Source organism: Cobetia sp. LC6 (assembly GCF_030264805.1).
Taxonomy (GTDB): domain Bacteria; phylum Pseudomonadota; class Gammaproteobacteria; order Pseudomonadales; family Halomonadaceae; genus Cobetia.
Map to the genome: position 1 here is coordinate 57,672 of NZ_JASSPL010000012.1, position 57,671 is coordinate 115,342.

At 64.6% G+C, this 57,671-nt stretch carries 40 protein-coding genes (2 of these 40 cut by a window edge); 20 read left to right on the forward strand and 20 right to left on the reverse strand.

Features of this window, described 5'->3' with window-relative positions; translation table 11 throughout:
• Positions 1-1,325: the 5' portion of a metallophosphoesterase family protein gene (locus QQF40_RS13655; protein ID WP_285461654.1), read on the reverse strand. Its footprint begins 859 nt before the window's first position; only the first 1,325 of its 2,184 coding nucleotides appear in the window; the start codon lies at positions 1,323-1,325; the stop codon falls past the left edge of the window.
• 302 nt (positions 1,326-1,627) lie between these two features.
• On the opposite strand from QQF40_RS13655, the gene QQF40_RS13660 reads away from it, so the two are divergent.
• Together QQF40_RS13660 and QQF40_RS13665 are read left to right on the forward strand one after the other, a co-directional pair.
• Positions 1,628-2,284 carry a putative pterin-binding protein gene (locus QQF40_RS13660; protein WP_285461655.1) on the forward strand — a complete coding sequence of 219 codons (657 nt, stop codon included), beginning with the start codon at positions 1,628-1,630 and terminating at the stop codon, positions 2,282-2,284.
• Positions 2,285-2,470: 186 nt separating this feature from the next.
• Positions 2,471-5,086 (forward strand): sensor histidine kinase, encoded by a 2,616-nt coding sequence (locus QQF40_RS13665; protein ID WP_285461656.1) that lies wholly within the window; start codon positions 2,471-2,473, stop codon positions 5,084-5,086.
• 101 nt (positions 5,087-5,187) lie between these two features.
• On the opposite strand, the gene cra is transcribed toward QQF40_RS13665, so the two are convergent.
• Positions 5,188-6,195, reverse strand: coding sequence for a catabolite repressor/activator (gene cra, locus QQF40_RS13670; protein WP_285461657.1), 1,008 nt, complete (start codon positions 6,193-6,195; stop codon positions 5,188-5,190).
• Between the two features lie 386 nt (positions 6,196-6,581).
• On the opposite strand from cra, the gene ptsP reads away from it, so the two are divergent.
• The 3 genes from ptsP to QQF40_RS13685 are packed head-to-tail and all read left to right on the forward strand — an operon-like array spanning position 6,582 to position 12,501.
• Positions 6,582-9,674 (forward strand): phosphoenolpyruvate--protein phosphotransferase, encoded by a 3,093-nt coding sequence (gene ptsP, locus QQF40_RS13675; RefSeq protein WP_285461658.1) that lies wholly within the window; start codon positions 6,582-6,584, stop codon positions 9,672-9,674.
• Positions 9,674-10,717 (forward strand): 1-phosphofructokinase family hexose kinase, encoded by a 1,044-nt coding sequence (locus tag QQF40_RS13680; RefSeq protein ID WP_285461659.1) that lies wholly within the window; start codon positions 9,674-9,676, stop codon positions 10,715-10,717. The genes ptsP and QQF40_RS13680 overlap by 1 nt, the downstream gene beginning before the upstream one ends.
• Positions 10,714-12,501: a PTS fructose-like transporter subunit IIB gene (locus QQF40_RS13685; RefSeq protein WP_285461660.1), complete on the forward strand. Its 1,788-nt coding sequence runs from the start codon at positions 10,714-10,716 to the stop codon at positions 12,499-12,501. Before QQF40_RS13680 ends, QQF40_RS13685 begins: the two co-directional genes overlap by 4 nt.
• A gap of 166 nt (positions 12,502-12,667) precedes the next feature.
• Here QQF40_RS13685 and betT read toward each other — a convergent pair whose 3' ends face one another.
• From betT to QQF40_RS13725, 8 genes are all read right to left on the reverse strand, one after another.
• A complete protein-coding gene (betT, locus tag QQF40_RS13690) occupies positions 12,668-14,707 on the reverse strand; it encodes a choline BCCT transporter BetT (RefSeq protein WP_285461661.1) in 2,040 nt (679 codons plus the stop codon).
• A 975-nt stretch (positions 14,708-15,682) separates the two neighbouring features.
• Positions 15,683-16,867 carry a hypothetical protein gene (locus tag QQF40_RS13695; RefSeq protein ID WP_285461662.1) on the reverse strand — a complete coding sequence of 395 codons (1,185 nt, stop codon included), beginning with the start codon at positions 16,865-16,867 and terminating at the stop codon, positions 15,683-15,685.
• Positions 16,868-17,154: 287 nt separating this feature from the next.
• On the reverse strand, positions 17,155-17,550 hold the full coding sequence (locus QQF40_RS13700; RefSeq protein WP_285461663.1) for a hypothetical protein: 396 nt from the start codon (positions 17,548-17,550) through the stop codon (positions 17,155-17,157).
• A 199-nt stretch (positions 17,551-17,749) separates the two neighbouring features.
• Positions 17,750-18,493 carry a response regulator gene (locus tag QQF40_RS13705; RefSeq protein ID WP_285461664.1) on the reverse strand — a complete coding sequence of 248 codons (744 nt, stop codon included), beginning with the start codon at positions 18,491-18,493 and terminating at the stop codon, positions 17,750-17,752.
• Positions 18,494-18,526: 33 nt separating this feature from the next.
• A complete protein-coding gene (locus QQF40_RS13710; RefSeq protein WP_175089248.1) occupies positions 18,527-19,945 on the reverse strand; it encodes an ATP-binding protein in 1,419 nt (472 codons plus the stop codon).
• Positions 19,942-23,067 (reverse strand): efflux RND transporter permease subunit, encoded by a 3,126-nt coding sequence (locus tag QQF40_RS13715; protein ID WP_285461665.1) that lies wholly within the window; start codon positions 23,065-23,067, stop codon positions 19,942-19,944. The genes QQF40_RS13710 and QQF40_RS13715 overlap by 4 nt, the downstream gene beginning before the upstream one ends.
• Positions 23,064-24,446: an efflux RND transporter periplasmic adaptor subunit gene (locus QQF40_RS13720; RefSeq protein ID WP_285461666.1), complete on the reverse strand. Its 1,383-nt coding sequence runs from the start codon at positions 24,444-24,446 to the stop codon at positions 23,064-23,066. Before QQF40_RS13720 ends, QQF40_RS13715 begins: the two co-directional genes overlap by 4 nt.
• A 358-nt stretch (positions 24,447-24,804) precedes the next feature.
• On the reverse strand, positions 24,805-26,163 hold the full coding sequence (locus QQF40_RS13725) for a GntT/GntP/DsdX family permease (protein WP_043334321.1): 1,359 nt from the start codon (positions 26,161-26,163) through the stop codon (positions 24,805-24,807).
• A gap of 293 nt (positions 26,164-26,456) precedes the next feature.
• Between QQF40_RS13725 and QQF40_RS13730 the strand changes: the two genes are divergently transcribed.
• Positions 26,457-27,047, forward strand: a complete 591-nt coding sequence (locus tag QQF40_RS13730; protein ID WP_352230739.1) for a gluconokinase — start codon at positions 26,457-26,459, stop codon at positions 27,045-27,047.
• Between the two features lie 16 nt (positions 27,048-27,063).
• Here the strand turns inward: QQF40_RS13730 and QQF40_RS13735 are convergent, their stop codons facing one another.
• The 3 genes from QQF40_RS13735 to QQF40_RS13745 all read right to left on the reverse strand — a co-directional run bounded on the left by QQF40_RS13735 (position 27,064) and on the right by QQF40_RS13745 (position 30,162).
• Positions 27,064-28,101 carry a LacI family DNA-binding transcriptional regulator gene (locus tag QQF40_RS13735; RefSeq protein ID WP_285461667.1) on the reverse strand — a complete coding sequence of 346 codons (1,038 nt, stop codon included), beginning with the start codon at positions 28,099-28,101 and terminating at the stop codon, positions 27,064-27,066.
• A gap of 76 nt (positions 28,102-28,177) precedes the next feature.
• Positions 28,178-29,104: a LysO family transporter gene (locus tag QQF40_RS13740; RefSeq protein ID WP_054555660.1), complete on the reverse strand. Its 927-nt coding sequence runs from the start codon at positions 29,102-29,104 to the stop codon at positions 28,178-28,180.
• Positions 29,105-29,298: 194 nt separating this feature from the next.
• On the reverse strand, positions 29,299-30,162 hold the full coding sequence (locus QQF40_RS13745; protein ID WP_285461668.1) for a hypothetical protein: 864 nt from the start codon (positions 30,160-30,162) through the stop codon (positions 29,299-29,301).
• Between the two features lie 257 nt (positions 30,163-30,419).
• Here QQF40_RS13745 and QQF40_RS13750 point away from each other — a divergent pair, with 257 nt between their 5' ends.
• Positions 30,420-30,980 carry a DJ-1/PfpI family protein gene (locus QQF40_RS13750; RefSeq protein WP_285461670.1) on the forward strand — a complete coding sequence of 187 codons (561 nt, stop codon included), beginning with the start codon at positions 30,420-30,422 and terminating at the stop codon, positions 30,978-30,980.
• A 106-nt stretch (positions 30,981-31,086) separates the two neighbouring features.
• Here the strand turns inward: QQF40_RS13750 and QQF40_RS13755 are convergent, their stop codons facing one another.
• Positions 31,087-32,148 (reverse strand): PLP-dependent cysteine synthase family protein, encoded by a 1,062-nt coding sequence (locus QQF40_RS13755; protein ID WP_285461671.1) that lies wholly within the window; start codon positions 32,146-32,148, stop codon positions 31,087-31,089.
• A 195-nt stretch (positions 32,149-32,343) separates the two neighbouring features.
• On the opposite strand from QQF40_RS13755, the gene QQF40_RS13760 reads away from it, so the two are divergent.
• Positions 32,344-32,841 carry an Lrp/AsnC family transcriptional regulator gene (locus tag QQF40_RS13760; RefSeq protein WP_285461672.1) on the forward strand — a complete coding sequence of 166 codons (498 nt, stop codon included), beginning with the start codon at positions 32,344-32,346 and terminating at the stop codon, positions 32,839-32,841.
• Between the two features lie 54 nt (positions 32,842-32,895).
• Here the strand turns inward: QQF40_RS13760 and QQF40_RS13765 are convergent, their stop codons facing one another.
• Positions 32,896-33,912 carry an NAD(P)-dependent oxidoreductase gene (locus tag QQF40_RS13765; protein WP_285461673.1) on the reverse strand — a complete coding sequence of 339 codons (1,017 nt, stop codon included), beginning with the start codon at positions 33,910-33,912 and terminating at the stop codon, positions 32,896-32,898.
• A gap of 444 nt (positions 33,913-34,356) precedes the next feature.
• Between QQF40_RS13765 and doeA the strand changes: the two genes are divergently transcribed.
• From doeA to QQF40_RS13805, 8 genes are all read left to right on the forward strand, one after another.
• The gene (gene doeA / locus QQF40_RS13770; protein WP_175089256.1) at positions 34,357-35,667 is read left to right on the forward strand and encodes an ectoine hydrolase DoeA; all 1,311 of its coding nucleotides are present in this window, start codon (positions 34,357-34,359) and stop codon (positions 35,665-35,667) included.
• Between the two features lie 45 nt (positions 35,668-35,712).
• Positions 35,713-36,798 (forward strand): N(2)-acetyl-L-2,4-diaminobutanoate deacetylase DoeB, encoded by a 1,086-nt coding sequence (doeB, locus tag QQF40_RS13775; protein ID WP_285461674.1) that lies wholly within the window; start codon positions 35,713-35,715, stop codon positions 36,796-36,798.
• Positions 36,795-37,298, forward strand: coding sequence for an Lrp/AsnC family transcriptional regulator (locus QQF40_RS13780; protein WP_175089258.1), 504 nt, complete (start codon positions 36,795-36,797; stop codon positions 37,296-37,298). Before doeB ends, QQF40_RS13780 begins: the two co-directional genes overlap by 4 nt.
• Positions 37,299-37,347: 49 nt before the next feature.
• Positions 37,348-38,292 carry a glutamate racemase gene (murI, locus tag QQF40_RS13785; RefSeq protein ID WP_285461675.1) on the forward strand — a complete coding sequence of 315 codons (945 nt, stop codon included), beginning with the start codon at positions 37,348-37,350 and terminating at the stop codon, positions 38,290-38,292.
• A gap of 207 nt (positions 38,293-38,499) precedes the next feature.
• Positions 38,500-39,630, forward strand: coding sequence for a tRNA (uridine(54)-C5)-methyltransferase TrmA (trmA, locus tag QQF40_RS13790; protein WP_175089260.1), 1,131 nt, complete (start codon positions 38,500-38,502; stop codon positions 39,628-39,630).
• Between the two features lie 357 nt (positions 39,631-39,987).
• Positions 39,988-44,826, forward strand: a complete 4,839-nt coding sequence (locus tag QQF40_RS13795; protein WP_285461676.1) for an NAD-glutamate dehydrogenase — start codon at positions 39,988-39,990, stop codon at positions 44,824-44,826.
• Between the two features lie 335 nt (positions 44,827-45,161).
• Complete coding sequence (locus tag QQF40_RS13800) at positions 45,162-46,286, forward strand: hypothetical protein (RefSeq protein ID WP_285461677.1); 1,125 nt, start codon at positions 45,162-45,164, stop codon at positions 46,284-46,286.
• Positions 46,287-46,517: 231 nt separating this feature from the next.
• Entirely contained in the window at positions 46,518-47,561 is a 1,044-nt protein-coding gene (locus QQF40_RS13805) for a quinone-dependent dihydroorotate dehydrogenase (protein WP_175089263.1), read from the forward strand.
• Positions 47,562-48,394: 833 nt separating this feature from the next.
• Here the strand turns inward: QQF40_RS13805 and rmf are convergent.
• Positions 48,395-48,604, reverse strand: a complete 210-nt coding sequence (rmf, locus tag QQF40_RS13810; protein WP_043334308.1) for a ribosome modulation factor — start codon at positions 48,602-48,604, stop codon at positions 48,395-48,397.
• A gap of 487 nt (positions 48,605-49,091) precedes the next feature.
• On the opposite strand from rmf, the gene rlmKL reads away from it, so the two are divergent.
• Together rlmKL and QQF40_RS13820 are read left to right on the forward strand one after the other, a co-directional pair.
• Positions 49,092-51,308 (forward strand): bifunctional 23S rRNA (guanine(2069)-N(7))-methyltransferase RlmK/23S rRNA (guanine(2445)-N(2))-methyltransferase RlmL, encoded by a 2,217-nt coding sequence (gene rlmKL, locus QQF40_RS13815; protein ID WP_285461678.1) that lies wholly within the window; start codon positions 49,092-49,094, stop codon positions 51,306-51,308.
• A 3-nt stretch (positions 51,309-51,311) separates the two neighbouring features.
• Positions 51,312-51,662, forward strand: coding sequence for a glutaredoxin family protein (locus tag QQF40_RS13820; protein WP_175089266.1), 351 nt, complete (start codon positions 51,312-51,314; stop codon positions 51,660-51,662).
• Positions 51,663-51,755: 93 nt separating this feature from the next.
• Here the strand turns inward: QQF40_RS13820 and QQF40_RS13825 are convergent, their stop codons facing one another.
• Positions 51,756-52,034 (reverse strand): WGR domain-containing protein, encoded by a 279-nt coding sequence (locus QQF40_RS13825; protein WP_043334304.1) that lies wholly within the window; start codon positions 52,032-52,034, stop codon positions 51,756-51,758.
• 211 nt (positions 52,035-52,245) lie between these two features.
• Here QQF40_RS13825 and pdxB point away from each other — a divergent pair, with 211 nt between their 5' ends.
• Positions 52,246-53,424 (forward strand): 4-phosphoerythronate dehydrogenase PdxB, encoded by a 1,179-nt coding sequence (gene pdxB, locus QQF40_RS13830; protein ID WP_285461679.1) that lies wholly within the window; start codon positions 52,246-52,248, stop codon positions 53,422-53,424.
• Positions 53,425-53,727: 303 nt separating this feature from the next.
• Positions 53,728-55,284 (forward strand): Na+/H+ antiporter NhaC, encoded by a 1,557-nt coding sequence (gene nhaC, locus QQF40_RS13835; protein ID WP_175089269.1) that lies wholly within the window; start codon positions 53,728-53,730, stop codon positions 55,282-55,284.
• A 97-nt stretch (positions 55,285-55,381) separates the two neighbouring features.
• On the opposite strand, the gene argE is transcribed toward nhaC, so the two are convergent.
• The 3 genes in view from argE to QQF40_RS13850 are tightly spaced (at most 8 nt apart) and all read right to left on the reverse strand, a layout consistent with a single transcriptional unit that may run on beyond the window.
• On the reverse strand, positions 55,382-56,536 hold the full coding sequence (gene argE / locus QQF40_RS13840; RefSeq protein WP_285461680.1) for an acetylornithine deacetylase: 1,155 nt from the start codon (positions 56,534-56,536) through the stop codon (positions 55,382-55,384).
• Positions 56,537-56,544: 8 nt separating this feature from the next.
• The gene (locus QQF40_RS13845; protein WP_285461681.1) at positions 56,545-57,309 is read right to left on the reverse strand and encodes an ABC transporter permease; all 765 of its coding nucleotides are present in this window, start codon (positions 57,307-57,309) and stop codon (positions 56,545-56,547) included.
• Positions 57,302-57,671, reverse strand: the 3' portion of a protein-coding gene (locus QQF40_RS13850) for an ABC transporter permease (RefSeq protein ID WP_285461682.1). The gene runs 356 nt beyond the window's last position; only the last 370 of its 726 coding nucleotides appear in the window; the start codon falls outside the window, past its right edge; its stop codon occupies positions 57,302-57,304. The genes QQF40_RS13845 and QQF40_RS13850 overlap by 8 nt, the downstream gene beginning before the upstream one ends.

The window sequence follows — 57,671 nt, forward strand, 5'->3', positions numbered from 1 at the left end:
GCCTCCTCCAGCAGCTCCGCCAGTGGCTCCGGCCCGTTGCCGGCGGCCTGACACAGCAGATAGCCAGTCAGCGCATTGCCGATGATGCGGCGCGAGAAGGGGTGGCCATAGGCGGCTTCCTCCCAGGCAGCGCTGAGGTTCCAGTCATCGGTGACATCGTGGTCATCGAAGATCATCAGGCTGGGGACATTGGCCAGCAGGCGACGTACCTGACCGAGTCCGCCACAGAAGCGCCGCAGATGGCGGGCCTCGGTGGCATGGCGCTCGCGGGTGGCGTCGTCATGGCCCTCGAGCGACAAGGGATCTTCCAGCGTGATGCCCAGCGCCTCCCACGGCACGTCAGACCACACCAGCAGGTACATGGCGATGACTTCCGACAGGCCGATCAGATGGTTGTCGGCACCGGTGGAGGTGAAGATGGGCTTGCGCTTGGCACCGAAGAAGCTGGCGGCCACGCCTTCGTTGGCCGCCATGTCCGGTAGCAGCTGCGGGCGATGGTAGAGGTGCGAGGGGTGCTGGCGCAGCTCGCGAGTGTCGGAGACCTCGGCCTCCATCAATGTCTCCTCCGGTAGCCCCAGCCCCGCGATCAGCTGATCGATCGCGCCCAGCATCGGCCCCGCGACATCGTCAGCGTAGATCTGATCGCCGGTGAACAGCATCACCTCCGGCCACTCGGTGACGCTCTGGCGACGCTCGCTCAACCAGCGATCCAGCGCCACCAGTCCATCGCCACCCGGGCCCTTGGGCGGTGGCGTCTCAAGGCGGTCTGTCGTCGCAGCGTCTTCCGCACTCTGCTGCGCCTGTTGCTCGTCGTCACTCAATCCGTGATGCGGCTTGCGGCAGCTGCCATGTGCGACACGCGTCAGGCGTGACGGCAGACGAAAACGCGGCAGGCTTTCTCCGGGATAGCGGATCTGTGGCGCCCAGTCGGCGATGCCCTGCCATTCGGGCGTGTCTGTCGATGACGCTGACGGCTCCGCCAGGCCCAGCTCGTAGGCGATGGCGCAGTCGGCAGGCAAGGGCGTGTCGGGGTGCGCTTCGATCAACAGCAGCCAGGCGTGCTCCCCCAGTGGCATCGCCAGATGCTCCGTCAGCCGACAGCCAGGTGTCCTCGGCAGGCCATCCTCACCTCGGGTGAGAGGCGTCGCGTCCTGTTCCGGCAGCAGCCACACCCGCGCCTGCTGTGGGCGAGAGGTCACCAGCCACAGCATCACGCCCTCGGCGGTGACACGACGCAATATCGGGCCTGCCAGCACGCGGGGCAGGGCAGCAGTCGGTGTGGGAGAGCCGTTGGCAGGCAGCGAGGCGGACGAAGTGGCAGACATGAAGCAGGCTCGATGGCAGGTGGAGAGGGATGGCGGTCAGCTGACTCTGGCCAGCTGGCTCTTATCAGCTGGCTCTTATCAGCTGGCGCTTATCAGCTGGCGCTTATCAAGCGATAGCGTAACAGGCGACGAACGCCAGCCATGGGTGCAGGCGTGGGCTTGCGCTCGTGAGTGGCTCCGTGCGTTGAGTGTGACATCTCGTCGTGGGGCGAGGTTCGCAGGCTCGCAAAGCATGCGCGAGCTAGCGTAAAGTTGGGCCCTTGAATGCACATGGCGTTCGCACAATAGCATGGGAAACCGGCATGAATGATCCATCGGCGATGCGCCTAGTGAGTCCGTTGTCCAGACCCGTCAACCGCGGGCCCGGCTCGCGCAGCTCTGTCTGGCGCAAGGTCGCTCTGGCCGCAAGTCTGACAGCAGGTCTGGCCGCGAGCCTCTCAAGCCCTGCGGCCCTGGCCGCCGAGGCGCCGCTGGCGACAGGCGAGCGCCACGTGCTGGCGGCCAATGACTGCCTGCCCGCGCCCAGCGGGCCGGTGGTATTGACAGTCGAGGGCGCCGTCAGCTGTGGCAATGCCGGTTCCCGGCAGGCACCGCTGGCGCGTTTCGATCTGGCGATGCTCGAAGCCATGCCGTCGCGCGTGGTGGCCACCCATACTCCCTGGACCCAGGGGCGTGTCAGTTTCTCTGGCCCGCTGCTGCGCGAGCTGGTGGCGCGGGTGTCTGAAGATGCCAGCGGACTCAAGGTGCGGGCACTGAATGACTTCGTGGCCGAGATCCCCCTCAGCGACATCGAGGACTTCGATGTCCTGCTGGCCACGCGACGCGATGGCGAGCGTATGCCGGTGCGTGATCTCGGGCCCTTGTTCGTGCTGTATCCCTTCGATGCTCATCCGGAATTGCTCAATGAGCAGGTACGCTTTCGCAGTGTCTGGCAAGTCACCGGGCTGACGCTGGAGTGAGCGAGGGCTGGCGCCCGGCCCCTCAGTCGCAAGATGACATGGAGTCATGCAGTGAATCAGTCGCCGGGTGAAAGATCCCCGCTTTCAGGCACCGCTGCTGATCAGTCCTTTGCTGATCAGGGCATTGTCGCGTCGGACGTGGCCGCAAGCGGCAACCCCCCTGTCCGCTGGCCGCTGTGGCTGGGCATGGCGATCAGCATCCTGTGTCTGCTGGCCTCCATCGGCATCGGCGGCACCATCCTGCACAACCAGGTCAGCCTGGAAGACCGCACCCGCGACGACGCCGTCTGGTCGATCTACAAGCTGGATCGCGAGGCGGTCAGTCTCTCCTCCTCGATGGCGCGCTATCGCGTCGCTGAGCCAGCTGACCGCGCCAGTATCTGGAATGAGGTGCTGCAGAATTACGAACTGCTCTACAGCCGTACCTATATCTTCCGGCGAGGGGATTTCCAGCGCCATCTGATGACCCTGCCGGCTGTGCCGCTGCTGGCCGATGAGTTGATGAGCCAGATCGAGTATCTCGATCTGCGGCTGGAAAAGTGGCGACATGGCCCGGTGTTCGAGGGCACGGGCCCGGTGCAGGCGGCCCAGGCCGACGACGCTTCAGCAGGCAGTGACGCTTCAGCAGACAATGACGCTGCACAGCGCTCCCAGGTGCTGGGGCCCGAGGGTCGCGAGGCTGCGGAGTTCCAGCAGTTGAGCGATGCGCTGGGCGATACCACCCAGACGCTGTTGTTGCGGGTACGTGCACGTCTGGCCGAGGAGCTGGCCCACGAGCGTCAGAGCCGCGACAGCCTGGTGCAGTTGATGTTGCTGCTGCTGGCGCTGATGCTGCTGGCCACCTTGATGGTCTGCCGTCAGGTCTGGCTGCAGGCCCGCGGGCGTGAACAGGCCCGCCAGCAGATGTTGGCGATGTCGTCGGCCCTCAAGCACGAGGCGGCGCGGGCCGAACAGGCCAGTCGCGCCAAGTCCGAGTTTCTGGCCACCATGAGCCACGAGATTCGCACCCCGCTCAATGGCGTGATCGGCATGAGCGAACTGCTGCTGGCCGAACCGCTGCAGAGCAGTGCGCACCGCTATGCCAGCAGCCTGCGCGACAGTGGCGAAGTGCTGATGGGGCTGGTGGATGATGTTCTCGACTTTTCCAAGATCGAGGCCGGCAAGCTCAGCGTCGAGCGACGACCCTTCGAATTGCACACGGCCATCGATGGCGTGATCGACCTGCTGCTGCCGCAGATGGACAGCACGCGCATCGTCTTCGATGACCGCCGTTCCGCCCAGCTGCCCGAGCAGGTCATGGGCGATTCGGTGCGTCTGCGTCAGGTGCTGCTCAATCTGCTCTCCAATGCCTTCAAGTTCACCGAGCAGGGACGTGTCTGTCTGCTGGTCGAGGCATTGCCGGCGGGGCGCGTGCGCTTCGAGGTCGATGACACCGGCATCGGGGTCAGTGAAGAGCAGGCCGCCCAGCTGTTCGAGCCCTTTACCCAGGGCGATGCCTCCACCGCGCGCCGCTTCGGCGGTACCGGGCTCGGGCTTTCGATCTCGCGACGGCTGGTCGAGCTGATGGGGGGACGACTGGGCATCAAGCAACGCCCGGGCAAGGGCGCCTGTTTCTGGTTCGAGCTGCCGCTGCCACGCGCCGCGGCGCTCAAGCGACCGGCCTTTTCCTCCACCCCCCTGCCGACCAGCCGTGGCGAGCATGTCCTGGTGGTCGACGACAATCACATCAATCGCGAAGTGGCCCACTCCATGCTCAGTGGCCTAGGCTATACGGTGACGACGGTCGACAGTGGCGAGGCGGCGCTGGCGTGGTATGCACGCCAGCGCGATACGGTACTGGTGCTGCTCGACCTGCGCATGCCGGGACTGGATGGATTTGCGGTGGCGCGTCGTTGGCGCGCCATGGAGCACAGTGACAGGCGTGCGCCGAGTCTTATCGTCGCGATGACGGCCAACGTGGCGGCGGGGGAGCGTGCGCGTTGCCTCTCGGCGGGCATGAACGACTTCCTGTCCAAGCCGATCCGGCGTCAGCAGCTCGCCAGCATGCTGGCGCGCTGGCAGTCGGGCAGCCAGGACCTCGGCGAATGGCGCGTCAATGCCCTCGCCAGCACCCAGCCTTTCGACCCGATCAGCTATTCCCCTACCACTGAGCGACCGCCCCACTTCGAGGCGCCGCCGGAAACCGGTGAGGCTCTCGCGCGTGCGGCGTCACTGGTGGCATCACTCGATTCCCCCGCTGCGCGGCGTCGCATGATCCAGGAGGCTCAGGCGCGTGCCACTGAGGCCGTGGCTGAAGCCGAAGCAGGCAAGGTCAGTGAGTCGTCGGCGGCTGGCCCCATCGAGCGGCGTGAGCCTGAGGGCGAAAGCGAAAGCAAGAGCGAGGGCGAACGGGAAGGGATAGATGGGGGAGACACGAGCATGAACACAGGGGAGTCGTGGATGTCTGGCGGGTCAGCGGCGGAGCTTGCACAGTCCGTGACACCTGCGCTGCGGGATGAGCTGGATGCCGACAGCATCGCGGCCCTCGAGACGGCCTTCGAGGAGCAGCTCGAGCAGCAGTCCCAGCGCCTGTCGCGGGCGGTGGATCATATGGATCTGAAGCAGCTGCAGCACGAGGCCCATCTGCTCAAGGGCAGCGCCGCCACTCTGGATCACGACCTGCTACGCGACGCCGCTCTGCAGCTGGAGCTGCTGCTGGCATCCGACACGCCGCGCACCCGTATCGAGGCCGCGGTGGCGGCGCTGCTGGCCGAGATTCGTGATCACCGCCTCGCCCACGATGCCGGCCAAGCCTGGCGCTAGCACAGCCTGGCGCCAGCAATGTATGGCGCCAGCACGGTTTGGCGCCAGCAAGGCCGCCCTCGGCCAGACACACCACCTCAGACATCACTTCAGACATCACCTCAGTGCTGGCGGCGGCGCAGTTCGCGTTCCACCAGCGTCACGCCGGGCGTAGTCTTGCCCTGAATGCCCTGCAGCGCCAGCGTCAGCGTCGCATCGGCGATCTGCTGGTGACGCTGGGGCAGCGAATGGATCGGCAGGGGCAGAAAGTCGAGCAGGCGGTCATCGCCGAAGCTGGCCATCGCCTTGGGCGGATTGGCCGGCGGCCCCTCGGCGAACAGCACATCGAGCACGCCATCCATCAGGGTGTAGGAGGCGGTGACGATGGCATCCGGCAGCGGTGAATGGCGGAGATGCTCGCTCAGCGCCGCCGCGCCGGCCTCGCGCTCGTAACGCTCTGCATGCAGGGCGGTGGCCTCAAGCTCGCTGCTGCCGGTGCGCTGCTGATAGTGCGTCAGCGCCGCCTGCATGCCGCTGGCGCGCGCCCGCGTGATATCGATCTCCGGCAAGGCATCCAGCCACAGCAGTCGCTGCGGCGCGTGTTCCAGCACGGCTTCGGTCAGCTGACGGGCGGCATCTTCATTGTTGCTGACCACGCTGGCGAAGTGGCGCGTATCCAGTGCGCGATCGACACCGATGACCGGGAAGCCATCCAGCGCCAGTTCACGGTAGAAGGGGTCATCGGGGGACAGGCAGCTGGCGGTGATCAGCGCGTCGACCCGCCGCGCCTTGAGCATGCGTGCAAGTTCACGCTCGGTTTCCGGCTCATCGTCAGAGCAGACGATGAACAACTGATAGTCGCGTTCACGCGCCCCGCGCTCCAGCAACTTGGCCAGGCGGGCATAACTGGCGTTCTCCAGGTCCGGCAGCATGAAGCCCAGCGTGCGACTTTCGCCACGCCGCAGCGCGGCTGCCTGGGCATCGATCCGATAATGATGACGTTGTACCACCGCCATGACGCGCTCGACCGTCTGGGGGCTGATACGTCGTGCCTGTGCCTGCCCATTGACCACATAACTGGCGGTGGTGCGTGAAACGCCTGCAAGACGCGCGATTTCTGCCAGGGTCATGCCACTGTCCTTGCTGGAAAGGGGAACGGGATCTGCGTGCTCCATGTGCGAGGAATGATGCGCACTTGTGGGCTCGGGTGCAAATCCTCTCTACGCCGGGCACGTCTCGCTCGACGCCTCTCGAGCCCGCGTCACAGGCGGCTCTACGCCCAATGTCTAGTCACCAGAAGCATGTTTTCGGTAGGTGTTCGCTTGATCGGGCGCAAGAAAGCGGCCAGCATGGACCCTATTGAGGTGACACGATTCAGCATATTCGTCATCACGTCATGACGCCGCTACCCTGTCGGAACTCGCCAAGTGACGTGTCGCGGCAGCTGAAAGACGCGTTTGCCGCGCACCGCCAACATCCAGGCTCCTCACCCCAAGGGAGCCTCAAGGAGCCAGCCATGCTCAGTCTTGATCGCGAGGACATCCTTCTCGCCGCCCATGCCAGCGATTGGCGCGATGCCTTGCAACAGGCCGCCGATGCCCTGGTCGCCGGTGGGCGCGCCACGCCCGACTACCGTGAGGGTCTGCTGGCGCGTGAGGCCCAGTCTTCCACCTACCTGGGGCAGGGGATCGCGATCCCCCACGGCACGCCGGACAGCCGCGAGGCCGTGCTGGCCACCGGAGTGCGTGTCCTGCAGTTCCCGCAGGGCGTGGAGTGGCACGACGGCAATCGCGTCTTCCTGCTGGTGACCATCGCGGCACAGTCCGATGAGCACCTCGACATCCTGCGCGCGCTGACGCGTGTGCTCGATCGCGACGGCGTCAGCGAGCGGCTGGCCTCGGCGACGACCGCCGAGGAAGTGCTGAGCGAGCTGGGTCGCGAGGTGGTACCGCCGCGGCTGGATGCCGAGACGCTGCTGTGCGGTTTCCCCGCGCGTGATCGTGACGAGCTGGTACTGGCGGGGGCCGCGCGCCTGCGCCAGGCCGGCTGTGTCAGCGATGGTTTCATCTCGGCCATGCTCGCTGCCGAACCGGTGGCGTTGGGGCAGGGCGTGTGGCTGGCGCAATCGCAGCAGGATGTCTCCCGCTCGGCGCTGGCCATCGTCACGCCGGAGAAGGCACTGGAGACTCGCCACGGGCGTATCACTGCGCTGGCCTGTCTGGCAGTCGATGCCCGGCAGGGCCAGCATCAGCCGTTGCTGGAGCGCCTGCTGACGCTGTTGGAGGAGGGTGCGGGCGAAAGCCTGCCGGGCCTGTCGGTCAGCGCCTTGCTGGCGCGGCTGTCGGGGGAGTCCGCCACGGCGCAGCTGGCTCAGGTCGTGTTGCTCAACGCCCACGGCCTGCATGCGCGTCCGGCCAAGCAGCTGGTGCAGGCGGCGCGCGAGGCGGGAGAGCAGCATGGCGTCATTCCGGCGTTGCGACTGGAAGGCGATGACAGTGGTGTGGTCAGTGCCGCCAGTCTGACCAAGGTGCTGGGGCTGGGGGCACGCCGCGGCCAGACGCTGATCTTCAGCGCCTACGGCGATGACTCGGCGGCCAATCAGGCGGCGCTGAGCATGATGGTGAGCGCGGTGCAGGCCGGTCTCGGCGAGGCGGTGGAGCCGCTGGCCGATTGGCGCGCCGATGCCGCCACGCCGCTGGAGGCCAGCGAGCAGCAAGCTACCCGCGACCCTCAGCAGGCCGCTCCTGCCGCCGACAGCGTGGTACCCGCGGTGGCCGCCTCGCCGGGCATGGCCATCGCGCCGTGCTGGGTGATGCGCCTGCCGCGTTTCGTCTACGAGACGCGCAGCGATGCCGGCGCCGATCGTGAGGCCGAGCGTCTGGTGGCCAGCATCCAGACCGCTCGCGAGCAGTTGCTGGCACTGGTCAATCGCGCCGAAGGCGCCGAGATGGCCGAGATTCTCTCGATGCACGAGGAGATGCTCGGTGATCCGGAGCTGTTTGCCGCGGCGCGTGAGAGCCTTGATGAAGGTCACAGCGCCGAAGCGGCCTGGTGGGCGGCCATCGACAGCGCCGCCAGCGCTCAGGAGAACCTCGCCGATCGCCTGCTGGCCGAACGCGCCGCTGACCTGCGCGATGTCAGCCGGCGTGTGCTCGGCGTGCTGACTGATACGCCGCTGCCCAGCGCCCCCGAGACACCGCATGTGCTGGTGACCGAGGACATCGGCCCGTCGGATGTGGCGCGCCTGGATACCACTCGCGTGCGTGGTCTGGTCACGGCGCTGGGCGGGGCGACCTCGCACAGCGCGATTCTGGCGCGTTCGCTGGGCATTCCGGCGGTGGTCGGGGCTGGCCCGAGCGTGCTGGCGATCGCCGATGGTAGCGAGCTGATCGTCGATGGTGAACGAGGTCGCGTCAGCGTGATGCCCTCGGCCAGTCGCCGTGCGCGTGCCGAAGAGGCGATCGCCGGGCATGAACAGCGCCAGGCCGCTGCCTGGGAGTCGCGCATGGCACCCGCCACGACCCTGGATGGCCATCATGTCGAGGTAGTCGCCAATCTGGGCAACACCGCCCACGCCGGTGACGCCGTCGAGCGTGGTGCCGAGGGTGTCGGCCTGCTGCGCACCGAATTCGTGTTCATGGCGCACCCGCAGGCGCCGGACCTCGCCACCCAGACCGCCCAGTACGGCGAGGCGCTGGATGCGCTCGAGGGTCGGCCGCTGGTGGCACGCACGCTGGATGTCGGCGGCGACAAGCCGCTGCCGTACTGGCCGCTGCCGCGTGAGGACAACCCCTTCCTCGGCCTGCGCGGCATTCGTCTCGCCCTGACGCGCCCGGAAGTGCTCGAGACCCAGGTGCGGGCGCTGCTGACGGCTGCCGGTGCACGGCCGATTCGCCTGATGTTCCCGATGGTCAAGGACCTGGCCGAACTGCGTGGCGCGCGTGCCATCGTCGATCGCGTGCGTGCCGAGCTGGACGCCGCCTACACGGCCGAACATGGCCAGCCGCCGGTGCGCGACGTGCAGGTCGGCGTGATGATCGAGATCCCCTCGGCGGCATTGACGGCGGCCAGCATCGCGCCGGAAGTCGACTTCTTCTCGGTGGGCACCAATGACCTGACCCAGTACACCCTGGCGATCGACCGTGGCCATGCGACGCTCTCGGCGCAGGCCGATGGCCTGCATCCGGCGGTGTTGCGCCTGATCGAGATGACCGTCAGTGCCGCCCACGGCCACGGCGCTTGGGTCGGCGTCTGCGGTGAACTGGCCAGTGATGACCAGGCCGTCGGTGTACTGGTCGGGCTGGGTGTGGATGAGCTGTCGGTGTCCAGTCGCCAGATTCCGCTGGTCAAGGCGCGGGTGCGTGAACTGGACCTGGCCACGGCGCGTGAGCAGGCACGGGTCGCGTTGGCCCAGCCGACCTCGGAAGACGTGCGCAGTGCTCTGGAAGCGCTGCTCGAGCAGGGCGAGCCTTCCGTTGCCGAGGTCACCTCAGGCGCTGCAGCCAGTGATGCGGCCAGTAATGCGGACAGTAGTGCGGGCAGTAGTGCGGGCAGTAGTGCGGGCAGTAGTGCGGCCAGTAATGGACACAGCCCGCGGGAGTCAGTGTGATGAGTGACAACACAACGCGTCAGGCCGCCGGCTGCCCGGTATTGTGCGTGACGCTCAATCCGGCGCTGGACATGACCATCGGCCTCGACAGCCTGGTGCCGGGCAAGGTCAACCGGGCGCGCAGCCAGCATCTCGAGGCGGCGGGCAAGGGCATCAACGTCGCCCGGGTGCTGGCGACGCTGGGTCATCCGCTGACGCTGAGCGGCTTTCTGGGCGCCGACAACCAGGCCGATTTCGAGGCCGCCTTCGCCGAGTGGGGGCTGAGTGACGCCTTCGAGCGCGTCGCGGGCGCGACCCGCATCAACGTCAAGCTCGGTGAGGCCAGTGGACGTGTCACCGATATCAACGGCGCGGGCATGCAGGTCGATGAGGCCGCCTTCACGCGACTTGAGGCGCGCATCGATGACTGGATCGATCATCAGCAGGCCGAGGGTAGCCACGAGCGGTGTGCCGTCGTCATCGCCGGCAGCCTGCCGCCGGGTGTCAGCAGCGAGCAGCTGGCAAGCCTGGTGCAGCGGGTGCGCTCACGCCACATTGCCTGCTGGCTGGACACCAGCGGCACGGCACTGGAAGCCGGTCTGGCGGTGCCGCCCAGCGGCGTGAAGCCCAATGAGCAGGAACTGGCGCTGTGGGCGGGCGAGCCGCTGGAGACCGACGCCGCCCGTCAGCGCGCGCTGGCGAGTCTGGTCGAGCACGGCATCGAGCAGGCGCTGATCTCTGCCGGTTCGGAAGGCGTGCTGTGGGCCAGCCCCGGCGCCGAGATACTGCGTGCACGCCCGCCGCGCATGCGAGTGGTCAGTACCGTGTGTGCCGGTGATACCCTGCTGGCCGCCATGCTGCATGGGGTGCTCTGCCATCCGACACCCACGGCGGCCATGCGTGAACGGATTCTGCGTCATGCCACGGCGCTTTCCGCCGAGGCCGTGACCCACCCGGGGCCGGGCAATCCCGCCGCCCCGGAGCTTGAAACACTCCAACAACACACCAGCATCGAGACATTGGCATCTGCCGAGGTCGCGACAGCCGGAGAGCCACGCCCATGAATGTCATCATCGTTACCGCCTGCCCGAGCGGCATGGCGACCAGCTTCCTGGCGGCACGCCGCCTGGAGCAGGCCGCCCGTCGTCGCGACTGGGAGCCCCTCATCGACATGCGCTCGCAATTCGAGCGTAAACTCGTGCTGAGCGATCACCAGCTCGCCGCTGCCGAGCTGGTGATCGTCGCGGCGTCGCCGCTGACCAGCGCCGGTCTCGAGCGTTTCGTCGGCAAGCGCGTGCATGTCGCGCCCATTGAAGAAGCGCTGCCGGACCCCGCCGCCTTCCTGGCCAATGCCGAGTCCCGTGCCCGCGTGCTGGAAGCCAAGGACATTGCCGACGTTGCTGCAACTGTCGGCACCACGGCCACCGGCGCAGCAAGCGCAGCTGGTGGAGACGTGACGCACAAGCCGTCCATCGTCGCGGTCACCGCCTGCCCGACCGGCGTGGCGCATACTTTCATGGCCGCCGAGGCCCTGAGCGAGGCAGGGCGCGCGCTGGGCTACCCGACGCGGGTCGAGACTCAAGGCTCGGTGGGCGCGCAGGATGCGCTGACCGAGGCCGAGATCGCCGCGGCCGAGGTGGTGATCCTGGCCTGTGATATCGAGGTCGACCCGACACGTTTCGCCGGCAAGCGCATCTGGCGTACCTCCACCGGCACCGCACTCAAGAAGCCGTGCGATACCATCGAACAGGCACTGGAAGGCGCCGAGGTGGAATCCGCCACGGCTTCGGGCGGTCAGGGTAGCCAGCAGAAGGGCGAGAAACGCGGCCCCTACAAGCACCTGCTGACCGGCGTGTCCTTCATGCTGCCGATGGTGGTGGCGGGCGGCTTGATGATCGCGCTGTCCTTCGTGTTCGGCATCAAGGCCTTCGAGGAAGAAGGCACCCTGGCGGCGGCGCTGATGCAGATCGGCGGCGGTTCGGCCTTCAAACTGATGATTCCGGTGCTGGCGGGCTATATCGCCTACTCCATCGCCGACCGCCCGGGCATCACGCCGGGCATGATCGGGGGCTGGCTGGCCGCCACTCTCGATGCCGGCTTCCTCGGTGGCATCATCGCCGGCTTCCTGGCGGGCTACAGCGCGCTGGGGCTGAGCCGTTTCGTCAAGCTGCCGCAGTCGATCGAATCGCTCAAGCCGATTCTGATCATCCCGCTGGTGGCGAGCATGGTCACCGGGCTGGTGATGATCTACGTGGTCGGCACGCCGGTGGCGGGGCTGATGACGGCGCTGACCGAATTCCTCGAGTCCATGGGTTCGGCCAACGCGGTCCTGCTGGGCATTCTGCTCGGCGCGATGATGTGCTTCGACCTCGGTGGCCCGGTCAACAAGGCCGCCTACGCCTTCGGTGTCGGCCTGCTGGCCAGCGAGACCTACGCGCCGATGGCGGCCATCATGGCGGCCGGCATGGTGCCGGCGCTGGGCATGGGGCTGGCCAGCTTCATCGCGCGTGCCAAGTTCGCCGAGCCGGAGCGTGAAGCGGGCAAGGCAAGCTTCATTCTCGGCCTGTGCTTCATCTCCGAGGGTGCGATTCCGTTCGCCGCCAAGGACCCGCTGCGCGTGATTCCGGTCTGCATGGTCGGCGGCGCCGTCACCGGCGCCCTGTCGATGCTGGTGGGCGCCAAGCTGCTGGCGCCGCACGGTGGTCTGTTCGTGCTGCTGATCCCCAATGCCATCAACGTGCCGCTGATGTACCTGGGCGCCATCGTCGCCGGCACCCTGGTGACGGGTATCGGCTATGCGCTGATCAAGAAGGGCGCACAGCAGGTCGAGACCGCTGCCGCGACCTGAGCCGCTGGCAGGCAGGTAAAGACGCAAGCCGCAAGCGCACTAGGCAAGACGCAAAAAGCCCCCGCCGGTCTCCCGGCGGGGGCTTTGGCATTGCAGGCCGAGCGCAGGCGCTCAGCTCTGATCAGCCCAGCTTCAATCAGCCTGGTTCTGATCAGTCCAACTCTGATCAGTCCAGTTCGGACTTGCCGATCACGCCCGGCATCGCCGGGGCTTCGTTGACCGTATCGTGGCGCACGAAGGCCAGATGCTGCTGGTAGGCGGTGACGACTTCGTCGAGCACCTGGGCACGCGACAGGCCGTTGAGCTCCTGACCGCTGCCACCTTCGGAGAGGTGCACTTCCAGACGCAGGTAGAAGTCGTCATTGGCGTCGATGAAGCTCGGCGTCTGCTGGCGTACCGCACGCACCTGGTAGACGAAGTTGGAGGCGTCCTCGAACTCGACTTCCAGCGTCACGCGGGGCAGCGGCTCACCTTCCAGCGTCTCTTCGGTGACGCTCGAGACCTGACCGCGACGATTGAGCTCCTCGGCCAGCTGGTTGAGTGCCGGGCGGATGGAGCGCTTGAGGGTCGCCTCGGAACTGCCGCTCTGGGCGAAGTCGAGCACGTGGTCCAGACGCTCATGCCAGTCGACACCTTCATAGACGCAGCTGTTGTCCTGACGCACGTTCTCCTTGCGGTCCTCGATCATCAGTGCCTTGTACATGCCGATCATCATGAAGATCAGCACGATGGAGAAGGGCACGGCGGTGATTACCACGGCGCTCTGCAGCGCGCTGAGTCCCCCGACCATCAGCAGTGCCAGCGTCAGCAGGCCGATGATGGCGGACCAGAAGATGCGTAGCCAGATCGGCGCATCGTGGTTCACGTCCTTGAGGATGGAGGTGAAGTTGGCCAGTACCAGGGCGCCGGAGTCAGCAGAGGTCACGAAGAACACGATACCCAGGATCGCCACCACGGCGGTGGTGATGGTGGAGTAGGGCAGCTGCTCCAGGAAGGTGTAGATGGTGTTCTGCGGAGCGTTCAGGGCTTCGGTGGCCAGTGCCGCGACGTCCTGATTGGCGACCATGTCGATGGCGGAATTACCGAACACGCTCATCCACACCATCATGAAACTCAGCGGAATCAGCAGCGCGCCGAACACGAACTGACGGATGGTACGACCCCGCGAGATACGCGCCAGGAACAGGCCGACGAAGGGGGTCCAGGCGATCCACCAGCCCCAGAAGAACAGCGTCCAGCCGCTCATCCACTCATCGGTACCCGGCGTGTAGGCGTAGGTATCGAAGCTCTTGGCGGTGAACTGGGTGATGTAGTCACCGACGTTGAGCACCAGGGCGTTGAGCAGCTGTGAGGTATCGCTGACGGCGAGCACGAAGATCAGCAGCGCGGTGGCCAGCAGCATGTTGAACTCGGACAGCATGCGGATGCCTTTCTCGACACCGGTGATCACGGAAATGGTCGCCAGTACCATCACGCCGATGATCAGCGCGGCCTGGACGGCGAGGTTCTCGGGCACGCCAAGCATGAACTTGAGGCCGTAGTTCAGCTGGATGACGCCGATGCCCAGCGAGGTGGCGATGCCGAATACGGTGGAGATGATCGCGAAGATATCCACGGCGTTGCCGACCGGGCCGTTGATGCGGTTGCCGAGCAGCGGGTAGAAGGCCGAGCGGATCGCCAGCGGCAGGCGGTGGCGGTAGCTGAAGTAGGCCAGTGACATGCCGGCGAGCACGTAGATGCCCCAGCCGGAGAGACCCCAGTGGAAGAAGGTTTCCACCATGGCGTTGCGGATCGCCGCCTGGGTCTCGGGGTCACCGGTCACCGGTGCCACGTAGTGGGACAGCGGTTCGGCGATGCAGTAGAACAGGATGTCGATGCCGATACCGGCCGCGAACAGCATCGCCGACCAGGACAGCAGCGAGAACTCCGGGCGTGAATCGTCCGGCCCGAGGCGAATGCGGCCGAAGCGCGAGCAGGCGATCAGTACCCCGAAGACCAGATAGGCGACGATGGCCAGCATGTAGAACCAGCCGAAGGTATCGATGGTCCAGCCCAGGGCGCTGCCGATCCAGGCGTCGGCCTGTTCGGTGAACAGCATCGCGAAGGCCAGGAAGGCGAGGATACCGGCGATCGATCCGTAGAAGACCGTCGGGTTGATACGACTCGAGGACGGTGTGGCGTTCTCGGCGGAAGCAGGTTTCTGCATGAGCAACTCCTTATCAGGGGAAGTTTCACTCGTGCGTGGTGCTTAGCTGCCCGTCAGCCGCAGACATTGCGGGTGGCGTGCAGGAAAAGACGGACACGAACGGCACGGGCCGTGCTCAGCTCACGCGCGGGGCGGAACTTGCAGCAGCGGCAGTGTCGACTGCCGTGGCGACGCGATTGCAGGGGCATCGCTGGGCAGCAAGCAAGAAATGCCGGTGGGCAATTCATGAGAGACGCCGAGCGCGCACCGTGGTGCGGCTCCTTTCCTGCAGGCCAGATTGGCCGCAGAAGAACGATGGCGGGTCGAGCGCAGGGGAACGCTGTGCCTTCATCGTGCTGCTCTCATCACTTCGAACGTCTACTCGGCGTCCCTGGACGTCACCCGCCTTCTCGCGAAGGGGCGGGTCACTCCGGTGTCTGCTCGCCAGTCCGTGGCAGTCGCCATCGCTTGCCCCCTTGAAGTTGCCGGGATGGCAGGCGTCAGTCTCGTCGGCATCTACCGGGTCCGCTTTCCTGTGACGGTTGCAGGCATCCCGTCTTGCTGCCACCGGTCGAGATCGGCAGCAGAGGGGAGCTCAGCAGTCAGGAAAACGCGACTCACATCATCACGCCGTGTAATGCTCAAAGCCTTGCAGAATTATTTTAATTGATTGTTCAATAAAAATATAACCCCCCTTTGGGGAAAAAGGCAGTGCAACTGTCGCTTTCGCTTATCCTCGTGTCGCGATCAGATCGCCGCGAGGCCCGATGGCAGAGCCTCTCAGGCGCGGTGTCGTGCTTTGTAAAATCGCTGTCGGTAAAAGGACACAACGACGCCGCCCCGACCACAGAATCGTGGCCGGGGCGGCGAAAGTGACGTCAGCGGGGCAGCTGAATGGCTGTGTCCGGGGCGCGATCGTCCGGGGCGCGATCGTCCGGCTCTTGCCTCGCCGGATCGTCGATCAGCCGGCTTCAGCTGCCCAGTTGATGGACTGACTCAGGCATCTTCAGACTGGTCGGCGTCATGCATCGGGCCGCGCTGCATGTCGCCGCCCTTCATGCCACCCTTCATGTCACCATGATGCTTGCCAGCGTGATGGCGCATGCCATTGGCCATGAAGGCCTCCAGCGCGTCGAGCTGCTCGGCGGACAGCACATCGGCGAGTTTCTCGCGGCCTTCTTCACGCAGCTCCAGACGCTGCTCCTTCATTTCCTTGCGCATTTCCTGGCGAGCGGCGACACGCTCCTGCCTGGTGTCGGCGTCCTGCATGGCATCACGCATGTCGTCGTGCATCTCTTTCATGCTGTCATGCATCTCGTCACGCATTTCCTTGCGGACTTCCTTGAGCGCCTGCATCTGGTCATCACTCAGGTTCCAGCTGGCCAGCAGCGCCTTCATGCCTTCGCGCTGCTGACGGTCGGCCATCTTCGGGCCGCGCTTGTCACGCTGGTGTATCAGGTCCAGCACCTTGATCTGGTCTTCGCTGAGTACCTTGGCCAGACGATCGTGCTGGGTCTTGCGCAGTTCCTCGAAGGCGGCCTTGCGCGCTTCACGTGAGTCGAAGTCCTTCTCCTTGAGTGACTCCATGTCGTCGCGCATGGACTTGAAGGAGTCCTTGAGGGCGCTGCGCTGGTCATCATCCAGGTCCCAGCTGTCGAACAGGGCACCCATCAGCTGCATGCGCTGTTTGCCGTCCTCGGCCATGTGCTTGCCGCCACGCTCGCCGGCCATGTGCTTGCCGCCGCGCTCGCCGCCATGCTCGTCGGCATGCTTGCCTTCGCCGTGACGTTTGCCGTCATGCTTGTCCATGTGCTTGCCGTGCATCGGCTTGCCGGCAGACCAGTAGGCTTCGAGCACCTTGACCTGATTCTCGTCGAGAATCTCAGCCAGGGCGGCCTTGTGTTCTTCACGCTGTGCCTGGATGGCGTCGCGGCGCGCTTCGCGGGAGTCGAACTTCTGCTCCTTGAGCTGCTTGCGGCTTTCCATCTGCTGTTGCTTGAGTGCGTCGAGCTGTTGCTGCTGTTCATCGCTGAGATGCCAGCTGGCGAGAATCCTGTCGAGGCCTTCCTTGCGGTCGGCGCCGTCATGATGCTTGTCGTTGCTTGAGGCCATGGCGGTCATCGGCAGTGCCAGGGCGGTCAGCAGACCGGAAACGATGAGCTTGCGAGAAATGCGGTTCATGGCGTACTCCGAGTGTCTAGGTAAAGGGCCGGTATCAAGCGATAAGAGCATTATCAGCAGTGAATGTGCCGGCATTGTGCAAGGTTTCATGGGGTTACGTGCAACGCGCTTCGGCGGAACATGCAACGGCTTGTCGTGTCTTTTCTGCGTCGTCTTTTCTATGTCGTCTTTGCTGCAGCGTGATCTTGTGGACTGAATCCTGTAGAGACAGAATCCTGTGGAGACTGAGTCCTTGATCAAGGTGATGGCGCCAGGATTCAACCCGCGGCGCTCAGACGCGCTTGCCGTCAGTCGTCGTGGTGGCGCTTCTTCGCCATCTTGGCGTTCGCCTGGGCATTCGCTGGATAGTGGCGGTCGAACTGCTGGTGGAAGCGCTGGGTCTGATGGCGGTTCAGGACGCGATCGACATCGGCCAGGTAGATCTTGCGCGCCTTGGCAAGCGCCTTGGCGTCGTGATGGCTCTCTGCGGCCTGACGTTTCTGGAGATAGTGGCGATATTGCTTGTCGAGAGTGGCACGCTGACTGACGTTCAGGCTGATGCCGTCCAGCAGCACATTCAGCGAGACATCGGCGGCGCTGGCACTGGTCACGCTCAGCGGTGATGCCATCAGCATGACGCTCAGTACGCCAGCACCGATCAGGCGAGTGCGGGAAAGAACACGACTGGCAGGACTGTAGGACATGACGAATACCTCACTTGTGGCGTAGACCCGCGCTTGAGCAGCAGTAAATGGCTCTCGCTTGGGCAGTGATGACAGTATCCGTCGCAGTTGGACAGCAAGTTCGCACCGTGGGTGCAACAAAAACGCAACCGCCGTCTGTGGTCACAGACGGCGGTTGTCATGTTTCTGAAAGGTTTCGATGCCTGCACGAGGCGGGGTGTCAGTCCAGCACGTCAGGCTCGAACTTGTAGCCGACCCCATAGATGGAGCGGATCACGTCGCGCTCCGGCCAGACATTGGCGATCTTGCGGCGCAGCTTCTTGACGTGGGAATCCACCGTGCGCTCGGAGACGATGCGATGATCACGGTACATGTGGTCCATCAGCTGGTCGCGGGAGAAGATGCGCCCCGGCGACTGCATCATCACCTTCAGCAGCTGGAACTCGACTGCCGTCAGGCCCAGATCATTGCCATCGGCCAGTGCCTGCCAGCCTTCCTCATTGAGCACCAGCTGGCCCTTGTCGGAGGTCTGCGAGAGGGTCTGATCAAGCGCCTGGCTGCGACGTAGCACGGCCTTGATGCGCGCCACCACCTCACGCGGGCTGAAGGGTTTGCAGATATAGTCATCGGCGCCCAGTTCCAGCCCCAGCAGGCGGTCCACTTCCTCGACCCGCGCGGTCAGCATCACGATGGGCAGCAGGTTGTCCTCGGCCCGCAGCTGGCGGCACAGGGTCAGGCCGTCGGTACCCGGCAGCATGAGGTCCAGCAATACCAGGGCGGGTGTCTCGTCATTGACCGCCGCGATGACGGCGTTGCCGTCGTCGACATGCCGGGTGCGATACCCGCTGCCGTCCAGATAATCGCACAGCAGGCTGGCGATCTTGGGCTCGTCTTCCACCACCAGAATCAGCGGTTTCTGGGTCTCGGCCCGGGCGTCAGGGGTGTCGGCGTGAACGTCGCTCATGGTCAAGAGTCCTTGCAGATGAAAATGACTGTTTCAAGTAGACAACAGCGGCAGGCGAATGTCCCATCGCAGTCCGCCCAGTGATGACTGCCCCGGTACCAGCTGGCCATCATGCGCACTGACCAGCGCGCTGGCGATCGACAGGCCCAGGCCTGAACCCCCGCTGGAGCGATTGCGCGAGTTCTCGACCCGATACAGGCGCTCGGTGAGGTGGGCAAGCTCGGCCTCTGGCACGCCGGGGCTCGAGTCTTCCCAGCGCACGACCGCCCAGCCGGGGTGACCGGCGCCGTCCCCGGGTGAGGCAGCCTCGCGCAGCAGGCTGACCTTCAACTTGCCGGGCGAGTCGGTATAGGCGCGAGTGTTGCTGGCCAGGTTGCTCCACAGCTGATGCAGGCGCTGCATGTCGCCCTGCACGCGCAGCGGCAGCTGGATGTCGGTCTCAAGCTGGATGCCGCTGTCTTCCAGCCAGCCGCGCAGGTCGTCCAGGCTATCGTTGAGCTGGGCATTCAGCTCCAGCGGCTCGCGCCAGGCTTCCAGCGTGCCGGCGTCGCTCTGGGCCAGCAGGCGCAGATCCGACACCAGGCGGTTGAGAGCATCCACTTCCTGTTCCAGCGAGCCGAGACTTGATTGGCTCATCGGACGGAAGCCGTCCTGCATGGCCTCTATCTCGCCCTTGAGCACCGCCAATGGCGTGCGCAGCTCATGGGAGATGTCACTCACCCAGCGCTGGCGGGAATCGCGGTTGGTCTCAAGCGTCTGCGCCAGCGCATTGAAGTCACCGGCCAGCCGCGACAGCTCATCCCGGCCGCGCACCGGCAGACGGGTGGCATAGTCGCCGCTCGACAGACGGCTGGCGCCACTGGCGAGGTCCCGCACCCGATGGCCGAGCCACCAGGCGATGCCGGCCGCCGCCAGCAGTGAGGCGAAGGTGGAGGACAGGATGATGGTCGCCAGGTTGCGCGATTGGCGCTCCAGATACTGGTCCTTGCCGCGGCGCAGGAATTCACTCACCGGCAGGTAGCCCAGCTCGCCGATCTTCTTGCCGTCCAGCATCAGATCCTTGAACTGCATGCCGGGGGCAGGGCGTGGCGGCCCATTGAGGCGCTGGCCGCGGGTATCGCGCAGCATGTAGTCCTGGGGGCGATCGAGGTTGGCGCCCGGCGGTGTCTCGAATCTGTCCGCCGGCGCCTGGGAATGCACGATGCGCCCCCAGTTGCGCCGGCTTTTCATCCACTCCCAGTTGCCTTCCGCGGCGTAGCCGCTGACCAGGTCGGACGAGATCAGCTCGATGCGCTCCTGCTGGGTCTGCTCCAGATACTCCGCGAACCCTCTGTCCATGCTGTGGGAGATGAACATGTAGATGCTGCCGCCGATCACGACATTGGTCAGCAGCAGGATCACGAACAGCCGCACTGACAGCCGTGAGTGCCAGGCGGTGACGGTGGGCATCATGATGGTTGTTCCTCCTGACGCGGGGTGCGGGGCGGCAGCCCCAGCAGGCGGCGCAGATTGTGCTGCAGGTCTTCCAGCAGCAGATAGAGCGAGGGCACCAGGATCAGCAGGATCACGGTCGCGAACAGGATGCCGAAGCCGATGGAGACCGCCATCGGGATCATGAAGCGCGCCTGGCGTGAGGTCTCGAAGATCATCGGCGCCAGGCCGAAGAAGGTGGTCAGCGTCGTCAACAGGATGGGACGCAGACGCCGTGTGGCCGCCATGATGATCGCCTCACGCGCGGTGGCACCGGCCAGACGCTGGCGGTTGGCGTAGTCGATCAGCACCAGGGCGTCGTTGATGACGATGCCCGACAGCGCCAGCATGCCCATCAGGCTGATCACCGACAGGCCATAGCCCATCAGCTGATGGCCGATGACCGCGCCGATCAGGCCGAAGGGAATCGCCGTCATCACCAGCAGCGGTTGCAGATAGCTTCTGAACGGTAGCGCCAGCAGCAGATAGAGGGCTGCCAGCGTCAGCAGCAACGACACCTGCAGTGACCCCAGGTTGTCGGCAGTCTCTTCCTGACGCCCGCCATAACCGATGCTCAGGCTCGGATACTGGCTCTTCAGCTGGGGATAGACGTCGCTTTCCAAGCTGGTGATCACCTGACTGACCGCGTCGGACGGGGTCACGTTGGCGGTGACCTCGATCACGCGGCGGCCATCGATGCGCAGGATGCTGGACGCGGCGCGTCCCTGCTCGATGTCGGCCACCAGCCCCAGGGGCACGCTGACGCCGTTGCCGGTCTGCACGCCGAAGTTCTCCAGCTGGGCAAGGCTTGCGCGCTGCTCTTCGGGCAGCAGCACCTTGACCTCGACCTCATTGCGGCCCTGTTGCTGCTTGAGGGCGGTCGCGCCGGACAGCGGGCCGCGCAGCTGGTTGGCCAGGGTGGCGCCATCCAGTCCCAGCGAGCGGCCGTAGGCATTGAGCTGCAGATAGAGCTCGCGCTTGCCGTCATCCAGACCGCTGTCGATGTCCGACAGCGAGCTGTAATCCTCAAGCGACGTCGCCAGTGACTCGGCGGCGGCCATCAGCGCGCCGCTGTCAGAGGAGGAAAGGCGGATGGTGAGGCCCGCGCCGCGCCCCGGCCCGCCGATATCGGATTCGAACAGCAGCGACTCGGTATTGGCGATGGTACCGGCTTCCTCACGCCAGGCCGTGATCAGCTGCGAGGGCGACCAGTTATCCTCTACCGTGGTGTCGAGGTTGGCGATGATGCTCAGCGAGTTGCCTTCGATCTCGGCGCTGGTGGAGTAGATCGCGGGGGCGTCGTCGCGCTCACGAACCCGCTCCAGCGCGTCCAGCAGCAGGGTGCGTACCTCGCGGTCCTGGCTGATCGGGCTGCCCACCGGCAGGTTGGCGGTGACGCCGGCACGGTTGGACTCGACACGCGGCATCAGCGAGAAGCCGAGGCGGCCACTGGCCATCCAGGCCATCGCCAGCACCAGCAGCGCCAGACCGCAGACGGCGGTCAGACCACGATAGTTCAGGCACCCTTCGAGGAAGGGCTGGAAGCGGCGACGCGTGAAACGCTCCAGCCCGTGCTGGACGCCATGGCGCACGCGATCCAGCGGTGCCAGCCAGCGTATCGGTTTCTCGCTGGTGTGGCCCAGGTGCGCGGGCAGGATGAAGATCGCTTCGATCCAGCTCAGCGCGAAGATGCTGATCACCACCAGCGGGATGATGCCGAATACCAGCCCGAGGAAGCCGGGCAGGAACAGCAGCGGAATGAAGGCCACGATGTTGGACAGGATCGAGAACGCCAGCGGCACCGCGATCTCGCGCGCGCCGAGAATGGCGGCTTCGCGCATGCTGGCGCCGCGCTCGCGGTGCGAGTGGATGTTCTCGCCGACGATGATGGCGTCATCGACCACGATGCCCAGCGCGATGATGAAGGCGAACATCGAGATCATGTTGATGGATACGCCGACCAGCGGCAGGAACAGCATCGCGCCGAGGAAGGCGGTGGGGATGCCCAGCGTGACCCAGAAGGCGAGACGCGCCTCGAGGAACAGCCCCAGCAGCACCAGCACCAGTACCAGCCCCATCCAGGCATTCTTGAGCAGCAGCTCCAGGCGGTCCTGATAGACCAGCGAGTCATCGTCCTCGACGCTCAGCGTCAGTCCGCGCGGCAGGCTGGCGGTCAATTGCGGCAGCATCGCCATGGTCGCGGCGGACAGCTCGTTGGGCGTCTGGGAGCCGACCTGATAGATGTCGAGACCAATCGCCGGTTCGCCGTCGTAGAGCACTTCCTTGTCGCTGTCGGCGAAGCCGTCGGTGACGGTGGCGATATCGCCCAGACGCACGACATTGCCTTCCTGGCTGGAGATCACCGGCAGTTGCGAGAACTCGGCGGCGCCGTCGCGACGCGCCTCATAGCGCACCAGGTATTCGCCCTGCTGCGTATCGAGGCTGCCCCCGGCCAGGTTGAGCGCCTGATTGCCGATCAGGCCGGCGATATCCTGATGCGACAGGCCATAGCGACGCAGCGCGCCTTCCTCAAGCGCGACATGCACCTCGCGGTCACGGATGCCGGTCAGCTCCACCTTGGTGATGTCGTCGCTGTCGAGCAGGCTCAGGCGCAGACGCTCGGCGACATTGCGCAGGGTCTGGTCATCGGTCTGGCCATGCAGCTTGAGCTCCATCACGCTGCGCGAGCGGCCTGCCAGCGAGTAGACGGGCGGGTCGGATTCATCGGGCAGGGTAGTGATGCTGTCGATGGCCTGCTGGATGTCCTGATAGGCGCGCATGGTCTCGACGCCGTCCTGCAGCTCGATGGACAGCGAGCCGAGGCCTTCCTCGGCGGTGGCGGTGATCTCCTCGATGCCCTCCACGTCCTGCACCGCAGACTCCATCGCCTGCAACAGGCTTTCGGAGACCTCATCCGGCGTGGCGCCGGAATAGCTGACGCTGACGTTGATGATCTCGAGCTCGAAGGAGGGGAAGACCTCCTTCTTGATCTGACTGGACATCAGCAGGCCGCCGAGAATCAGGCACAGCATCAGCAGGTTGGCGGCGACGCCGTGATCGTGCATCCAGCGGATGGGGCCCTTGAGGCGCGACTGTGCCGTCATGAGTCACTTCCGGCGGTCGTGGCGTTCTGGTCGGCAACCGTGGCGTTCTTGTCGCCAGCTGCGGTGCTCTTGTCGCCAGCCGTCGTCTTGTCGTCAGCCGCCTTGGCATCCGTCGCCCGGGCGGTCGGTGTCGGCGTATCGCCGCGCGCGCGCAGTGCCATGCCGGCTTCGACGCTGCTCAGGGAGCTTGTGATGACGCGCTCGCCGTCCACCAGACCGTCGGCGACCAGCAGGGTGTCATTGCCCAGATGGCGCACGACTACCGGGCGCTTCTCGAGATGATCGTCCGCCCTCAGTACCCAGACCTGTTGGCCGCTGCGCAGCGCACTGATCGGCAGTTCGATCAACGAGGCAGTGCGTCGGGGCGTCAGGGTCGCCTCGACCACATCACCGATGCGCAGCGCCGGGGTGCTGGCGCGCGCTTCTTCGGAGACATTGAGCGCCAGCGGGTCTTCCACCGCCACCATCACCTGGGTCAGCAGGCCGTTTTCTTCCAGCGACGGCAGCACGCTCCACACTTCGCCATGGCGGTGCTGGCCATCCGGCCATGCCTTGCTCGAGAGCAGTACCGGCGTGCCCTGGCCATCACGGGCGTGGGTCGAGAGCCACTCCATGTCGGCCTGCGGCAGATTGAGGCGCACCCAGAAGCGGTCGGTGGCCACCAGCGTCAACAGGTCGGTGAAGGCATTGAGATCACTGCCTTCGCCGACCAGACGCTCGCTGATCAGGCCGTCATAGGGGGCGCGAATCTCGGTACGGGCCAGATTGAGCTTGGCCTGATCGCGGCTGGCGCGGGCACTTTCCACGGCGGCCTGGGCCGACTTGAGCTGAGGCTCGCGCAGCACCAGCGCTTTCTGGGCCGCCGGCAGATTGCGACCGAAGGTCTTGTATTCCGAGGCGGCGCGGATCTGCTCGCCCTTTTCAGAGGCGAGGCTGGCTTCTGCCGTGGCGAGATCCGCCTCGGCCTGACGCAGTGCCAGCTGATAATCCAGTTGATCGAGACTGGCCAGCAGCTGGTTCTCGCGGACTTCGCGGCCGGCCTCGATGCCTTCGGGGAAGGGCGCCAGCTGACCGCTGACGCGCGTGGAGACCGTGGTCTGGCGATCGGCGATCACGCGGCCGAAGCCCTCAAGCGTCGGGGCGTTGGCGGCATGGCTGACCGTGACCACCTCGACCGTGGGCGCAGGTGCCTCGCTCGGGGCACGCTTCGGCGCACCGGGGCGATGATTCATCCACCAGGCGGCCAGCGCGATCGCCAGCGCGAGAATGATCAGCGCCAGCAGGCGCATCCAGATCAGGCGCCGCGTGGAGGGTGCGGGGTGGCCGGCAGGGGCGGGCGACGCGGAAGACGACGCTGGCGTCTCTGGGCTATGGTCCATGCGGACTCCGAACGAAAAGTGACTGGCCTGATGCGCAGCCGTCTTCTGGCCAGTCGCTTTGGCGTCGGTCAGAGCGGGCGGTGGATCATGGCCATGAAATGCAGACGAATGTGTGGATGATCGCATGATGCCATTCAGGCGCAATGCCAAAATGGGAAATAGCGTGCAACAGGCGCAATCTGCAATTGCGTGATTGGCGCCCCACAAAAAAAAGCTGCCACACGAAGTGGCAGCTTTTCACGAGTGCGCCTGGCGGGCGGCGCCTGCTGACGGATGAATCGCTCTATCAGTCGGGCAGAACCGCGTGGGCAGGCCAGATTCACTCGTTGAAATAGTTGAACAAGTTGAAGTGAATAAACTAGATGAACAGGCCGATCAGCAGCGCCATGCAGACGCCGATCACGCCGATCAGGGTCTCCATCACCGTCCAGCTCTTCAGCGTTTCCTTCTCGGTGAGGCCGAAGTAGCGGCTGACCAGCCAGAAGCCGGAGTCATTGACGTGACTGAGCACGGTGGCACCACTGGCGATGGCGATCACCACCAGCCCCAGCACCGGGCCGGATAGTGCCAGCGTATCGATCACCGGGGCCATCAGACCGGCGGCGGTGATCATCGCGACAGTGGCCGAGCCCTGGATGACACGCACGGCGGTGGCGATCAGGAAGGCAAGCAGGATCGGCGGCAGGTTGCTGTCGGCCATCAGGTTGCCGAGCACGTCACCGACCCCGGAATCGATCAGCATCTGCTTGAAGACGCCGCCCGCGCCGGTGACCAGGATGATGATGCCGGCGGGTTCGAGCGCCTTGGTGGCGACTTCCATCACCTGTTCGCGCGTCATGCCACGGCGTGTGCCCAGCAGGGTGAAGGCCATCAGGGTGGCCAGACTCAGTGCCACGAACGGATGGCCGAGAAAGCCCAGCCAGCCGACCAGCGGGCTGTCGTCACCGAACAGGAAGCCCGAGACGGTGTTGAGCACGATCAGCGCCAGCGGCAGCAGCACGATCGACAGGATCAGACCGAAGCCCGGGGCGCGCTGATTGACCTCTTCATCGCTCATCACGCTGCCGGTATTTTCCATGTAATCCGGAATCCTGGCGTCGATGCGCGCCGCGATGAAGCGACCGAAGATCGGCCCCGCGACGATCATCGCCGGCAGGCCGCACAGCGCCCCGAACAGGATGACGTAGCCGAGATCGGCACCGATCAGCTTGGCGACCGCGATCGGCCCCGGGGTCGGCGGAATGAAGGAGTGCGTCACGGCCAGACCGGCGAGCAGCGGAATGCCGTAATAGAGCAACGAGCGGCCGCTGCGGCGTGCCAGCGCGTAGACCAGCGGCACCAGGATGATGAAGGCGACATCCAGGAACACTGGAATCGCGACCAGAAAGCCGGTCAGCGCCAACGCCCATTGTGAGCGTGAGGTGCCGAAACGCCCCAGCAGGGTGTTGGCCATGCGATCGACACCGCCGGACACTTCCAGCATCTTGCCGAACATCGCGCCGAGACCGACCACGGTGGCAACGAAGCCCAGGGTGTTGCCCATGCCGTTGGTGACGGAGTCGATGATGGCGTCGGGCTGCATGCCGGTGGCCAGCCCGACCCCCAGGCTTACCACCAGCAGGGCAACGAAGGCATGCAGGCGCAGGCGCATGACGAGGTAAAGCAGCAGCAGAATGCCGCCGAGGGCGGCAAGGACGAGGGTGCTATCTGGGGACATGATGGCGAACTCTTGCGGCTGGCAACGGCGTGATCATCGGCCATTGCCCAAAGGCGTATTGTGTGAGGCATCGTGGGTCGTGCAGGATGAAAGTTACCGGTAACATTCACACTTACGCAATGATCCGAAAGGTGCATGAGGGGCAAATGCCTGTCGCGTCTGGCAGCTGACTGCCCGCCAACGGGCAGTCGCTCAGTGCGCGACAGCCGTCCCGAGGCGCCGGACAAGGGGTTGATCGGCAACATCGGCTACGCTGGTGGGCCATCGTTTTCATTCAGGGGGAGAGGGTTTTCATGCAGCAGCAGGCAGAAGGAGCATCAGCGGTCGCGTCGATGCCGACCAGGTCAGAGGCTCTGGCCGCCCAGGGGGGCGTGCGGCTTGTGGTCATGGGGGTGTCGGGCTGTGGCAAGTCACATGTCGGGCAGCAGCTGGCCGCGTGCCTGGGCGCGCAGTTCATCGATGGCGACGATTATCACGGTGAGGCCAACGTGGCCAAGATGGCGCGCGGCATTCCGCTGGATGACGATGATCGCCATGGCTGGCTGGCCCGTCTGACGGAGCTGATCGAGGCGGCGCGCCACGACGGGCGCAGTCTGGTACTGGCCTGCTCGTCCTTGAAGCGACGCTATCGGGATCAACTGCGTGGCGGGGACTCCGCGCTGGGCTTCGTGTTCCTCGAAGGCACGCGCGAGCTGCTGCTGGAACGCCTCGAGGCGCGAACAGATCATTTCTTCAAGGGCGCTGACATGCTCGACAACCAGCTGGCGACGCTCGAGGTGCCCGGCGACGATGAAGGGCGCATCCATACCCTCGACATCAGTGCCACGCCCCAGGCGCTGGTCGATAGTGTCTGTCAGCAGATCCTCGACGCGCCAGAGCGCTAGTCGGTCGCCGGACGTCTTACGGTGCCAGGCTGCCACCTTTCTGAAGACTGAAGCCCAGGTCTTCCCACAGGCCGTGGGGCGTGGCGTCGAGATCACCGCTCAAGCGCGTCAGCAACAGGGCGGCGGCGCGCTCGCCGATCTCGCGGCGTGGCGTGACCACGCTGGCCAGCGGCGGCCAGGTGCCGCGGGTCATCTCCAGGCCGTTGAAGCCGGCCAGCGCCAGCTGGTCGGGCACCGACAGGCCGCGGCGCTGACACTCGAACAGCCCGCCGGCCGCCAGGTCGTCATTGCAACAGAACACGGCCTGGGTCTCGGGCCAGCGGGTCAGCATCTCGTCGAGCAGCTCGCCGCCCATGCGCACGCTGGAAGGGGCATCGGTGGTCAGAAGCGCCTGCTGTGACAGGCCGGCGGCCTCCAGTGCCGCGCGCCAGCCACCCAGGCGCTGTTCGACGCGGCGATCCATGCGCGCACCGAGGAAGCCGATATGGCGATGGCCCAGGGCGATCATGGCCTCGGTCATCGCGCGCCCAGCGGCATGCTGGTCCAGCCCCACCGCCATGTCGAGCGGCGCCTCGCGCTTCTCCATGCACTCCACTACCGCACAGCCCGAGCGCGCGATCATCTCGCGGGTACGAGGGCTATGGCGACTGCCGCACAGCACCAACCCGTCGATGCCGAAGGAGAGCCAGGTCTCGATCAGGCGCTCCTCTTCCTGCATCGAATAACCGGTGTGGCCGATCAGCAGCTGATAGCCTGCAGCCGCGAGCGGGGCTTCCAGACCGCGATGCAGTTCAGAGAATACGGCGTTGGAGAGCGAAGGAATCAGCAGTGCGATCAGCCGCGAGTGACCGCTGGCGAGGCTGCCGGCCTGACGATTGGGCATGTAACCCAGCTCGCGGGCACATTCGGTTACCCGCTCGCGCATCGCGGCGGACACCTTCTCGGGCTGATTGAGCGCGCGCGACACCGTGACCTTGGTGACGCCCAGTCGGGCGGCGATATCGGCCAGGGTGACGCGCTTGAGGCGGGAAGCTTTGTGTGGCTGAGAGGGCATGGACATTCAGGCGGCTGCGAAGGAGGTCAAGAGTGTCCCTGTTAAGGCGGCCCGGGAGCAAGCCTTGCCCGACGGATCAGACGTGACTCAGCGAGAGCAGGAACAGGATCATCGGCGGCGCCGCCAGCGACAGCAGGAAGCCCGAGACGACGGCGACCGGGACGCAGGCCACGCCGCCGGTCTGCTGGATCACCGGTAGCGTGAAGTCCATCGAGGTGGCTCCACCGATGCCGATGGCAAGCGGCGTGTAGCGCTGGATGGTCAGGGGGATCAGCACGAAGGCCAGCAGCTCGCGCGCCAGATCATTGAAGAAGGCGGCGCCGCCGAGAATCGGCCCAAGCTGATCGCCGACCAGGATTCCCGACAGCGAGTACCAGCCGAAGCCGGCCGAGATCGCCATGCCCTGATTCCACTCCAGCGCCAGCAGAGGCGCCGCCAGCAGGCCACCGAGCAGCGAGCTGGCCATTACCGTCAGCGCGATGATCAGGCCATGCCGATTGAGCAGGATCTGGCGCAGGCTCATGCCGGAGCTTCTGAGCTGGCAGCCGATCAGCGCCAGCAGCACATAGAGGGCCCATTCGGCGAGGGTGTCGGTATCCAGCTGGGTGCCGAAGGTCTTGAGCAGCACGCCGGCGCCGACGCCGAGCGCGACCACGGCGGCAAGGGTCAGCGAGCCGGACAGCGCCTGCCAGCGGGTCATCGGCGCGCCATCCACCGCCTGGGCGGGATTGGCGCGCAGCGGGCTGCGGCGCGACAGCCACCACAGCGCCAGCAGGTTCAGCGGCGTGATGATGGCGAACAGCGTCAGCGCCTGACCGCTCATGGCGGCCATGCCGACACTCAACTGCTCCAGTGCCGCCAGCCCCATGCCCATCAGGAACAGGATGAGATAGATGGAGGCATTGACCAGCCGGTTGACCACCGCCAGGCGGCCAGGATCGGTGAGACGTACCAGATAGCCGAGTATCAGCGGCAGCAGAATGAAGATGAGACCCGACAGCATGACCCTTCCCTGGCATTGCCACCCGGATAGCAGGGTGGCGCAAGTGATTGATTGGCGGTGAATACCGCCGAAGGACCTTACTATATCGGTTGGCGTGGGGTCTGGATAACCCCGCCATCAGCATTGCGCGAGAGACTTGCTGATGGCGTATCAGCGGGGCTTATGATCAGCCACTCGAGAAGCGGGAGCTTTCATCACTGGCGGGCGCTGCTCAGCTGGTTCAGGGTCAGATGGGCCGAGCGCGGCGGCACCTCGCCGTTGTGGTTGTCGTCCTTGTCCATGGCGTCTTCGTAATCGAGGTAATCGAGGCCGACCATCAGGCCCGGCCAGCGCGGCGCCAGCCAGATACGGTAGTGCTTGTGCTCACGATGCTGGCGCCATGCCTCGATGCGCAGGGTGCGGAAGGTACGCTGCGCCGCCTGGCGCGTTTCCTGACCCTGGATCTCGTACATCAAGGTGCGCTGGCGGCCCTTGTGGTCGAGATAATCCAGAGAGCAGGGCGTCGCGGGCAGACAGGCCTGCTCGCTCCATTGGCTGTCGACCTGCTGGCTCAGCAGCACCAGCAGGCTCTGACGGTCAGGCAGGTGAGTGTCGCCTGCCTGCGGCGCTTCCCGGTTGTAGTCCTTGCCGATGCCGGCCAGGCGATAGCCGGAGCGATAGCCCTCGGGCAGCAGGCGACCCTCCGCGAGCGTGAAGCGGCCCTGCTCATAGCCACTGGCAACCTTGATGGAGGCCTCCATGCTGGCAATGTACAGCTCGCCGCTCTGGCTGACGCGCTGGGTGATGGGCACATCCGGCCAGCCATCCAGCACCAGGGTGTAGTGGGCGGTGAAGGGCACCGGCGCGATGCTGGCGACAGGCGCCAGGGGCGCGTCAGGGCTGATGGCGGCCTCATCGCTGGCCGCCTGGGCACTGCCTGCCGACAGCAGCAGCGCTACCAGGCCTGCACGGCACAGGCGCTGCCATGCCGAGGGTCGATCAGCGCGTGTGGCGGTGCAAGTGCCGCGCCGCGCGGGGGCTTGAGAAACGTGAGACAAGGCGAAAGATGGCAGGGTCATGGTGACTCCCGGGACCGGCACTGGAGCCGTGGCCTGTGAATGAGGGTGTCGAGCGGTCAGGCAGCGACGGGGCAGGGCGACTATACGTGATGATGTAATGATGTTGAGGCGATCCACAATCAAGCCAACGCCCGCCAGGCGGCCACGACGATATTTCAGCGCTTGCTCATGTGCAATGGATAGGTACTCTGTAACTGCCTTGTCCTTCCGCCGCGCGCGGCGCGTACCTAGACGTTGGGTCCAATCAGGAGATCATCATGGCCAGCATTGTCATCATTGCCGGGGATTTTGTAGAAGATTACGAGCTGATGGTGCCGTTCCAGGCGCTGCAGGCGATGGGGCATCGCGTGGATGTCGTCTGCCCGGACAAGACGGAAGGCGATATCGTCAAGACCGCCATCCATGACTTCGAGGGTGATCAGACCTACACCGAGAAACCGGGCCACAATTTCGCGCTCAACGCCAGCTTCGCCGAGATCGCCGTCGAGAGTTACGACGCGCTGCTGATCCCCGGTGGCCGCGCCCCCGAGTATCTGCGTCTGGATGAGCGTGTGCTGGCGATGGTGCGTCACTTCGTCGAGGCCGACAAGCCCATCGCCGCCGTATGTCATGGTCCGCAGCTCTTGGCCGCCGCCATGTCGCTGGAAGGCCATCGCGTCAGCGCCTATCCGGCCTGTGCGCCGGAGGTGACGCTGGCGGGCGGTGAGTTCGTGTCGCTGGAAGTGACCGACGCCGTGACCTCCGGCAAGCTGGTGACCGCACCGGCCTGGCCGGCGCATCCGGAATGGCTGCGTCAGTTCCAGGCGCTGCTGGTGTGATGCGCCCCCGCTAGCGCCCGTCATCGCATCGGATGTGCCTGACGACACCCTGCCACTCGGCGGGGTGTCGTCGTTTCAGACGGGGTGTCGTAAGGGTGCCGTCGTTTCAGTCGGCAAACGCCTCGAGCCAGGCCCGCTGCGGGGCGAGTCGTGATTGCTGTGCGGCTCGCCACGCAGGGTCGCCCAGCGTGGTGGCATAACGCTCGGCGTGATCACAGGCCAGCAGCAACCAGCTGCCGGCCAGCGACTCACCGCGAGCGCGCCTGAGCGCCAGACTCTCGAGCAGCCCCGCGAAGGCGGTGCCGGTGGAGGGGCCTACCTCAAGCCCGGCATGCTCGGCCAGCCACAGCGCCGCCGCCTGACTGCGCGCATCCGCAATGCGCCGGTAGTCATCGAAATGGGCGGGGTCGAATGCCTCCAGCACGCAGGGCCGCCCGATGCCTTCGATGGGGTTGACCGCCTGCGGGGCGGGCAGGCGGGTCGTACGAGTGCCGTGGGTACGATGGTGCTGCCAGCAGGCGTGATAGACCGAGTGCTCGGGATCCACGCCGATCACGCGGGCACGATGCCCTGCCTGATGCAGATGGCGCTTGTGGCGCAGATGGCGCGCGAAGCTGGCGGCGCTGCCGCCGGTACCGGCGCCGAGAAATACCGCCTGCAGCTCGGGCAGTTCACGCGCGGCGATCTGTGCCAGACACTCCCCGGGCAGGCTGGTGTCGCTTGCCCAGTCGCCGGCAGTAGCGGCATGTCGGAATTGATTGAGGAAGTGGCCGCCGCTGTCATCGGCAAGCGCCTGCGCATGCTGACAGAGCCGAGCGGAGTCCTCGATTTCCACCACGCGCCCGCCCTCGCCACGAATCGCCTCCTGCTTGTAAAAGGCGGTGCCCCTGGGCACCACGGCAATGAATTGAAGCCCCAGCCTGCGTGCCAGCCACGCCTCAGAGACCGCGGTGGAACCCGAGGAAGCTTCGATCACCGGGCCGCCGGGCGTGAGCCAATCCTTTTGCAGGGCCTGCTCGAACAGCGACATCGCCAGGCGATGCTTGAGCGAGCCGCTGGCATGCGCCCGCTCGTCCTTGATCAGGATGCGTGCCTCGCCCAGCCCGCGCAGGCTGAGTTCCAGCAGCGGGGTCGCCGGGGTGGCGGCCTTCAAGGCCGCAAGCTTCATGAGGCTGCGTTGGCGCCATGACTCGCGCTGAGTAATCGCGTGCGAGGCGTGCTGTGCTGCGGGCGTGCTGAAAGGCGCAGTCGAGGGCGAGGCTGTGGTCGGCATGGCGGCATTTCCGGTCGCAGGAAGGAGCTTTCATGCTACGACCAGCCGCCAAGCAAAACTTGCCAGTTGTCATGGCGTGAGCCATGTTTCATGGCAAGAATTCATTGCGAGGTGAAGGTAATGGAGAAAATAGTGCTCGATGCCACGGACCGCGCCCTGCTGCGGCTGCTGCAGCGCGATGCCAGCCTGTCGTTGGCGGCGCTGGCGGAAGCCGTGCATCTGACCACGTCTCCTTGCTGGAAGCGCCTCAAGCGCCTGGAAGAGTGTGGTGTGATTACCGCACGGGTGGCGTTGCTGAACGCCGAGCTGATCGGCATGGGGCTGACGGCCTTCGTGCAGCTCAAGACCCGCGATCACTCGCGGGCCTGGTTCGAGCGTTTCGTGGCTATCGTCGAGGAGATCGAGGAAGTCACCGAGTTCTATCGCATGGCCGGTGACTACGACTATCTCCTCAAGGTGCAGGTCGAGGACATGAACGCCTACGACCGCGTCTACAAGCGACTGGTCAACACCATCGACGAGCTGAGCGACGTGTCGGCCCGCTTCGCGATGGAGCGCATCAAGACGACCACCGCGCTGCCGCTGTGACCACTTTCAGGCAGTGAAGCCTGATCGCTGGGCAAGTTCCTCGCACCAGCGCGCTCAATAACCGTGCTCGCGGCTGATGCCGGTCAGCACTTCACCCTGCTGAATGCAGCGAATGTTGTCCGCCAACTGGTCGGCGGCCTCGGCCACCGGGGTCGGCGCGGCGGCATGCGGTGTGATGACCACGCGCGGCTGGTGCCACAGCAGACTGTCCTCGGCCAGTGGCTCGTGCTGGAAGACGTCGAGCAGGGCGCCCCTGAGCTTGCCTTCCTCGAGCGCCGCGACCAGATCCTCCTCGACCACGCTGCTGCCACGCCCCGGATTGATCAGCACGGCGTCGTCGGGCAGGGACTGGAAGACGTCGGCGTTCAACACGTCTCTCGTGACCGGCGTATTGGGCAACAGGTTGATCACCGCCTTGAGGCCGAGCGACTCGTCGCCCAGCACTTGCTGGAGGGTGCGGCCCCCTTCGCCGGTCTCATGGTGGCAGGTCACGCCCTGCAACGTGTGGGCGCTACGGCTGAAGCCATGTACCGGATAGCCGTCTGCCGCCAGTGATTCGGCGATCTGGCTGCCGATGGCGCCGAGCCCGAGCACTGCCACCGGGTACTGATGGGCGCGCACCACGCGGTGCGGGGCCCAGTGTGAGTCCGTCTGCTGTCTGGCATAGCGGTCGAAATCACGCCGGAAATGCAGCAGGCCATAGCGCACGTAATCCAGCATGTGACTGGCCATGCCGGCATCGCTCAGCTTGAGCACCGGCACATCGTCAGGCAGTGCCGGATTGTCGAGCAGGCTGTCGACGCCCGCCCCCAGATTGAGGATCGCCTTGACGTCGTGACCGCGGTGGCGCTCGAACAGCGCTGCGGGCGGAGCCCATACCACCAGCACATCGCCCAGCATCTCGCCGTCATCGGCAACGATTTCCAGCGGCGCTTGTCTCGATGACTGCTTCGATGACGGTTCCGACGACTCTCCTTGCCGCGACCCCTTGGCGCCGGCGGTATCGCACAGGCGCTGACGCAGAGCATCGCACCAGCGTTCGGCGCGTTCATGATGTACCAGTATCCGCATGCTGTTCTCCTCTTCAGTAACGCTGGGTGGCGGGTCGGGATTTTTGAGCCGTCCCGGCCTGTTCGTAGGCTCTGTTCGTGGCTCTGTGCAAAGGGACTGGAGTTGTCGCCTCATCATGCGCCATTGTCTTGCGGGCATGGCCTGCTCGCGGGCGGCGATGGCGCAGGCCTTGCAAGGGCTCAAGCGAAGGGCGACAGTGCCAGAGTCGTCCTTTGACCCGTTGTTGGCAGAGTGACAGACTCGAATCCAGAGGGGAATTCGGATGTATGCATGTACGCCGACCCTGCCGACCCGCGGGGCGCATCGTCCGCTCGCGGTGCAGGCAGCCATTGTCAGCCCGGTGCGGCTGGCAGGTCGGTCACCCGCTGCCTGGCCCTGCGTATGGCCACTGGCTCCGCCCCAACGTGCTGCTTGCCTCAAGGCCTGATCGAAAAGGAGCGCTGCATGAGTCAATTCCCGCCCCATACTGGTGCGCCCCAGCCAGCCTTCGCTGGCCTGGCCACCTTGCCCAGCAGCGAGGCACCGGCCACCGAGAGTGACTGGACGCCACGCGCGCTGTCCGCTGGCCGTCAGGCCTTCACCATCGGCGAGTATCGCGCGCGTATCCAGCGGGTACGAGAGGCCATGGCGCGCGCCGGCATCGATGTGATGGTGATTTCCGACCCCTCCAACATGGCGTGGCTGACCGGCTATGACGGCTGGTCCTTCTATGTGCACCAATGCGTGCTGCTGGGGCTTTCCGGCGAGCCGGTCTGGTATGGGCGTCGTCAGGACGGCAACGGCGCCCTGCGTACCTGCTGGATGGGCGAGGACAACATCCTGTGGTATCCGGATTACTACGTGCAGAATCCGGACATGCACCCGATGGAGTTTCTCGCCCAGTCCATCCTGCCGCAGCGTGGCTGGCACGATGGGGTCGTCGGGGTCGAGCTCGACAACTATTACTATTCGGCGCGGGCGCACCTGGCGCTGGTCAAGGAGCTGCCCCACGCGCGGCTGGTGGATGCCAATTCGCTGGTCAACTGGTGTCGCGCGATCAAGTCTGAGCAGGAAATCGCCTACATGCGCGTGGCCGGGCGCATCGTCGAGCGCATGCATTCACGCATTCTGGAGATGATCGAGCCGGGCCTGCCCAAGAGTGCGCTGGTCGCGGAGATCTACCGGGTCGGCGTCGAGGGCGTGATCGGCCCCGAGGGTGAGATTCTCGGTGGCGACTATCCGGCCATCGTGCCGCTGCTGCCCACCGGCAGTGATGCCGCTGCGCCGCACCTGACCTGGGATGACACGCCATTTCGCCAGGGAGAGGGCACCTTCTTCGAGCTGGCCGGCTGCTACAAGCGCTATCATGCGCCGCTGTCGCGTACCGTATTTCTCGGCCGCCCGCCGCGCGATTTCGTGCGCGGTGAGTCTGCCCTGCTGGAAGGCATCGAGAGTGGACTGGCCATCGCCAAGCCCGGCAATCGCTGCTGTGACATCGCGCTGGCGCTGGGCGCGGCGATGGACAAGTACGGCTTCGACCGTGGCGGCGCACGCTGCGGCTATCCCATCGGCATCAGCTATCCACCGGACTGGGGCGAGCGCACCATGAGTCTGCGCCCCAGTGACGAGACCGTGCTGGAACCGGGCATGACCTTCCACTTCATGCCCGGCATGTGGATGGACGACTGGGGGCTCGAGATCACCGAGTCGATCCTGATCACGGAAAACGGTGCCGAGCCGCTGTGTGATGTGCCGCGCCAGCTGTTCGTCAAATAGCCTGCCGACAAGTGTCAGCAGCCCGCCATAACAAGGAGTGGTGTCATGCGAGAGTCCCCCATCAGTCTGACCATCGATCTGTTCGCCGATGGCGTTCAGCACGGTTTCTTCAAGTTGCCGATCTCGACTGACGAGTCGGCGTGGGGCGCGGTGATGACCCCGATCAGCGTGATCGCCAATGGTGAGGGGCCAACGGTATTGCTGACCGGCGGCAATCATGGCGACGAGTACGAGGGCATCACCGCACTCTACAAGCTGGCGGCGCGTCTCACGCCTGAGGACGTGCAGGGGCGCGTCATCATCGTGCCGACCATGAATGCGCTGGCGGCCAGGGCCGGGCGGCGTTGTTCGCCTCTCGATGGCGGCAATCTCAATCGCAGCTTCCCCGGCAGCCCCACCGGCGGTCCGACCGAGCAGATCGCCGACTACTTCACCCGGGTGCTGGTGCCGCAGTGCGACTATGCGCTGGACCTGCATTCCGGTGGTCGCACCCTGGATATCCTGCCGTTCGCGGCTGCGCACCGTCTCGACTATCTCGAGGAGTCGCTGGGCGTCGAGCAGTGTCGTCTGCAGGAAGCCGAGAGCCTGGCCGGGGCGCTGGCCTTCGGGGCGCCCTCGGCGATGATGATGTTCGAACTGGACGCCGAGGCGCTCTACGACACCGCGGTGGAGCGCCAGGGCAAGGTCTTCGTCACCACGGAGCTGGGCGGCGGTGGCTCCACCACGCCGGAGCGTCAGGCGATCGCCGACCGTGGCGTCGACAACTTCCTCGCCTTCAGTGGTGTGCTGCGCGAGCGCAGTCGCGCGGATCTGGAGCAGGTCATCGAGCGCCAGCGTGCCAGCCAGGCGAACGCGCCGCTGCTGATCGACATGCCGGATGCCAGCTGTTACGTGCAGAGCGAGCATGAAGGGCTGCTGGAGCTTTGCGTGGCACTCGGCGAGCAGGTCACGGCGGGGCAATGTGTGGCGCGGGTCTATCCGCTGGGGCGCGCCGGTCAGGCGGCGGTGGAATATCGCGCGGAGCGTGATGGCGTGCTGGTGGCGCGGCGTTTCCCGGCGCAGGTGAGTCTGGGCGATACCCTGGCGGTGATCGCGGAAGTCGTGGACGATCTGGCGCGAGAGGACTCATGAGCGCGCCCCTTTCCCGCTCGCTGCCAGCGCCGAAACTGGATGCCTTCGATCTCAAGATTCTGGCGATACTCGAACGCGATGGCCGCATCACCAAGTCGCGGCTGGCCGAGGAGATCAACCTGTCGGTCAGTCCGTGCTGGGAGCGCGTCAAGCGCCTCGAGCAGGCCGGCATCATCGAGGGTTACGCTGCCATCATCAATCAGCAGCGCCTGAGTGATCAGCAGGGCGGCGCTTCCCAGGCGGCCGCCCCGCGCACGCCGGTGTGGGTCGAGATCCACCTCAAGCATCATGATGCTGGCAGCTTCCAGCGCTTCGAGCGGGCGATGCGTGAAGCGGATGAGGTGATCGAGTGCGTGGCGGTCGGTGGAGGCGTGGATTATCTGCTGCGGCTGGAGACGGCCAGCATCGATGCCTACCAGCGGTTGATCGACCGCTGGCTGGTCTCGGAACTGGGCATCGATCGCTATTTCACCTACATCGTCACCAAGCAGGTAAAATAGCGCGCCAGCTCCGTCGCCCTTCCTTCATGCAGCACGAGATACTCTCACCATGGTGCCTTTCGCCGCCCCTTCCGGCTCCGTCGATTGTCCGTCTCACGTCCAGGCCGAATCCCCCGGTGCCCCGGTGCTGATCTTCGATTCGGGGGTCGGAGGGCTCTCGGTGGCTTCAGAGATCCGCCGCCAATGGCCCTCATTGCCATTGGCCTATGTCTGTGACAATGCCGCCTTGCCCTATGGCACCAAACCCGATGACTGGCTGGTGGCTCGTATCGCGCAGGTGTGCGTGGCGGCGGTGGAGGCAAGTGGGGCGCGTGCGCTGGTAGTGGCCTGCAATACCGCCAGCACCCTGGCGCTGGCGGTATTGCGCGAAGCGCTGTCGATTCCGGTGATCGGCACCGTGCCCGCCATCAAGCCGGCGGCGGCGTTGGCACGTGCGCGTCAGAGTGCAGCACGTCGTGAGAAGTGCGAGCCGCCGGTGTTCGCGTTGCTGGCGACTTCCGCCACGGTAAGACGTGCCTATACGGAGCAGTTGATCCACGATTTCGCGGCGGATTGTCAGGTGATTCGTGTCGCCGCCGATCCGCTGGTCGCGGAGGCCGAGCGGCGTCTGCGCGGCAAGCCGGCGCGCCCCGAGGTGGTGGCGGCCAGTCTGGCAGATCTGGCGGCGGTCGAGGCGCTGGAGGTGGTGATTCTCGGCTGCACGCATTTCCCGCTGCTCGGTGCCGACATCTCGCAGGTACTGGGCGAGTCTCGGGTGGCGCTGGTGGATTCCGGCGCGGCAATCGCCCGCCGCGTGGCAGAGGTGCTGGCGCTTGACCCTGCGGCAGCGGCTGATCAGCAATTCGCTCAGGCTGCTCGGCAAGTCGCTCAAGCGGTTCAACCAGCACCGCATGAGCACATGGCGCTGGCGACGGATGCCCGGCAGCCGGGGTTGGCCACGGCGTTGGCCAGCCAGGGCTTCGCCGTGCCGCAGGCGCTGTCGTGCGACGTCTGAGGGGTAGGGGCGTTGGCTCTCGCGGCCCCCTTGCACCTGCCTGCGCCCGCCTTGGCCCGCCATTTGGCGCTTGAGCTTCGCGCTGCCGATGGTAGGCTAGCGCGCCCAACCTTTGAATGGACGTGATTGGCATGGTTCACCATGACGTGCCCGCGTCCCTTTGCTCATCGTTTCAGTGCTGCGGTATGCCCGCAGGCAGGAGTCAGTGTGGCCATCGCCGTCGTCGATCCCAGTCAGTATGAACAGCAGCTCGCCGAGAAGGCCGAGCAGACCCGCGCACGTTTCGCTGCCTTCGATGCGCCGGAACTCGAGGTATTTCCCTCGCCGCCCAGCCATTACCGCATGCGTTGCGAGTTCCGTATCTGGCACGAGGATGATGACCTCTACTACGCGATGTTCGAGGTCGAGTTTGACGACGAAGGCAACAAGAAGAAGACGGTCGTGCGCATGGACGACTTTCCGGTCGCCAGCCAGCGCATCAATGAGTTGATGCCGCTGCTGCGTGAGCGCCTCAAGGCAAGCCCGGTATTGCGCGAGCGTCTGTTTCAGTGCGAGTTCCTCACCACCCTGAGCGGCGAGGCACTGGTCACGCTGATCTACCATCGCAAGCTCGGCGAAGACTGGGAAGCCGAGGCGCGCGCGCTGGAAGAAGAGCTCGATATCATGATCATCGGGCGTTCGCGCAAGCAGCATATCGTGCTGACCCGCGATCACGTCTTCGAGCGTCTCGAGGTCGATGGCCGCGAGTACATCTATCAGCAGGTCGAGAACAGCTTCACCCAGCCCAATGCCGAGATCTGCCGCTCGATGCTCAGCTGGGCACGAGACGTGACCCATCCTGACAAGGCGCAGGCGGAAGGCCGTGAGCAGGGCGATCTGGTCGAGCTCTACTGCGGCAACGGCAACTTCACCATCGCGCTGGCCGAGAACTTCCGCCGCGTGCTGGCCACCGAGATCTCGCGCACTTCCGTGGCCTCGGCGCAGGTCAACCTGGCGGCCAATAGCATCGACAATGCCCAGGTGGCGCGCATGTCGGCCGAGGACTTCTCGCTGGCGCTGGCAGGCGAGAAGGCGGGCCGTCGTGTCGCGGAGATGGACCTCGACAACCACGACTTCCGCACCGTGCTGGTCGATCCGCCGCGTGCCGGCCTCGATGCCGACAGCTGCGAGCAGACCGCGCGCTACGAGCGTATCGTCTACATCTCCTGCAACCCGCAGACGCTGATCGACAACCTTGAGGTGCTGTGTCGCACGCACCGTATCGAACGCTTCGCGCTGTTCGATCAGTTCCCGTATACCGACCACCTCGAGTGCGGTGTCTATCTGGTGCGCAGATAAGCGCGTCATCAAATCGGCAACTGTCGTCACGCCCGCATGGGTCAGGCATCGCGCCAATCGTTTGAAAAACCAGAGCTCCGTCGTCATCTACCTGTCAGGTAGGGGACGACGGGGCTTTTTTTGCGCACATGACAGTCACTCGAATTAGACTTTCGTTTCATGCGCGGACCGCCAAGTCAATACCCGATGCACAGATGTAATGCTGCATGACCAATATGGAACAGGCATGGGGCAGAGGCGCAGACTGCGCTAGTCTGTGATGCACTGCATGAGTCTGTGCTGCAACGCCTTTTGGCCGGCGCAGACTCTCTATGACTATTTTCCCTGATACATCCATCAGGTCAGTCGAGGTGATTGATGCTACACGTGGCGACGGACGGCAAGCAGGAATTTCTTGCGCAGCTCGAAGAGCAGCTGGACAAGCGACTTCCCAAGGACAAGGTGGACGTGATCGCGGCGTTTGCGCGCGACTATCACGCAACGGCCTCCTTCGAGGACATGGCCGAGCGCAAGCTGGATGACCTCTACGGTTCCACCCTGGCCGTATGGCACTTCCTGCAGAGCTTTGAGGCTCCCAAGGTGCGTGCCTACAACCCGGACTTCGAGAAGCATGGCTGGCAGTCGACGCACACCATCATCGAAGTGCTGCACCCGGACATGCCGTTCCTGGTCGATTCCGTGCGTATCGAGCTCAATCGTCGTGGCATCACCGTCCACGCCATCCACAACGCCGTGCTGGCAGTCGCACGTGATGACGCTGGCCAGCTGGAGCGCGTGACGGCACCGCGTGCCGAGAACGCCCCGCAGCACCGCGAGTCGCTGATCTACATCGAGGTCGATCGTCACAACGACGCCGAGACACTGGAAGACCTCGAGACCAGCCTGCGTGAAGTGCTGGCCGAAGTGCGCGTTGCCGTCGCTGACTTCGACGCCATGCGCAGCCAGGGCGCCCAGGCGCTGCAGGAGCTGCGTGACAACCGTCCGCCGACCGTCTCCGAGGCTGACCACCAGGAAGCCTGCGACTTCATGCAGTGGATGGGCAACGACCACTTCACCTTCTTGGGCTATGACGAGTACACCGTCGACGAGCAGGAAGACGGCACCCGTGTGCTGAACAAGGTTGAAGGCTCCGAACTGGGCGTGCTCAAGCTGGACCTCGAGCGTTATCACGAGCAGTCCCGTCACCAGCAGAGCGTCAACAGCGATCAGTACGTGCTGATTCCGGAACTGCTGTCCTTCGCCAAGAGCGCCTTCCACGCCCGCGTGCACCGTCCGGCCTACCCGGACTACATCACCGTCGAGCGCTTCGATGAAGAAGGCCGCGTGATCGGCGAGCGCCGCTTCCTGGGGCTCTACACCTCCACGGTGTACAACCAGAGCCCGCGCAACGTGCCGATTCTGCGTCGCAAGGTGCAGGACGTCATGGAAGCCGCCGGCGTCAACCCGAAGGGCCACAATGGCAAGCACCTGCTGCAGATTCTGGAAGTCTATCCGCGTGATGATCTCTTCCAGATCTCCACGGACGAGCTGACCCGTACCGCCACCAGCATCCTCAACATCCGCGAGCGTCGTCGCGTGCGTCTGATCGTGCGTGAAGACCGCTTCGGCAAGTTCTTCTCGGTACTGGTGTTCGTGCCTCGCGACGTCTATTCCACCGACCTGCGCGTGCGCATCCAGAATCTGCTCTGCGAAGAGCTGAACGCCACCTTCGGTGACTTCACGCCGTATCTTTCCGAGTCCGTGCTGACGCGTATCCAGTTCATTCTGCGCTTCAAGGGCGATGAACCGGGCCAGTACGACATGCGCGCGCTGGAGAACAAGATCGCTCAGCTGGCCCGCAGCTGGCGTGACGAATTGCACGCCGCCATGGTCGAAGGCTTCGGTGAAGAGCAGGCCAACGAGCTGATGACTCGCTACCGTGATGCCTTCCCGGGCAGCTACCGTGACGACTTCTCGCCGCGCACCGCCGTCTATGACGTGGGCCACCTGCGCGCGCTGGACGAAGGTCAGGCCGTCGGCCTGAGCACCTATCGTCTGGTCGAGGACGACAACTCCGGTGTCAACCTGAAGCTGTTCCACAAGCATCAGCCGATTCCGCTCTCCGACGTACTGCCGGTGCTCGAGAACCTCGGTCTGCGTGTCATCGGTGAGCGTCCCTACGAGATCACCCGCACCGATTCCTCCTGCTGGGTGCATGATTTCGATCTCGAGCATCACGGCAAGGGCGCGGTCGAGCTCTCCGAAGTGCGCGAGAGCTTCATCGAAGCCTTCAAGAAGATCTGGTCCGGCGAAGCCGAATCCGATGCCTTCAATCGCCTGATCATCGGCTCTGGCCTGGACTGGCGTGAAGTGGCGATGCTGCGTGCCTACGCGCGTTACCTGAAGCAGATCCGCTTCGGTCTCTCCCAGGCCTACATCGCCAATGCGCTGGGCAGTCATCCGGACATCACCCGCGAACTGGTGCAGTTGTTCAACCTGCGCTTCGACCCGCAGGGTCAGGGTGGCGAGGATGACGTCAACGCCTGCCGCGAGCGCATCAATGGTCTGCTCGACCAGGTCTCCAGCCTGAACGACGACCGCCTGCTGCGTCGCTACGTCGACCTGATGATGGCCACGCTGCGTACCAACTTCTTCCAGCCGGCAGAAGATGGCCAGGCCAAGGACTACATCAGCTTCAAGCTCGACACGCGCAGCATTCCTGACGTGCCGAAGCCGCGCCCGATGTTCGAGATCTTCGTCTACTCGCCGCGTGTCGAAGGTGTTCACCTGCGTGGCGGCAAGGTCGCACGTGGTGGCCTGCGCTGGTCTGACCGTCATGAGGATTTCCGCACCGAGGTGCTGGGTCTGGTCAAGGCACAGCAGGTCAAGAACGCGGTCATCGTGCCGGTCGGCGCCAAGGGCGGTTTCGTCTGCAAGCGCATGCCGGAAACCACCGACCGCGACGTGATCCAGAAGGAAGGTATCGCCTGCTACCAGATCTTCATCCGCGCACTGCTCGACATCACCGACAACCTGTCCGGTGGTGACGTGGTGGCCCCGACGGCCGTCGTGCGCTATGACGAAGACGATCCCTACATGGTCGTCGCGGCCGACAAGGGCACCGCGACCTTCTCCGACATCGCCAACGCCATCTCCAACGAGTACGGCTTCTGGCTGGGCGATGCCTTCGCCTCCGGTGGCGCCAACGGTTACGACCACAAGGGCATGGGCATCACCGCCAAGGGCGCCTGGGTCAGCGTGCAGCGTCACTTCCGCGAGATGGGCATCAACATCCAGGAAGATGAGTTCAGTGTTGTCGGTATCGGTGACATGGCCGGTGACGTCTTCGGCAACGGCATGCTGCTGTCCGAGAAGATCCGCCTGGTCGGTGCCTTCAACCACCGCAACATCTTCGTCGATCCGAATCCGGACACCGCGCAGAGCTTCGCCGAGCGCGAGCGTCTGTTCCGTCTGCCGCGTTCCAGCTGGGACGACTACGACAAGAGCCTGATCAGCGAAGGTGGCGGTCTGTTCTCGCGTGATGCCAAGACCATCGCCATCAGCCCGCAGATGAAGGAAGTCTTCGACATCAGTGCCGACCATCTGGCGCCCAACGAGCTGATCAATGCGATGCTCAAGGCGCAGGTCGACCTGATCTGGAACGGCGGTATCGGTACCTACGTCAAGGCCTCCACCGAGACCCACGCCGAGGTTGGCGACAAGGCCAACGATGGCCTGCGCATCGACGGCCGTGAGCTGCGCTGCAAGGTAGTGGGCGAAGGCGGCAACCTGGGGCTGACCCAGCGTGGGCGCATGGAAGCCGCGGCCAAGCGTGGCGTGCGCGTCAACACCGACTTCATCGACAATGCCGGTGGCGTGAACTGCTCGGATCACGAGGTCAACATCAAGATCCTGCTGGATGACATCGTCGCCCGCGGTGACCTGACCGACAAGCAGCGCAACCAGCAGCTGGCCGAGATGACCGACGAAGTCGGCGAGCTGGTGATCAAGGACAACTATCGCCAGACCCAGGCGCTGTCGCTCTCCGAGCAGCAGTCCAAGGAAGGCATGGGCGTCTTCCGTCGCTTCATCAATGAGCTGGAAGCGGCCGGCACCCTGGACCGTGAACTCGAGTTCCTGCCGTCCGATGAGGCGCTGATCGAGCGTTCCAACGCCGGTGAAGCCCTGACCCTGCCGGAACTGTCCGTGCTGGTCTCTTACGCCAAGAGCGATCTCAAGACCAGCTTGATCGCCTCTGACGTGCCGGACGACAGCTACGTGCAGCAGCACCTCGAGCGCGCCTTCCCGCGCGTGCTGATGGAGCGCTTCCCGGAAGAGATGTATCAGCACCGTCTGAAGCGTGAAATCGCCGCGACCCAGATCGCCAATGACCTGGTCGACCACATGGGCATCGCCTTCGTGCGTCGCCTGGAAGACACCACCGGTGCCGACAAGGCGGAAATCGCGCGTGCCTACATCGTGGCGCGTGACAGCTTCAATCTGGAAGCGCTGTGGACCCAGATCGAGGCCCTCGATCACCAGGTGCCGGCAGAACTGCAGTACCGCATGATGGGCGATCTGATGCGCCTGATGCGTCGTGCCACTCGCTGGTTCCTGCGTCAGCGCAGCGCCATGGGCGTCAAGGAATGCATCGGCCACTTCGCCCCGCGTCTGGCTCAGCTCTCCGAGAGCATCGGTGAGCGTCTCAAGGGCGAAGCCCGCGAGAACTGGGAAGCGCGTCGCGACAGCTATGTCGAGGCAGGCGTGCCGGAGGCCCTGGCCAGCACCATCGCCGCGACCTCAAGTCTCTATGCAGGGCTTGGCATCATCGAGGCGGCCAAGGCGACCGGCGAGAAGATCAATCGCGTGGCAGAAGCCTTCTACGGCATCGGCCATCGTCTGGAGCTGCCGTGGGTCGGTGACAAGATCAACGGCCTTGAGGTGCAGGACAGCTGGCAGGCGCAGGCACGTGAGAGCTTCCGCGATGATCTCGATCGTCAGCAGCTGGCCCTGACCGTCAGCGTGCTCAAGCAGGACAATGCACCGCGCGAGATCGATGAGCGTGTCGACAGCTGGATGGCCAGCCACGAGAGTCTGGTCAGCCGCTGGTGCTCACTGCTCGGCGAGATGAAGGGCGGTGCTCAGCTGAGCTTCCCGCTGTTCGCGGTCGCCCTGCGCGAGCTGGTCGATCTGGCCGAGTCCAAGCGCGAAGCCTGATGCATTCGGCCTCGAATGCAGCAAGAGCTGACGCAAGTGGCGAGTAGCTGATGACTCGCTGATAGAAGCCCTCACCCCCGGTGAGGGCTTTTTCATGGGGGATAAATAAAAAATTGATAGCTGAAGCCTGCGGTAAGGTAACTGTCGCCAGCTGTCTGGTATGCTGAATGGCGACCAGTGCAGAGACTGATACAGGCCCTGATGGTGGCATCCTTTTCTGCAGACCCTGTTTTCAGTCCTTGATTTTCAGACCCTCATTTCAAGTCTCGGAGTCGCTGCGGCGCTCGCTGGAGGCTTCTGTTTTCTAAGCATCAGTACAACAAGGCAGAGACACCATGTCATATCGTGCATTACCCCTCGCCTGCGCCTTCGCGCTCGGTCTGTCCACGCTGGCATCCCAGGCCGTGCTGGCCGATGGCAGCCCCGCTCAGCAGCGTGCAGAAGAAGCGGCAGGCAAGCTGGACATCTCAAAGTTCCTCAAGCCGCGCAGTGATGCCCACAGCCAGAACTTCCTGTTCGGCGGCACCAGCGTGCACCAGTTCACCATCAAGGAAGCCGGGCGTTACGAAATCGATGGCGTCGCCAGTTTCGATGTGACCGACCCCTATACCATGAAGGCCACGCTCGAGAGTGAGCAGGGCGAGGTCGTGGCCACTGCGGAAGGTGACAGGGCCTCCGATGGCTTGAACATGAATGCCGAGCTGGAGCCGGGCGTCTACAAGCTGCGTGTGCGCGCCGACAAGCTGGGGGCTGGCAAGTCCGGCGGCAACACCTATGAAATCAACGTCGCAGGCCTGAGCGAGAGTGGCGAGAAGCTGTCTGCCGAGGAAAGCGGCATCGAGACCGGCAACGGCCTGGTCTTCCTCGACACCGATGGCGATGGCCGTCGTACCGCCTTCGTCGATGCCAACGATGAAGTCGCGACCATCAAGCCGGCCACCGTTGCCGCTGCCGAACAGGCCGCCCGCGAGAAGAAGGCGGCCGAGACAGGCAATGCGGCAGCTGAAGGCGCTTCTGCCACGGGCGCCGCCGCCACTACTACTTCGGCAGCCGCGACTGCTGCAGCCGAGACGTCTGCCGCTGCTGCCACGGGCAGTGCTGCCGTGACGGAAGCCGAAGCGGAGCCGGATCATCGTTTCGACGAGATCGTCACTGACGTGCGCATTCTCGAGAAGGGCGAGGTCATGACATTCGATGTCGCGGACCGTGGCACCGTGACCATCGACAGCGAGACCTTCCCGGGCAGCGAAGGCACCTACAAGCTGCAGATGCGCCTGTTGGACGAGAGTGGCAACACCGTCGCCAGCGACAAGGGCGAAGGCTTCCAGGGCGACTTCCACCTCAAGACCGTGCTGGAGCCGGGGCGTTACACCGTCTGGGTCAGCGGTCAGAAGTTCGGCTCCTCCATGCAGGGTGTCAACAACTACACCGTGCGCGTGCAGCAGCTCGACGTGAAATGATCTGCATGGCATGACTCCGGCATAGTCGGGTGTGACACCAGGGCGGCCCAGCGGGCCGCCCTTTCTTGTTACCCTGAGCATGAGCAATGGTGTCGGCCTTGGCGTGAGCGATTTTATCGACAGCAGCGCGAGCATGCCGGCGCACAGTGTCTGTCCCCACGGGCTTCGGGTATACTTCGCGCCCAGCTATGCTGTCGTCACGACCCTGCCGCCCGCTGTCTGGAGATCATCATGTACTCGTTTGCTCGCTCGCTTCTCTTCAAGCTCGACCCGGAAACAGCTCATGGTGTGACGCTGAGTGCGCTGGACATGGCACATCGCCTCGGCATGGCGCGCGGTCTGGGCGGTGAAGCGCCACGTGATCCGGTCTCGCTGATGGGGCTCGAGTTCCCCAATCGCGTTGGCCTGGCGGCAGGTCTCGACAAGAATGCCGATCACCTCGATGCGCTCGCCGCTCTGGGCTTCGGCTTCGTGGAGGTCGGCACGGTGACGCCGAAAGGGCAGGACGGCAATCCCAAGCCACGTCTGTTCCGGTTGCCGGAGCATCAGGCGATCATCAACCGCATGGGCTTCAACAATGCCGGGGTCGAGCATCTGGTCGCGAAGGTCAAGGCCAGTCAGGCGCGTGCTGCCTCTGGTATCGTGCTGGGGATCAACATCGGCAAGAACCTGACCACGGCGGTGGATGATGCATTGAGCGACTATCTGGTCTGCCTCGATGCCGTGCATGCTCACGCCGACTACATCACCGCCAATATCTCGTCGCCCAATACCCCGGGGCTGCGCAATCTTCAGTTCGGTGATCATCTCAGCCAGCTGCTGGCCGGGCTTCGCCAGCGTTGCGATCAGCTCGATGCCGAGCGCGGCAGGAAGGTGCCGCTGGTGATCAAGATCGCGCCCGACATGGACAGCGAGGAAATCCTGTTCGTGGCGCGGGCGTTGGCGGACAACGGCATCGATGGTGTCATCGCCACCAACACCACCATCGAGCGCACGGCAGTCGCGGGAAGTCCGCATGCGCAGGAGGCGGGCGGACTTTCCGGCGCCCCGGTGCGTGAATCGTCGACGCGGGTGATTCGTGGCCTGCGTGAAGCGCTGCCGAACATGCCGATCATCGGTGTGGGAGGGATCACCGATGGCGAGAGTGCGCGCGAGAAGATCGCCGCGGGGGCGGATCTGGTGCAGCTTTACTCCGGGCTGATCTACCGCGGCCCGGTATTGGTCGGTGAGTGCGCGCGCGCACTGGAGAAGGCCGATACCCTGATCAAGGTGTGATCCAGCCTGGGTTCCGTCGCAGCGTGATGCTGGTATCTCCCACTCACGGCGCTTCAAGAGACTGCGAGTGGGGGAAGGGCTGACACGGAAAAGCCGCCTCCTGACATCAGAAGGCGGCCTCGGTACCGGCGTGAATGATGATATGACAACGGCAGGGAAGTGATGCGTGATCTGCCGTTGTCGTGTTGGCTGCCATGTCCAGCCAGCGTGCACGATGCGAAGCGCTTTTGCCGTCAGAAACGGCGGTTGGGGGTTGGCCCCTTGAGCTCATCGGGTGCGTGGATGGTTGAAGCAGGCCTGGAAAGAACCTGCTGATGCAGTCAAGGTGAACGTTTGCCCGTGTCGTGCTCCGCGCTGGACCGTCGTCCTCGCAGGCCGTCGCCTGCTGCGCCTCCTCTTCTGGAGCCATACCACGATTGAAACGACACGAGCGCCAACATCTCGGCCTTTCAGGAAGTGAAGCGAGTTGGCCCCATTGCCTACTGCGTCTCTTGCCTGTCAGTGCCGCGCGTCATCAAGATAGAAATAAGGCGTTACCTCCCTGGTGATTTGACGTGTCGCTGGGCGACTTCCGTGGGATTTTCCGGGTGATGTCGCTAAACCGACTCACCGTGAACACCTCGAGTCCTCTCTGTACGTGCCAGCCGACCCTGTAACATGTCAGGAGTCGGTGGCGTGATGCCGGAGAATCCGCTTGGGCAGCGCATCAGGCTGCGTCGGCGGGGTGAAAGGCGCCAGGCGCCGTATTGCCAGTGTCATTCCGTGACGTGCCGCTTTCCTGAAATGGGATGACCTCCTGGTCGCGGATGATGAACCTTGGCGTCACGCGGTGCTCAGCTGAGCACCATGGGGTTCTTGTGGATGCCGGAGACGCCGGTCATTCCCGACCATTGGTCCCCGCGGCCTTCACGCCAGCCGCTCATCCAGAATTCACGTAGATTGACATCGATACTGGGACAATCATCACGGGAACGGCCGGTGACACCAGCCTTGTAGCCGTGAACATAGGCACGCTGAAAGCGATCACGTTTCTGTCTCTTCATGGATGACCTCTAAGTGAGAACCCATCGGCACTGCGTGTCAGTGATGGCGAGACATACCCGGCGAGACCTTGTCTGGCCGCGGTTGTCCTGCCATTGGACATGCCGAGTGAGAGAGTTGGCCGATGCCCTGTCGGGCACTGCCGGCCTCGTGCATCATCACCTCGCGTCGTTGGCCATTCTTGTCGGAAAAGGTCACGAGTGTGAGATGATGGAAGGTCTTGCCTGTATATGCTCGAGCGTGATGATGAAAAAGCGACTGCCTTGCCGTGCCGGAAGTCCGATCTCCTGAGCGGCACAGGTGGGCTGCCCGAATGAGGCCCGTGTCCCTTGATCCTCGATTTCGCATGGCGTGTCACCTTTCCGAATTGCAGCTACACCTATAGTTTTTAGAACACTGCCTCTGGCTTGTCGACAGCCGTATAGGAATATCGCTAGTGCCAGAAGCCAACTCACAGGAATAAGTCCGGCGCCTGCCGGTGAGAGATTCATGACTGATACGACCTCTGCGACTACACCCCGCGCGCCCAGCAACTCGCTCTCTACCTGGTTTGCGACCTGCCCGCGTGGCATCGAAACGCTGCTGGCCGATGAGCTGACGACTCTGGGTGCCGAGGTGACTGGCACGACCGTCGCTGGCGTACACTTCAACGGTAGCCAGGAAACCGCCTACCGCACCATCCTGTGGTCGCGACTGGCCAACCGCATCATTCGTCTGCTCACTCGCGTGGGTGGCGTCGACACCGGCGAGCAACTGCGCAAGGCGAGTGCGGGTGTCGATTGGGCGATGGAGTTGCCGGATCGTGCATCCATCGCCGTCGATTTCCACGGAACATGGAAAGATATTCGCCACACCTTCTTCGGTGCCCAGACCGTCAAGGACGGCATCGTCGAGGCGATGTTCGAGGAAGGCCGCAACAAGCCGACCGTCGATGGCAAGAATGCAGATCTGCGCATCTACGCGCACCTGCACAATGGCTACATCACCCTGGGCATCGACCTCGTGGGGCGCAGCCTGCATCAGCGTGGCTACCGTCCTGATCTCGCCCATGCGCCGCTCAAGGAGAACCTGGCGGCGGCCCTGTTGATGCGGGCCGACTGGCCGGCGCGTGCGGCGCATGGCGAGAGCCTGGTCGACCCGATGTGCGGCTCCGGCACGCTGTTGATCGAAGCAGCCTTGATGGCGGCGGATATCGCGCCGCAGTCGCTGAACCAGGAGTTCGCCTGCCGCCACTGGGGGCGCCATGACGAGCGCATCTGGAAGGGCCTGTGGGAAGAGATGGAGCAGCGTGCAATTGCCGGGCGCCGCAAGGTCACCGCACGTCTGTTCGGTCGCGATCACAGCCCGCAGGCGATTTCTGCCGCGCGCTCCAACGCCATGCGTGCCGGCATTCCGGCGCTGATCGAGCTGGAAGGCGCCTCCGTCGCCGAGCTGACCTGTCCCGAGGGCGCCACCACTGGCCTGGTGATGACCAACCCGCCCTACGGTGAGCGTCTGGGCGAGCTGCCGGCACTGGTGCCGCTCTACGCAAGCCTCGGTGAGCGCATGAAACGTCACTTCGGCGGCTGGACGCTGGCCATGTTCACCGGCAACCCGGATCTCGGCCACCGCCTCGGCCTGCGTGCGCATCGCCAGTATGCCTTCCGCAACGGTCAGCTCGACTGCAAGCTGTTGATGATCGATGTGGCGGCGCGTGAGCGTACGGCCGATGAAGACAGCGTGGCCGAAGATGCCCGCAGTCAGCCCGCGCTGAGCGAGGGCGGCCAGATGTTCGCCAATCGCCTCAAGAAGAACCAGAAGTCACTGGCACGCTGGCTCAAGCAGAGCGGTACCACCTGTTATCGCCTCTACGATGCCGACATGCCGGAGTACGCGCTGGCCATTGATATCTATGGCCGTCATGTGCACGTTCAGGAATACACGCCGCCCAAGTCCGTGGATGCCAGTCAGGCGCAGCGCCGTCTGATGGATGCACTGGCGGCGATTCCGCAGGTGCTGGGCTGCTCGCCCAACGATATCCACATCAAGCAACGCACGCGTCAGGCAGGCAAGGCGCAGTACACGCGCCAGGACAGCTCCGGTCAGCGTATCGAGGTGCAGGAAGGCGATGCCAGGCTGTGGGTGAATCTCAAGGATTACCTGGATACCGGCCTGTTCCTGGATCACCGTCCGGTGCGCAAGCTGCTGGGCAAGGAAGCGGATGGCAAGCGGGTGCTCAACCTGTTCTGCTATACCGCGACGGCCACCGTGCATGCGGTGCTGGGCGGTGCCAGCGAGAGCGTCAGCGTCGACATGTCCAATACCTATCTGGACTGGGGGCGCGAGAACTTCAAGCTCAATGGCATCAGCGAGAAACGCCACCAGCTGGTGCGTGCCGACTGCCTGAAGTGGCTGGAGCGCTCCCGCGAGGAGTTCGACCTGATCTTCCTCGACCCGCCGACCTTCTCCAATTCCAAGAAGATGGAAGGCACCCTGGATATCCAGCGTGATCACGCGCGCCTGATCGACCTGGCGATGGCCAGTCTGGCGCCGGGCGGCACGCTGATCTTCTCCAACAACCATCGTCGCTTCGTGATGGATGACAGCGTCAGCCAGCACCATGTGGTGGAAGACCTGTCGCGCAAGCTGCTGGACCCGGACTTCAAGCGTCGTCCGGATATCCACCACGTCTTCCGCATCCGTCGCGCCAGCGATGTGAAGGGCTGAGCGATGGCCAGCGTCCCGCTGTGGCTCTACACCACGGCGGGCTGTCATCTGTGCGCTCGGCTGGAAGCCACGCTGCAGGCGCTGGGGGCGGATATCACGCTCACGCGGGTCGAGATTGCCTTCGATGCGCAGCTGAGCGAGCGTTACGCGACGCGCATCCCTGTACTGGCGAGCGCCTCGGGTGCGGAGTATTCGCTGGCCGATGGCGAAGAGGTGTTGCCGGAGTGGTTGCGCGCGCAGGGTGTCGAAAAGGGCATCGAGCAGGGTGTCGAAATGACGCCCCCGGCCGAGCACGACTCAGCCATTGAGCCGCAGGGCCCCACCCTGCGCAATGGGCGTCGCTTTCTGCGCTGAGAGGCGCAGGCGTGTCGCGTGATGCTGGTGAAAAAAGACCGCCGCTACCTCAGGGTAGCGGCGGTCTTTTCGTGTCCGGCACCGTGCTGCGCACTAGCTCTCTAGCAGTGACATCTGGCGCATGGCGTCTTCGGCTTCCGGGCTGTCGGCCGTGGCCTCCAGCACCTTGGTGTAGCCGCGTGAGGCCTGGATGTGGGCGAGGTCGCTGACCCAGGTCATGGCCTGCTCGTGGCTTTCGGCGAGATCGTGCTTCAATCCGCCGAACTGGGTGCCGATCTGGCCCCATGAGCGGCTGACGATCCAGTCGCCGAACATGTCCTGATGCACATGGACCAGAACGTAATCGTGGTGGCTTTCCCAGCGGATGATCACGCGTGACTCCCGAGGCGAAACGATGGTGGCTGGACTCAATCATGAGCTTGTGACGCCCGTTGCGTGCGCCTAAGATGGCACGGCGGCGGGCAAGCAAGCATACCATTGTAATCTTCACGTGCCTTGCGGCAAGGTGTGAAGTCACTCAGGCGCTCATGTTGGCCCGTGAACCCGCAGCGACACTCATTGCCACAGCAAGGAAAGGCAACAGATGCACATCATCGTGGACGATAACGTCCCTCTGGCAGAGGAATTCTTCTCCGAACTGGGAGAGGTGACCTGCATGCCGACTCGCGAGATCACCAATGCCGTCCTCAAGGACGTCGACATGCTGATCTGTCGCTCTACCTTGCGCGTGGATCAGGCGCTGTTGGAAGGAACGCGGGTGCGCTTCGTCGGCTCGCCGATCATCGGCACCGACCATGCCGATCTCGAATGGCTCGCAGCCAACGATATCCACTTCACCAACGCGCCGGGCTGCAATGCCGACTCGGTGGTGGATTACGTGCTGTCGTCGCTATGGCATCTGGCCGAGCAGGAAGGGCTGGATCTGCAGCTGGACCGCCGCTTCGGCGTGGTCGGAGCCGGGCAGGTCGGGTCACGGCTGGTCAAGCGTCTCGAGTCGCTGGGTGCCGAGGTGCTGGTCTGTGACCCGCCGCGCGCCGCGCTTGAGAGCCAGAGCGATGAGCGTCCCGAGAAGTCCCGCTTCGTGGACCTCGATGAGCTGGTCGCCGAGTGTGATGTCATCTGCGTGCACACCCCGATGGTCACCGGTGGCGAGCATCCGACCCATCATCTGATCAATGCCGAGCGTATCCGCGCCATGAAGCCCGGCAGCGTGCTGCTGAGTGCCGGCCGCGGTGGCTGTGTCGATACCGCGGCGCTCAAGCAGCGCCTCAAGGAGCAGGCTGATCTGCTGACCGTGCTGGATGTGTGGGAAAACGAGCCGGATATCGATGCCGAGCTGGCCGCACTGGTGGACATTGCCACGCCGCACATCGCCGGGCATAGCCTGGATGGCAAGATGCAGGGCACCGAGATCATCTATCAGCAGGCCTGTCGTCACTTCGGGCTGCCGGCGCGCCGCAAGCTGGGTCAGCTCAAGCCGGACCCGTGGCTGCGCAAGCTGGTGCTGACGGGCTGGGCACCGCCGGAAGAGGCGCTGGGACTCTGCGTACGCGCCTGCTATGACGTGCGCCGCGATGCGCTGGGTCTGCGTCGCTATCAGCGCCGTTTCGGCAATGCCGAGGGGTTCGTGCGTTATCGACGCGAATATCCGCTGCGTCGCGAGTTCTCCACATTGCGTGTCGAGCTCAAGAAGAATGCCCGCGAACTGCGAGAGGTGCTCGAGGGCTTCGGTTTCTCCCGCGTCAAGCTGGTCAGCAAATGATCACGGCGTGATTCGCAAGGCGCCCTGCCACGCCCCCGTCAGCCTTGCTGGCGGGGGCGTTCGCATTGTGGAGGTCGCTTTATGGACGAGGGCCTTGCTACATGCCTGCATCCATGACCGTTTCGGTCTTCGACCTTGGTCGATATAATGCGCCCCAGATCGCCTGGCGACACGCGCAGGGGTTGGCCTTGACGGCATGCCCCGCCTGACGCTGCGGCGTTGCTCCCCATTCTCCGTGTCTTCTGCCATGCCCGTCACCACGCGGCGTGTCGGCGTCCTCATTCCTTGAAGATGGTGTCTTGTATGCAACAACACCCTGATAACTCTGCTGAGGACGGCGGCTATCGTCCGCCTTCTCTGCTGGATGCCCTGATTCCCATCGTGCTGGTCATCGCCATGCTGGTGCTGGCGGTGGTGCTGTTCGGTGCCGATGCCTCCTGGGGACCGAATCAGGTCGCGCTGCTGTCCGGCGCGATGATCGCAGGGATCATCGGCCTCAAGAATGGCTATCGCTGGAGCGATATCGAGGAGGGAATCAACAAGGGCATCCAGATATCGCTGGGGGCGATCCTGATCCTGCTGGCGGTCGGCGCGATGATCGGCACCTGGATTCTCGGCGGCACCGTGCCGGCGATGATCTACTACGGCCTGGACGTGATCGCGCCGCAGTACTTCTATGCCTCCGCCTGTCTGCTATGCGCTCTGGTAGCGCTGTCGGTGGGTAGCTCGTGGACGGTCGCCGGTACCATCGGCATCGGACTGATAGGTATTGCCGATGGCCTGGGGCTATCCGAAGCGATTACCGCCGGCGCGGTGATCTCCGGGGCCTACTTCGGCGACAAGCTCTCGCCGCTGTCCGATACCACCAATCTGGCGCCGGCAGCGGCCGGCACCACGCTGTTCGCGCACATTCGTCACATGCTGTGGACGACCGTGCCCAGCATCCTGCTCGCGCTGGCAGGCTTTCTGTGGCTCGGCCACGACTCCGTCTCCAGTCTGCAGACGCCGGAGCAGGTCGCCAACCTGCGTGCCCAGCTGGGCGAGCAGTTCAACATCGGCCTGCACCTGCTGATTCCGCTTCTGGTGCTGCTGGTGATGGCCGTGCGTCAGATGCCCGCCTTCCCGGCCATCTTCATCGGCGCGGCGCTGGGCGCCGTCTTCGCGGTCATCTTCCAGCCGCAGGCGGTGGTGGGGCTGGCAAGCGTCACTGACATGTCCACCGCCATGGCGCTGCTCAAGGGCGTGTGGATGTCGATGTTCGATGGCTATGTCTCCCACAGCGGTGATGAGGTGATCGACTCGCTGCTCTCCAAGGGCGGCATGAGCAGCATGCTCAACACCGTGTGGCTGATCCTGTCGGCGATGACCTTCGGTGGTGTGATCGAGCGCCTTGGCCTGCTGGAGCGCCTGGTGCAGAGCCTTCTGGGCGCGACACGCAACGCCGGTTCGCTGGTCATCACCACACTAGGCACCTGCCTGGCCTCCAACGTGGTAACCGGGGATCAATACATCTCGGTCATCCTGCCGGGGCGCATGTATCGCGCCGAGTTCCGTCGTCGTCGCCTGGCGCCGGTCAACCTGTCACGCGCGCTGGAAGATTCCGGCACCATCACCTCGCCGCTGATTCCCTGGAACAGCTGCGGCGCCTACATGGCGGCCACCCTCGGCGTCGCGACCTTGAGCTACCTGCCCTTTGCGCTGTTCAACCTGATCAATCTGGCGCTGGCGGTGGCCTATGCCATGGTCGGCTTCAAGCTGGAGCGCCTTGAAGAGGGCGAGGGGACTGAAGGCGTTGAGCCGACACCGCTGGCCGAGTCGCTGGTGCTGGATACGCCCCACGAGACCTCGGAGTCACGCTGACCAGTTCCGATGTATGGAGAGAAAAAGCCCGCCACGTGGATCACGTGGCGGGCTTTTTTACGGCTCAAGGTCAGGGTGCAGCTGTTCTGCTCAGCGCTCAATCCGCGCACTGGTGCTGCAGAAGATGCGCGAGAAAGTCACGGTATCGCTCAAGTTCCGCCATCTCGATGTATTCGTCTGCCTTGTGGGCCTGCGCGATGGAGCCGGGCCCACACACGACGGTGGAGAAGCCGCGGTCCTGGAACCAGCCCGCTTCCGAGCAGAAGCCGACGCCACAGCGCTCACTCTGTCCCGTCAGGGCGAAGGCCAGCGCTTCTGCCTTGCCGTCGGGTTCCGGGGTGAGTGCCGGCACCGAGGCATAGTCCTCCAGTGTCTGGATGCGGCAGTCGGCTGAATGCTGCTGCATCTCGCGCGCCAGTTGCGCGGTGAAGTCATCGAAGCGTGCACGCACCGCGTCAGGCGGATCACTGGGCAGATTGCGCAGCTCCCAATGAAGGCGAGCGTCCTTGGCAATGATATTGGGGGCATTGCCGCCCTGCATGGCACTGACGTGCAGGGTGGAATAGGGCGGCTCGAACAGCTCTCCCCGGGTGGCATTGATGCGCAGCTCGTTTGCCGTGCGCTCGAGTGCCGAGATGATGCGCGCGGCGTAGAAGGTGGCCGAGACGCCAAGGTCTGGCCGGCTTGAATGGGCCGGGACGCCTGTCACCTCAGTGCGCCAGGAGTGCACGCCCTTGTGCGCTGACACCACGCGGCCTTGCGTCGGTTCGCCGATGATGACAGCGGCGACCTCGGGAAGTGTCTCGCGCATGTGGTCGATCAGCGGCAGGCAGCCCATGCAGGTGCTTTCTTCGTCATAGGAGAAGGCAAGATGGATCGGCCGCTTGAGAGGTGATGCGAGAAACTGCGGCACCATCGCCAGGCACAGCGCGATGAAGCCCTTCATGTCCACCGAGCCGCGACCGTAGAGGCGCCCCTCCTTGAGCGTGGTCTGGTACGGTTCCTGCGACCAGGTCTGCCCCGTGACGGGCACGGTGTCGGTGTGACCGGAAAGCACTACGCCCCCGGCGACGGGCGGCCCTATCGTCGCCAGCAATGAAGCCTTGTCGCCCTCGGCATTCGGCAGCACGGTCGCCTGGATGCCGTGCTCGGCCAGCAGGTCACGCACGAAGTGGATCAATGCCAGATTGGAGCGGTCCGACGTGGTATCGAAGGCGATGAGGCGAGTGAGGATATCGAGGGTGCGTTGCATGTCAGGCCTCATGAAGCGTGGCGTTTCTCGAGGGTGCGAAAGCCGAGGGTGATCAGTCCCGCGATGACGAGATAGATCAAGGCCATCAGCAGTAGCGGCTCGTAGACGATATAGGTTTCCTGGCGGATACGCCCGAAGACGGCATAGGTGTCGATGGCGGAAATGGTCGCGACCAGTGGCGTCGCCTTGAGCTGGATGATCAGCTCGCCATTCAGCGTGGGCAATACCTGTTGTACGGCTCTGGGCAGCCAGATGCGTCGGAGAATGCTGAAGGGAGACATGCCCAGCGAACGAGCCGCCTCAAGCTCGCCGCGCGGTACGCCGGCAAAGGCGCCGCGCATGACCTCGCCTTCATAGCCCGCGAACGACAGGGTCAATGCACAGAAGGCGTAGATCCACGGATCTGCCAGCACCGGCCACAACCAGCTGCCACGCAAGCCGGGGATATACGGAAACAGAGACCCCAGTCCGTAGTAGAGGATCCACAGCTGCAGCAGCAACGGGGTGCCGCGAATCAGATTGCAGAATCCCCGCGCCAGCCACGCCAACGGGCGCGGCCCTCGTGCCTGCGCCAATCCCAGCGGAACGGCCAGCAGGAAGCCCGCCACACTGGTGGAGACCAGCAGCAAGAGCGTCAGCAGTATGCCTTTGCCGATCTCGCCTCGGTACTGGGCGACCCACTCCCAGTGCATCTGGGTACCGATCACCACCAGGGTGGCGACGACAATCGCGATCAGGATGAGGCGATGGGGCGGAAGTCTGGGCTCAGCCATGGTGGGCCCCCTTGTCCATGCGACGCTCCAGTGTCTTGAACAGCAGGTTGGAGGCAAGCGATACGATCAGATAGAGCGCCCCCGCGGCGCCGAGAAACAGCAGGTAATGGCGGGTGGAGCCGGCCGCCTGACGCGAGGCCAGTGTCAGCTCCGTGAAGCCCACGACCGCCAGCAGTGCGGTGTCCTTGGTCGCGATCAGCCATAGATTGGAGAGGCCCGGCAGGGCGCCTGGCAGCAACAATGGCAGCGTGATGCGGCGCAGGATGGTGAAGGGGGTCATGCCATGCGCCAGTGCGGCCTCATGCATCCCCTTGGGGATGGCATTGATGGCGCCGCGGATGACCTCGGTGGCATAAGCGCCC

Excerpts from the sequence above, each read along its gene's own strand:
- QQF40_RS13660 (WP_285461655.1), top strand. The coding sequence starts at position 1,628 with ATGAATGATCCATCGGCGATGCGCCTAGTGAGTCCGTTGTCCAGACCC.
- QQF40_RS13665 (WP_285461656.1), top strand. The coding sequence starts at position 2,471 with ATGGCGATCAGCATCCTGTGTCTGCTGGCCTCCATCGGCATCGGCGGC.
- cra (WP_285461657.1), bottom strand. The coding sequence starts at position 6,195 with ATGACCCTGGCAGAAATCGCGCGTCTTGCAGGCGTTTCACGCACCACC.
- ptsP (WP_285461658.1), top strand. The coding sequence starts at position 6,582 with ATGCTCAGTCTTGATCGCGAGGACATCCTTCTCGCCGCCCATGCCAGC.
- QQF40_RS13680 (WP_285461659.1), top strand. The coding sequence starts at position 9,674 with ATGAGTGACAACACAACGCGTCAGGCCGCCGGCTGCCCGGTATTGTGC.
- QQF40_RS13685 (WP_285461660.1), top strand. The coding sequence starts at position 10,714 with ATGAATGTCATCATCGTTACCGCCTGCCCGAGCGGCATGGCGACCAGC.
- betT (WP_285461661.1), bottom strand. The coding sequence starts at position 14,707 with ATGCAGAAACCTGCTTCCGCCGAGAACGCCACACCGTCCTCGAGTCGT.
- QQF40_RS13695 (WP_285461662.1), bottom strand. The coding sequence starts at position 16,867 with ATGAACCGCATTTCTCGCAAGCTCATCGTTTCCGGTCTGCTGACCGCC.
- QQF40_RS13700 (WP_285461663.1), bottom strand. The coding sequence starts at position 17,550 with ATGTCCTACAGTCCTGCCAGTCGTGTTCTTTCCCGCACTCGCCTGATC.
- QQF40_RS13705 (WP_285461664.1), bottom strand. The coding sequence starts at position 18,493 with ATGAGCGACGTTCACGCCGACACCCCTGACGCCCGGGCCGAGACCCAG.
- QQF40_RS13710 (WP_175089248.1), bottom strand. The coding sequence starts at position 19,945 with ATGATGCCCACCGTCACCGCCTGGCACTCACGGCTGTCAGTGCGGCTG.
- QQF40_RS13715 (WP_285461665.1), bottom strand. The coding sequence starts at position 23,067 with ATGACGGCACAGTCGCGCCTCAAGGGCCCCATCCGCTGGATGCACGAT.
- QQF40_RS13720 (WP_285461666.1), bottom strand. The coding sequence starts at position 24,446 with ATGGACCATAGCCCAGAGACGCCAGCGTCGTCTTCCGCGTCGCCCGCC.
- QQF40_RS13725 (WP_043334321.1), bottom strand. The coding sequence starts at position 26,163 with ATGTCCCCAGATAGCACCCTCGTCCTTGCCGCCCTCGGCGGCATTCTG.
- QQF40_RS13730 (WP_352230739.1), top strand. The coding sequence starts at position 26,457 with ATGCAGCAGCAGGCAGAAGGAGCATCAGCGGTCGCGTCGATGCCGACC.
- QQF40_RS13735 (WP_285461667.1), bottom strand. The coding sequence starts at position 28,101 with ATGCCCTCTCAGCCACACAAAGCTTCCCGCCTCAAGCGCGTCACCCTG.
- QQF40_RS13740 (WP_054555660.1), bottom strand. The coding sequence starts at position 29,104 with ATGCTGTCGGGTCTCATCTTCATTCTGCTGCCGCTGATACTCGGCTAT.
- QQF40_RS13745 (WP_285461668.1), bottom strand. The coding sequence starts at position 30,162 with ATGACCCTGCCATCTTTCGCCTTGTCTCACGTTTCTCAAGCCCCCGCG.
- QQF40_RS13750 (WP_285461670.1), top strand. The coding sequence starts at position 30,420 with ATGGCCAGCATTGTCATCATTGCCGGGGATTTTGTAGAAGATTACGAG.
- QQF40_RS13755 (WP_285461671.1), bottom strand. The coding sequence starts at position 32,148 with ATGAAGCTTGCGGCCTTGAAGGCCGCCACCCCGGCGACCCCGCTGCTG.
- QQF40_RS13760 (WP_285461672.1), top strand. The coding sequence starts at position 32,344 with ATGGCAAGAATTCATTGCGAGGTGAAGGTAATGGAGAAAATAGTGCTC.
- QQF40_RS13765 (WP_285461673.1), bottom strand. The coding sequence starts at position 33,912 with ATGCGGATACTGGTACATCATGAACGCGCCGAACGCTGGTGCGATGCT.
- doeA (WP_175089256.1), top strand. The coding sequence starts at position 34,357 with ATGAGTCAATTCCCGCCCCATACTGGTGCGCCCCAGCCAGCCTTCGCT.
- doeB (WP_285461674.1), top strand. The coding sequence starts at position 35,713 with ATGCGAGAGTCCCCCATCAGTCTGACCATCGATCTGTTCGCCGATGGC.
- QQF40_RS13780 (WP_175089258.1), top strand. The coding sequence starts at position 36,795 with ATGAGCGCGCCCCTTTCCCGCTCGCTGCCAGCGCCGAAACTGGATGCC.
- murI (WP_285461675.1), top strand. The coding sequence starts at position 37,348 with ATGGTGCCTTTCGCCGCCCCTTCCGGCTCCGTCGATTGTCCGTCTCAC.
- QQF40_RS13795 (WP_285461676.1), top strand. The coding sequence starts at position 39,988 with ATGCTACACGTGGCGACGGACGGCAAGCAGGAATTTCTTGCGCAGCTC.
- QQF40_RS13800 (WP_285461677.1), top strand. The coding sequence starts at position 45,162 with ATGTCATATCGTGCATTACCCCTCGCCTGCGCCTTCGCGCTCGGTCTG.
- QQF40_RS13805 (WP_175089263.1), top strand. The coding sequence starts at position 46,518 with ATGTACTCGTTTGCTCGCTCGCTTCTCTTCAAGCTCGACCCGGAAACA.
- rmf (WP_043334308.1), bottom strand. The coding sequence starts at position 48,604 with ATGAAGAGACAGAAACGTGATCGCTTTCAGCGTGCCTATGTTCACGGC.
- rlmKL (WP_285461678.1), top strand. The coding sequence starts at position 49,092 with ATGACTGATACGACCTCTGCGACTACACCCCGCGCGCCCAGCAACTCG.
- QQF40_RS13820 (WP_175089266.1), top strand. The coding sequence starts at position 51,312 with ATGGCCAGCGTCCCGCTGTGGCTCTACACCACGGCGGGCTGTCATCTG.
- pdxB (WP_285461679.1), top strand. The coding sequence starts at position 52,246 with ATGCACATCATCGTGGACGATAACGTCCCTCTGGCAGAGGAATTCTTC.
- nhaC (WP_175089269.1), top strand. The coding sequence starts at position 53,728 with ATGCAACAACACCCTGATAACTCTGCTGAGGACGGCGGCTATCGTCCG.
- argE (WP_285461680.1), bottom strand. The coding sequence starts at position 56,536 with ATGCAACGCACCCTCGATATCCTCACTCGCCTCATCGCCTTCGATACC.
- QQF40_RS13845 (WP_285461681.1), bottom strand. The coding sequence starts at position 57,309 with ATGGCTGAGCCCAGACTTCCGCCCCATCGCCTCATCCTGATCGCGATT.